Origin of the sequence: Halobacteriovorax sp. RT-1-1 (assembly GCF_047085455.1) — a bacterium.
Classification (GTDB): Bacteria; Bdellovibrionota; Bacteriovoracia; order Bacteriovoracales; family Bacteriovoracaceae; genus Halobacteriovorax_A.
The window spans coordinates 306,215-363,885 of record NZ_JBKIXZ010000002.1; the positions used below are offsets into that span (position 1 = coordinate 306,215).

Below are 57,671 nucleotides of genomic sequence, written 5' to 3' on the forward strand. Positions count from 1 at the left end.
GTCAAAAACGCAACGAAAGTTGTGGAGAAAACTGCCAAGGTTGCCGAAGCCGCTGCTAAGGCTTCAATCTCAACAGATGCTCTTGCAATTGCTCAAGCCGGAAAGAAGTTAGCCGTAGATGCTGTGACAACAGTTGCAAAGTCTGCTGTTAATGCACCTGAAGAAGCTAGTGAAGTAAAAGAAGTTAGTCCAATTAAGGAGTTACTTCCAATAAATAAGCCTGCAATTTTCTTTTTAGAGGGACTTCATCTTTCAACTCTGAGTTCTAAAGGTGGACTTGAGGATATCGCCAAGTCATTTAGTGATGGCGAGTTTGTCAGTTGGAGTGATGAAGATAAGGTTTTGGAAGAAGTTTTAAGAAGGCCAAAGGATCAGCCAATTATTCTCGTAGGTCATTCTTTAGGAGGGGACGCTGTTGTTAACCTCGCTAATCGCTTAAATAGTGCGGAAGCAGGATTTCGAAGTGTGGATTTGCTCGTGACACTCGATTCAGTTGGCTTTGATAATGATATCATTCCAAAGAACGTCAAAAAGAATCTTAATTTCATGCTAGATCGATCTTTTATTTTCAATGATGGCCCTAATGTCGCTCGTGATTTTAAGACGACTGATGTGATTAATATCCTACGTCCTGAGGGACATACGAAAATTGATGAAGCCCCAGATGTGCATCGCGAAATTTTTGAAGAAATCACCCAAGTTTTAGACCAAAACTATCTGGCCAAGAGAAAGCAACAACTTGCGGGCCTTTATCGCGCCTTCTATGAGATGAATCAGCAAAATAACTCATAATCCTTTCTAGTCTTTATCTTCTAATTATGCTATGAAGTGTCATGATTCAGACTCTTTTGTTATTATGTATCGCTTTGGCCAGCTCTTGCTTTGCAATTGTTGGGGGGGAAGCTGTTAATAAAGGAGAGTATCAGAGTGTCGTTGCTCTCGTTAGACTTGGCCGTCCATTTTGTACTGGAGTGGCATTAACGCCTACTCATATCCTTACTGCCGCTCATTGTCTTGAGAATAAAAATTACAAATCGATTCGTATCTATACTGGAGCAGGAAAAATTATGACTGCGGCTTCTTCAAAAGAGAACCTTGATGCTCAGTATAGTGTGACTGGAGTGGAGCTTCATCCGAGCTTGAAATTCAAATATCCAAATGGACCTCTAGCAGACTTGGCCAGCTTGAAAACAGTTGATCTTGCTATCTTAACAACTGATTCTCCTCTTCGAGTGAAGAAATTCTACTCTCTTTTAACTGATCCCAAAGAGATTCTAGATAAGATCGCTCCTGGAAAGCTTACGACAGCGGTTGGATTTGGTTATACTGGCGAAATCGGCTTTATGCCAATGGACACTGCCCATGCTCATATTATTTACGGTCAAAAGAGAATGGCCATAATTCCAATTTTTGAAGTCTTTTTTAACGAGATTGATATGAGAAACAAGCAAACAGATACTTGTTATATTGATAGTGGTGGACCTGTCTTTGTTGATGTTAACGGAGAACTAAAAATTGCTGCCATTGTATCTGCTTCATTTGGCTTTTGTGCGGAAGGCAAGTACGCAACACTTTACTCTCTTGCATACCACTCTGTTTGTTGGATTAAGAAGGTTACAGGTATCTCTGATGAGCATAGTGGCTTCCACTGTGGGCGAAATATAAAAATAGCTCAAGAATGTTACGGAATTAAGAATGAGGAAGATCTTCGTAGTTGCGCAGATAAGTACTCTGATGAAATCCTTCGAAGCTATCCTTAGCTGAATATTCAGTAACTTAGAAGATCGATTCATTTTGTTAACCATTTATAAAGATTTTTGTGAATTATATCTCGCGGGCCGCGTGTTATAATCACGCGATGGAAAAATCAAATCTCTCTAATATAAAGAAGCTCTACGAGCACAAGAAAAAAGTTTGTCATGATACTGAAATCAAACCTGAGGTTATTGAGGATTTCGTTGAAGAGGCCCTCAATATTATTTTGCCAGGTTCTGTGCGAATGCAATTTCTAAATTATGAAGACTTTGAATTGTATTTCAATCGCCACATCATTAATACGGATCAAATTTTTAATCATTTGAAACTTGATGCGCATGTCAGAGAAAAGTTAATAGCGTCGTATAGCGAAGAATTAGTGACGTTGGCAAAGAAAATAGAAATTGATGCTATTGCGCTCTTAGAAGGTGATCCTGCTGCACAAAATATCTGTGAGGTTGTTCTATGCTACCCAGGACTTTTTGCAATTGCCTCTCATCGTCTGGCCCATTTTTTCTATGAAAAATCTTTAACAATCTTTCCTCGAATGATTGCAGAATATGCACATAATAAAACAGGTATTGATATCCATCCAGGTGCACAAATTGGAGATTCATTCTTTATCGATCATGGAACTGGTGTCGTTATAGGGGAGACCGCAGTTATTGGTAATCGAGTAAAGATTTATCAAGGGGTAACATTAGGTGCTCTCTCAGTGAGTAAGGACTTACAAAATACGAAACGCCATCCCACTATTGAAGATGATTGTGTGATCTATGCTCACGCAACAATCTTGGGAGGAACGACTGTTATTGGTGAGGGGTCAACGATTGGTGGTAACGTTTGGCTAACACAAAGTGTGAAGAAGAAGTCTATTGTTTATCATAAAAGCGAAGTTCACTTAGATGTGAAGGATCGACAATTCAATATAGAGGAGCTTACATATGAAATTTAATAATATTTTGGAATCTGTTGGAAATACACCACTTGTAAAAATAAATCGTCTCTTTCCTGAGGCAAATAAGAAAAATATAACTATTTATGCAAAGCTTGAGCGCGCAAACCCTGGTGGTTCAATTAAAGATCGAATCGCAAAGAGAATGATTGAAGACGCGCAAAAGAAGGGCCTTGTCAAAGAAGGAACGGTAATTGTTGAGCCTACTTCTGGTAACACTGGAGTTGGTCTTGCAATGGCATGTGCTGTTCTTGGTTACCGCTTAATCATTACAATGCCAGAGAGTATGAGTTTAGAGAGAAGGCGTCTTATGGCACTTTTTGGTGCAGAGCTAGTTTTAACTCCGAAAGAAAAAGGTATGAAGGGAGCGATTGAAAAGGCCCAAGAAATTTGTGAGCAAGAAGAAAATTCATGGATGCCAATGCAATTTGATAATCCATCAAATGTTGATGTACACAGAGATACAACGGCCAAGGAGATTCTCGCTGATATTGATGGAAGTATCGACTACCTTATTACTGGAGTAGGTACTGGTGGACATATTACTGGTGTATCAGAGGTCTTAAAAGAGAAGTTTAATAACCTGAAGGTTGTGGCGGTTGAACCTGCGGATTCTCCTGTTCTCTCTGGAGGTGAGCCTGGGCCGCATCCAATACAGGGAATAGGTGCTGGTTTTGTACCTAGTGTTTTAAATCGAGAACTTCTTGATGAAGTTGTGACAATTAGTAAAGATGAAGCCTTTGAATTTGCAAGAAGTGCTGCCCGTCTTGAAGGCATCCTTCTAGGAATTTCAAGTGGTGCTTCACTAGCTGCAATTGAAAAGAAAATTAGTGAAATGCCAGAAGGCTCAACAGTATTAACATTCTGTTATGATACTGGTGAGCGCTACTTATCGACTGAAGGATTATTTTAATTTAAAGAATAGATTTTCGGCGTTGCTATTAGCAACGTCGATTAATTCTTGAGGATCAATTCCTTTATGAGTTGCAATAAAATCTGCAACACATGGAAGATAGAACGGAGCATTCTCTCTTCCTCTAAATGGAACAGGAGTAAGATACGGAGAGTCCGTTTCTAGTAGCATTTGCTCGACTGGAACAATATCTAAAACATCACGAACGTTAGTAGCATTCTTAAATGTAACAATTCCATTAAATCCAATATGAAAGCCTTCACTAAGGCAAAACGAAGCAAGCTCAATTCCTGAAGTAAAAGAGTGGATAACTCCTTTTCTTTTTAGTGTAGTTGAGAAGTTTTTTAAAATGGCCTTAGTATCTTCATCTGCTTCACGTGTGTGAATAACAACTGGCAGGTCACTATCACAAGCAATTTGCAGTTGCCTTTCAAAAGATTCTTTTTGAATGCTCGGATCTGAAAACTCATAGTAGTAATCTAGACCAATTTCTCCAACTGCTACAATCTTAGGGTTTGCTAAGTTGTCTTGAATTTCTTGATAAGTTTCTTCTGTAATGTGTTTGGCCTCGTGAGGATGAATTCCTTGAGTACCATAGACGATATCATTGGCCGTAAGCTCTCTAACTTTTTTAAGATTGTCTGGAGATACTGCAATTGTCACAACTTTATTAACACCATATTCCTGGCATTTGTTAAGTGTATCAATTAATTCTTGGCCTTTGAGATAGTCGAGATGACAGTGGGTCTCTATTGGACCCACTGTATATTTAGGAATAATTCTTTCTTTTTTTTTACTCATTAGTTCTTAGCTTTATTTTCTTTAAGAAGGTGATCCATAATCGCTGTGTAATCACTTAGTGGCCTAACACCTTCAATTTTTACACCATTAATTAGCTGAGTTGGTGTTGATTGTACATTAAAAGAATTTGCCTGAGCGATCATATCCACGACTGCCTGCTTTGTTTCAGGCTTTGCCATACACTCAGTAACTCCAAATTCCTTACCTTTATCGCTAATCCATTCAGCAGTAAGGTTTGCTTGGTTTTCAAAAATTGCATCATGTACTGATTTAAACTTTTGAGGTCCTACACAACTTGCAAGATAAGCAGCTTCACAAGCTAGTTGATGAAGTGGTCCACTCATTCCCGCATTACAATTGTGATCTAGTGGGTAAAAGAAATATTGGATATTAATTTTCCCTTCATACTTTTTTTCAATCGTTGGAAGAACTAAGTTAAGTGCGTTACAGGCCGGACATTGAAAGTCTGAAAAAACAGACATCTGGATTGGTGCATCTTTAAAGTCCTCTGAAGAAGAAGCTAGACGGTAAGGTGATGCTTTTTCTGGAGTACCTAAATTATTTAGGTTCTTGAACATTGCAACAATTTGTGCGCTTCTAGCAGTTGAATTTTCAACCTTTGAATTTGTAAACGCATAACCAATTGAACCACTAATAAGCATACAGACAGCAGCAGTTGCAAAGAATTTAATATCAAAGTCACGAGCTGCCTTATATTGAAACATCAAAGCTAATGCTAACCAAGAAGCAACGTAGTAAAGAGTACAGAATGGACAAAGTGTACCAAGCATTACAATTGAGTAAATAAATAGTACTAAACATCCAATACCGTTTAGAAGAAGGAGAAGAAATAAGCTTCCTTCTGCATGCTTACTATTTACCATATAAAAAAGCATAACCATGGCACCCATAACAATTCCGAAGATTGAAATAGGAACACCTGCAATATTTGAAAGAGGTGAAAGTGTTGCAGCATCACATGTTAAGAAAGAGTTGATGTTACAGGCCGAAGCCGAACCAAATCCTACCGGAAACTTAATTTGGTAGTAGTGGTTTGTTAGATAAATTGAAAGAATAAACATCGACAGACCTGCGATGAAGAATAAAACTTTCTTGTTAAAATTTAGGCGATTTAAAAAACTATCAGTCATATTTTAATTCCTTTTTAAAATATTATAATTTCTCTTGGTTGTTTGGTTTCTTCTAAAGCTATTATAGTTGAGATTTGCGAATGTGCATATATTGGTAGATATGACATAGGCCTGTGGAAAATGTTCAGCAATTTGCTTCTTCACCTCCATCTCTAAGCTGAATGTTAATCTGCCTTCTACCATGTCAAAAGCTTGGGAGTTAGGAAAATTTTGTTTAAATTCTTCGCTAACCTCATAATTTACAGCACTTATATGAGGTCCAATGAGAATAATTTGAGGCTCTATTGCCTTAACTTCTTTATTTAGAATGATTTCTTGTGCAACTCCACGCCATCCAGCATGAAGATTGGCCACGCCAAACTTTCCTATAATGGCAATTGGTAGACAGTCAGCAGTTTTAATGGCCAATGGTTGGCTCAGTTCAAGTTTAGAGACAATCCCATCGGCCTCAATACTATTTGTGGTAGGTGTTTTAACTACAATATCCGAATGGATTTGCTTTACTTCATCAAATTCAAAGTCTGGACGATCATCGTAGGTCTCAAAGAGAAAATCACCAATTTTTTTTTGATAAAGTAGCTGTGCCATTTCTACTCCGAGTCTGATTCAAGAAAGTTTAGAACCTCTTGAAATACTGGTGGGGGAGGCTCTTCAAAGTAGAGCTTCTGTTTCGTAATTGGATGAACAAATCCAAGAATTTTTGCATGTAAAAATGGATGTTCGTAATCTTTGATAATGGCCTTAAGTCGATTATCAATTCTTAGAAGGTCATTCTTTGGAACACCGTAAAGTGGATCCATTAGAATGGGAGCATTTAGTAGCTGGCTTAAGTGAACACGAATTTGATGTGTTCTTCCCGTTTCAAGCTTTAATTCAACATGGCTTAGATTTTGGTAATATTTTAGTACTTTAAAATTTGTAATAGAGTTCTTTCCACCTCGTACATCAACGGCCATCTTTAAGCGATTATTTGGATGACGTCCTATAGTTGATTCAAGTCTTCCTTCTGGTGGAATTTTAGTACTGACGCTTATGCATTGATAGTAGCGGTCAATATCGTGGGCCTGAAATAATTTTACAAGTTCTTCATGGCATTTCTGGTTTTTTGCAATCACCATAACACCACTTGTTCCTTTATCAAGTCGATGAACAATTCCTGGACGCTTTTCATCTCCAACACCTTGAATGTCTTTACAGTGATGAAGAATAGCGTTTACAAGAGTTCCGGTATAATTACCTGGGGCAGGGTGGGTAACCATGCCAACTGGTTTTACAACAATGGCAAGATGCTCATCTTCAAAGAGAATTTTTAAAGGAATATTTTCTGCTTTTGCTGTAGCCTCTCTTGGAGGAGGTATATCAATAGTAACTTCAGTACCTACTGGAGGCATTTTTTTTAATTCGATTTTATTATCAGAAGTAATGGAGCCTTTTTTAAAAAGCTCCTTTAGAAAACTACGAGACTGTTCAAGCTTACTCGCAAGAACTTGATCGAGCCTAGTAAACTCATCATGGTCTTCTTGGGTGATCGTAATAACAAACTTAGAATTTTGATCACTCATGACAGCTTAGTTGCCTTCTTTTAAAGCTTTAACTCTTTGTAGATAAGAGTTTGCAACTAAATCTGGATTAAGTTTTAGTACTTTCGCATATTGATAAACAAATCCTCTAACGTAAACGATAGCAGGCATCTTATCAACTTCTTCATTTTCAATATACTGTAGGAAAGTTTTCGATATTTTTGTCATATCAGACATACGACTTACATCTACTTTCTTGTATTCACGAACTTTCTTTAAGAATTCACCAGTATACTCACTACATTGCTCAATTTCTTTTTCAAATTCAGCATTTTGCTCGTATTCAAGTCCGTAGCGTTTTTTGGCAACGAGACGATTCATTTGATTCGTTACTTTGATTGTATTTTCATCAGCAGGCTTTGACGTTGGAATATAATTTGTATCATCTTCGATTACAATTCCACGAGCTTGATTGTATTTCTTTCTTTTCGTTGGATTGCTTAAAATATTGTAAGCTTCCTCGATAAGTTCAAGTACTTTATGTGCCTCTTCTTCTGATAGGAGAGAGTAAATGGCCAGACTATCTCCACTATAGGCTGCTCTTGCGGCCGCATATGCTTTTTGAATATCGTCTGCCGAAGCATTAGGAGCTACTTCTAATACTTCATAATAGTTCTTCTCTTTACTCATTTATTCCTCATTAATATATTAAACAATTTTCTTCGTTAGATTTAAGATTCTGTTGATTACGTGCTCAAAATTCTTTACTAGTGCAGAATTAGGAAACTCAAGAATAAGAGGTCTCTTCTTCTTCACACTTTGCCAAACTGTTGCATCGTACTCAAGAAAGCCAACGTAATCTAAGTTAATGCCAAAGTATTTCTTAGAAATAATTCTCATGGCAAAACCAATATCGATATCAGCTTGAGTTCGGGCCTGGTTAATAACTAGTTTCGGAGTAATTGCTTCAATTTCTCTTTTTAGTTTTAGACCTTGAGATTCATTTATTTGCATGGCCTTTTCAATAATTTCAGATGGAGTGCGGTTTTCACCGACTTTTCCATTAAGAACTTTATCAATAAGTGGTCCAAGCTCTAGGAAGTCATCAACTGATTGCAGCTTGCGATGATATATTGACTTGATAAAACGATAAGTGTTTTCAATTGATGTTGGCTCTGGAAGAGTTACTAAGATTCCTTGGTCAGCTCCTAGGAAGAAGTCCAAAGTATTATTAGTTGTTCCCGCACCAAGATCCAGAAGTATATAGTCGGCATCAAGTTCACGAAGATCATTTAAAACTTTTGATTTATGAGCGGCTTTTAAATTGGCCATTCCTAGATTATCTTGAGCACCACTAATTAAACTTAAATTCTTAAGTGGAGTAGGAGTAATAAGATCAGAAAGTTTTGTATTTGGTTTTGTGAAATAATCACTTAAAGTTTTTGATGGAACATTTACGCCAAGACATGTGTGAAGGTTAGCACCTCCAAGATCCATATCAATGGCAATTACCTTCATTCCCATAAGGGCAAGGCAAATTGACAAGTTTGACGTAACAAGACTTTTACCTACGCCACCTTTTCCGCCACCAATGGCCCAGATTTTCTTGCCATTATTTGATGCACCTAGATATTGACCAGCATCTGCTAAATGTGAATTTGTACTATTATTCAAAATACGTCCTTGTATTACTTGCTTAACTTTCCATCATTATAGCCAAAATTAAAAAGCCTCGAAAAGGTCTTTATTTTATTTTTCTAAAATTATATATTGTTGTAATGGAAAGTATTTATAGATTCCCAAGTAAGTTTGAGCCGCACTTATTACGAAAGTTAGTTCATATTTTTGCAGGATTGGGAATTGCCTCAATTTATCTAATTTCAAATCTAGATTCATATAGGTTTTCAATTATTGTTCTTAGTGCAAGTGCCGTGTTTACTTTAATTGAAATTCTTCGATTGAAATTTGATGGAATTAATCAGGTATTCGTTAACTCTTGCCGAGGAATCTTAAGAGATACTGAGGTTAATGGATTTACAGGAACTCCTCTTTTTCTTTTGGGGATCGGGCTTTCATTCTTTCTCTTTGATGAACAAATTGCACTTTTAGCAACTCTGATTCTTTCATTAGCTGATCCGGCATCTTCATTTGTTGGAATTCGTTATGGGAAGAGAAAGGTTATGCAGGATCGTACTTTTGAAGGGTCTTATGCGTGTTTCCTGACAACATTTTTGATTGTTGCATTCTATGGCCTATTGTATTTTCCGCTGAGTCTGAAAATTGTAATCTTTGCTTTTTTTACTGCAATTGCGACAGCTTTTGTTGAATTGTTATCAACTAAGATTGATGATAATTTTACACTTTCATTCTTTAGCGCATGCGCGATGGCCTTAATCAATATATTAGTGGCCCTTGTTTAATTGGCCTGCTTAAGCTGTAGCTTTTCACTAACAAACTCTTCAAAAGCTTGGGCCACGATTGGGTCCTCGTGATAGATGTGCTCATCAGTAATCAAAGAATTTAAAATCTTGATTTTATCATTGATATTATTTTGTTCTAAGAGAAGCTGTCTAATTTGACGACTCTTGATGATAAAGGTTGCCACGTAGTTAATAATTTGATCTGGCTTGTTAAGTGTTTCGATAAAATAGTCGCGATCCTGATCGTTGGGAATATTTGTTTCTAACCAGTTATAAAGGATGCTTTCAAGACGATAAAATTCATCAATATTACTCATCACACATTCATCATCCTTTAAAATAGTCACATTATACATTGGATATGGATTTGATTGAGTAGGGTAATTGACTTGGCATTTGCCAATACAGCGAACGAGTACTTTCAAAGTGTTCCCATCGACTCTCTCAATCATAAGAGGCTGTCCCATTCCAAAAACTTCACATGGATAAGCAAAGTATGTTTCGAAATCTTTTTCCATTGCCAATGAAATACCAACGGGATTTCCTGCACAAGTAGCTTCTTCAAAAATATCTTGAAAAATGTCATCAACGACATATAAAGGAAGAGATGTTCCCGGGAAAAATACTATATTGGGAAGAGTGATAACAGGAATTTCAATTCGTTCTGGAAAGTTTAAAGTCATGCTTTATCATAGCTTTTATAGGCTCTTGAAGCTTATTAAACCTTATTAATATTGGTAAATCTTCTTTGCTCATGCTGTAAAGTACGATAGCATATACTAATGATTCTAAAGCAAATTCCACATTTAGTTACCACTGTTTGGGGTGGTGAAAAGTTAAAAAAATATAAAGACCCTGAGGGGATATTTGAAGGTCCACTGGGCGAAACATGGGAAGTTTCAACTTTAGAAAATGGCCTATCTCTTTGTGAGAATGGCCAAAGCCTTGAAGAAGTTCTTGAAGGAAAAGTATTAACTTATTTAATTAAATTTATCGATACAAGCCAAAATTTATCGATACAAGTTCACCCTGATAATGAGTACGCTCATATTCATGAAGATGCGCTTGGAAAAGATGAATGTTGGTATATTTTAGACGCCGAAGAAGATGCAGGGATTTATCTTGGTCTTAAAGAAGGTGTCACAAAAGAAAGACTACAAGAGGCCATCGAAAGTGGAGAAAATGTAAATGATCTCCTCAATTTCATAAATGTTCAAAAAGGTGATTTCTTTAATATTCCTGCTGGATCAATCCATGCCATTGGTGAAGGAGTAACTCTTGTCGAAGTTCAACAGAACTCGGGCGTTACTTATCGTGTTTGGGATTGGAACCGTATGGGTCTTGATGGTAAGCCTCGAGAACTTCATGTGAAGAAGGCCATGGATGTTATTAATTTTAATCCAAACGCTAATGTCGCGGAATATTTTCAATATAAGAATCTTGATAAGAGTGGACTACTAACAAGCAATAACTATTTTAATGCTAGAGTGAAAGTTCTAGGAGCAGGAGATGAGAGTGTTCTGTCGTTAAATGGTATAAGTTCAATTGTCGTTTTAGAGGGTACTTGTGAAATTGATGATACTGAAATTAAAGAGTATGGGTCTGCGGTAGTTAAGGATATTGAGTCCGCTATCTTGAAGGCAACAACGGACTCTAAGGTTTTAGTTGTAAAACAAGTTTAGATATTATTACAGCTCAGTGGGTAAGTTACTTCGTGCCCATTCTTTGTACGAATAGAAATATAAGTATTCATCTCATTTGAGTTCGTTACATCATCAAAATGAATTTGATATTTCTGGCCAGCAAGTTGGTAGTGCTTTGTTACAGAATTTCCAACTTTGTGAGTGCGTCCGATTAGGGCCTGTGCAGGAGTACGACCTTCTACTTGAATCTGATTTCCCTTTAGATTGAATTCAATATTCTTGCGCATAGTAGAACACTTAAAGTTGACTGCCGCGTGAGCAGAGGCCGTAAAGACTAGTGAAAGTGTAATTAGGCTAAGTAGTTTCATATTCCCTCCAAGATTTAGACAATCTATTAAGAGCAGGAATGATGCCAAGTAATTATTTGTGATATCAGTATGTTAGGTGTCCTAAGAAGGTAAAATGATTTTGCAACTGTCTAAAACTTATTCAAAATCCTTAAGGTAATACTCTGCTAAGTCCTCGTCAGATACCTCTTCATTCAAATCTTGCTTTCTAAGTTCTAGAGGAATATTGCTCGAGTCATCATCAGCTTTTTCGTTAAAGCCAAAAGGGCAATGAAGACAGCCACTTTCACAGCAGTAGCCACGACGTAAGTGGAATTCTTTTGTAAAAACAGTATTACCGTCTTCATTAATATAGAAATCTTTTTTGGAATCGTCGTGAGAGTTTGTCATAGGCTCTAAAAAAGTAAGGCCCCTAATTCAGGGGGCCTAAAGTGTGTGTGGTGTTTTGCAAAACGGTCACTCTTATATCTAATAAAATTTATTACATCAAGGAAATTTTCAAATTTGATCACTATAATGCAACACGTATTTAGATTCCGTATTGTAAGTAGCTAAAAATTAAAATACAATAAAATCTAGACTAAATTTATTAATAGTAACAAATGGAGCTGTCCTGTGACTAAACCTTGGCTTAAGCACTACCAAAATGGTGTTGCTGAAGAAATTAATCCTGAATTATATCCTTCAATTCCAGCATTATTAGATGAGAGTTTTACTAAATTTGCTAATAAGCCATCTTTCCATTGCATGGGAAAGACTCTAACTTATAAAGAGATTGATCATCTTTCAAAGAAATTTGCTTCTTATCTTCAAAATGATCTTGGGCTTAAAAAAGGTGACCGTGTCGCTATTATGATGCCTAATATTCTTCAATACCCTGTTGCTCTTTTTGGTATTCTTCGTGCAGGTATGGTTTGTGTAAACGTAAACCCTCTTTATACTGCTAGAGAACTTGAGCACCAATTAACGGATTCACAATCAAAAGTAATTATCATTTTTGAAAACTCAGCTTCTGTTCTTGCTGAAGTTGTAAAGAATACGCCAATTGAGCACGTACTTGTGACTCAAATTGGTGATATGCTTAAATTTCCAAAGTCACTACTTGTAAACTTTGTTATTAAGCATGTTAAGAAGATGGTTCCTTCATGGGATCTTCCTGGCGCTAAGTCATTTCTTGAGGCACTTGATAAAGGTGATGAGTCAAAATTTAAAAAGCCAGAAATTAATAGTTCTGATCTTGCTTTCCTACAGTATACAGGTGGGACAACAGGTGTTTCTAAAGGTGCAGAACTTATCCACCGTAACATCGTTGCAAACCTACTGCAGGCAGGCGAGTGGATTTCACCAGTTGTAAAAGAAGGTGAAGAAATTATCATTACTCCTCTTCCGCTTTATCATATCTTCTCACTTACAGCGAACTGTTTTACGTTCTCTAAAATTGGAGCACTAAACGTTCTAATTACTAACCCTAGAGATATTCCAGGATTTGTAAAAGAACTGAAGAAGTGGAAATTTACAGCATTTACTGGTGTAAACACGCTATTTAACGGTCTTTTAAATAATGAAGACTTTAAATCAGTTGATTTTTCAAAGCTAAAATTAACTCTTGGTGGTGGAATGGCCGTACAACGTGCTGTTGCTGAAAGATGGAAAGAGGTAACAAAAACTCCATTAATTGAAGCCTATGGATTAACTGAAACATCTCCAGCTGCTTGTATCAACCCAATGGATCTTAAAGACTACAATGGAATGATTGGTATCCCTGTTTCATCAACTGATGTATGTATCAAAGATGATGATGGAAATACTCTGAACGCTGGTGAGGTAGGTGAGATCTGTATTAAAGGTCCACAAGTTATGAAGGGTTACTGGGGACGTCCTGAAGAGACGGCAAAAGTAATGACTCCTGATGGTTATTTTAAATCTGGTGATATTGGTGTGATGGATGAAGAAGGTTTCTTCAAAATTGTTGACCGTAAGAAAGATATGATTCTTGTTTCAGGATTTAATGTTTATCCAAATGAAATTGAAGAAATCGTAGTTACTCATCCTAAAGTTTTTGAATGTGCTGCAGTTGGTGTACCACATGAAAAATCAGGTGAGATCGTAAAACTATTTGTCGTAAAAAATGATCAGTCTCTAACTGAAGATGAGCTTCTAGCATTCTGTAAAGAAAACCTAACTGCTTATAAGAGACCAAAGATTATTGAATTTAGAACTGAGCTTCCTAAGTCAAATGTTGGGAAGATTCTAAGAAAAGATCTAAGAGGACAATAACCTCATTAAAATAAAAAGGGAGCTAATCAGCTCCCTTTTTTATAACTTTAAACTTTTTAATTGTCTGATTGTATCTTGATTATAAGTATTAATTCTCAACGTCGAATAAGCAGCTTCCTTCACAACAGCATCAACAAATTCTGGCTTTGTCGCTCCTGTTAATGCATCCGTCATATCAGTTGGATGTTTTACTTTTTTAAATACTTCAGGATTGATTCCAATAAGTAGGTGTAGGCGATTGATATCATCGACAGTCATTGGTTTGTGAAACTTTTTAGTTAATCCTGCCTTAGATTTCAGCTTTAGAAATTCATACTTCGTGTTGTAATAGAGTGTAAAGATCACAGGTAGACATGCACTATTACATCCTGTCGTCGTATTTACTTCTCTAATAAATCCAAGCTTTTTACCATTTTTATCATAAGCTATTTGAATCGTAGTATTTATGGGATTCTCACTAATCGTATCAGTAATACTGGTCTTCTTCAGGTCTTCTACACTTGGGAAGATCTCTTCGTGGAAACTAATATTATTTGCAAAAGAAAAGGAGAATGATAAAAAGAAAAGAAAAAATATCTTAAACATAGGCTCCTCAATGAGATTTTTGTTATTAGCGTTAATTCTTTTTCATTCTATGACTTTTGCCCAAAAAGTGCAACGTGACGTTAAGGCCTCAACAGGCCTCGATGAGGGACAATTCGTCATTGTTCCAGGTCCTTCTTATATGCCAAGCACTAAACTAGGACTCGATCTTATTGGGATGTATCTCTTTGATGCAAATAGCGGAAAGTATAAGAATAGTACAAAGACTGTGCCACCTTCTATTATAGGTGCTTATGGAAAGATTACGACAAATGGAACCGCAATGGGGGCCATTGGAACGAAGCTTCATCTCGGTGAAGATAAGTGGCGTATCACAGGTGGTTATCTTGAAGGAAATATATTAAGTCAGATGTTTCAAGCTGAACTTGAGCGATTCCTTGATACATCTAATAAGATTCGTGCTGTTATTGTTAATGTTAACTATCGAGTGTGGGGTGATCTCTTTATTGGTGGTGGGATCATCTGGAATGAGGTTATTTTTAAGGCCGATATAAATCCTGAGAATTATGCAACAAATACAGGTCTTAAATTTAATTTATTCTATGATACGAGAGATAATACATTTTCTCCAACTAAAGGCTTTTACTTAAATACACGAACGAATTTCTATCGAGAAAATCTTGGAGGAGATGATAATATCACTACGCTAGAGGCAACTTTCTCGCATTATATTTCTCTGGCAGAAAATACGAATCATTTGTTTTCATGGCTATTTGATTCAAGCTTTAATCTAGGTGACACAAATCCTAATTATAATTATAACTATGGTTCACGAGGACCGCGAGGTTACACTGGAAAAGTGTATGAAGGTGCTAATATGATACGCTTTGAAGGTGAGTATAAGCACTACTTCCAATCGATTATGGATGGAAAGTTTGGTCTAGCTGGATTTGCCGGAGTTGGTTTTACATTTGGAGGAGAGTCAAGAGTTGGAAACCAGATTCCATCAGACTTATTTGAAGCCGATCCACTAACACATATTGGGACAGGAATTCGTTACAAAATTCTACCTAAGCAAAATCTCAACTCGAGAGTCGACATCGCCTATGGCCGAGAAAAAGAATTTACAATGTATTTTGCCTTAAATGAGGCGATCTGATCGAATCACATGAAGTAGACACTATGTTCATTTTTTAGACACCATGTAATACTGTAAGTAGCCAAAATTATTGATCTTTTGTCCCAGTTAGTTGGCACTGTGATTGCACTATATAGGGCATGAAACTAAAAAAGCTAATCTCATTCATTATTATTTCTCTTTGTTCATTCCAAATGGCGTTTGCTCAGACGATCGAAAATGCTCGATCTGTTGCAAGTGTTTATGACCTAGAGGAAGTTCTTTCAGAGCTTAGTGAAATTAAAAAGAATCTTCGTGGAAATGTTTCAAGTGATCTTTCTGAAGAAGAGCTTGGTCAAATTGCACAAGGCTTTCAAGCACAAAGTGCTCAAGAATCAGAAGGTGAAGCTGAGTTTCAAACTGAATTTATTACTTTTCTTGATTCAATCAAGAAGAATTCTTGTGGTGTAAAAGATTATCAAGATGAGCAAAGAGCACAAGAAGCAAAGAAAACTTCTCGTGGAGAAAACCTTTTTTCAAGCATTGCTTCTGTTCTTGCTGAAGTTGAAGTTGATGCAAAACTAAATCGTACTCAAAATAGAAAAATCGATACTTACTCTAAGCAAGCATTAAATTACTTCACAAGAGCGAAGTCACTTAAGACAAAGATCGAAGACATTATTAATAACACAAATGAAGCTTATGCTGATAAAGAGCAGCTTCTACTTGCTTATAATGATTCAGTTGTTAAGGGCCTATATGATATTAAGGTTATCCTTTCTCCTTTTAGAAATGTGTCTGAAATCAAAATGGATCAAATTCTTCCAAAGTTAACGACTGACTTTATTGAAGAAGAAACTGAGCTTTATAATTTTCTTGTTCACGGTGAAATGAAAGATAAGATTTTCTTCACTGTAAATATTGATGGAAGTGATGTTGAACTAAAGCTTAATTCATTTTTAAATTCTAAAAGAGATGTTGTAACAGTCAATGAATCTCCAAGTGCAAAGAGTTATCTACGTGCTTTAAGAATTCTAACGATTCAAATGATGGCAACTCAAATTAAAAACTACGACCTAATGATCGAATCTAAAGAAGATAAGATCGTGATTCCTAAGAGCTGTCGTAGTGAAGTTAATGGTTCATGGCCACAACTTTTAGAACTAAAAGTTGATGAATCAGTTGCAAAAACTTACCTAGATAACCTTATTAATAACTCTGGCCTTTCATATGATGAATCTAACCTTGAGCTTATGAGCGTTAGAGAGGCTGAGCAACTTAATCCTTTAGCTGAAACAATGGTTGCTTCAACTACTGTTGAAAATTTTCTAAGAGCGGCAAAGGGAAAAGAAGCTACAAACTTCTATCAAAAATATTTGAAAGCAGGTTTTGATGAAGTTAATGCATACAATAAGTTTGTTGATATGAAGATGGGTGAGATCGCTCAAGCCTATAAGAAAAATATCTACTCTTATAAAAGAGGTACAAGAACGCAAACTTCTAAGCAAGTAACAACAAAAGATATTGGCCTTATCAATGATATTATTGGTGTTGTTCCAGAATCGAAGACTATTGAAGTTGATATTTACGAAGGTGACCAGAAGTATGTTGAAAATATTTATCCTTCAGCAATTAATGCTTCACCATACCTGGCTTCTAAAATGGCACAAGCTAGAACTGAGAATTTAGAAGATATTATTAGTGATTCAATTAAAAATGAATTAAAGAACAATAAAGTTGTAATTGAGTTTCCTTCTCTCTATTCTCAAGAGTCATACCGTAACTGGGGACTAAATACTCTTTATCATAAAGCTCTTGAGCTTCAAGATTCACAAGAGTTTAAGGTTGGTTCTCGTCACAATACAATGCTTTTTGGTTTTTGTTACAGAAATCCAGCTCAAATTTGTAAGGGACTTTCAAGAAAAGATAATGTTCTAAAGAGAGTTGTAAGCTATATTGACTCTTTAAAGATTGATGGAAAATTCATTCCTGTTGCACGCCTTGATCAATCAAAAGTTAAAGAGAGTTATGTTACTCTTGCTAAAGTATTTGATTACCTAAGAACTGGTCCAAAAGTATTTTCTGAGCTTGTAACAAATGAATATGATTACTTACTTGACCAAATGCAGGCCCTTAATCCTCTTGCAAAGGTACGATTAGGATACTTAGTTGCTCGTGAAGAGCTGCAAAATATCAGAGATGGGCAGGTTAAGACATATAAGAAAACTTCTCGTGGAATGAGAGTAGATTATAGCTATAAATGTTTTAATAATAATATGAAGGCTTATCTTGAAAACCTTGAAGAGGCAGCTGAAATTCTTAAAGTAAACCGTAGCATCAAACCTAACTTTCTAACGAATGAGTTAAAGAAAGATGAATATGCGAGACTTTGGAACACAATCTTTGATGAGTTCAATAAAGACACGACTCAGATCATGACTGCTGAACTTAACTCTGGAAAAAAAGCATTTGAGTTAATTGACTCTTTATCAAATAAAGTAACTCTCGATCGTAATCAAATTGAAGATGCTTCCAATGAGACAATTGATGGCCGTCTTCTATATCAAACAACTGAAGATATCAACGAGCGCTTACAAGAAGAAGATGTAGAGAAAGTAGCATTCTTTAAAGAAATCTTAGCTGCTAAGTCACACAAAGAAAGATCAGCAATTTTTGATTCTCGTCCAGATAGTATTGATATCTTCGATGACTATGAATTAGTACATAACTTTCTAAAGTTAAATATGGATCTTAAGACTCCTGTATACAAAGAAATCTTAAAAAGATCTGCACTTAAGCGTCAGCAAGATACTTATAAGAAGCTTAATAAATTCTGTCAGATCGATGAAGATGATATCGATAGTTTAAAAGAAAACTTTTATGCAACAGTTAAGATCCAAGATCAACTAAATCAACTACTAGGTATCCCAGCTGTACCTAAAGAGTTAATGGATAGAATGGATGACTGGAATAGCGACGAGAAGTGGGCAATGTTTAATGGTGTATTTGGCTTCCTTTTAGGTATGGGTGCCGTACTTGCTGCAGGTTCATGTACACTTGTAACTGGTGGCCTATGCGGTCTTGCTATTGCAAGTGCTGGTGCAGTTGGATTTGGTATGCAAGCAAATGCCATTCGCTTAGAAACAAAAGTAAAATTTCGTGCCGATAGAAGTGAGGAATACGTAGGTGAGATGGCCGAGCTTGGTTACACAGATTCAAACTCAACTGAAAACGTAGCAAAAGGATGGATGGCCGTAGCATTTGAAGTCATTGGAACGATTTCAATGATCTCAATTCTTACTAGAAGTGTTTCAGTTGGTTCTAAGATCTTTAAAGAATCTCTAAAAGCAATTGTTAAGAATCGCTCTCAACTTGGTATTAAAGAAGCCTTAAAGCAGTCTGGTAAAGATGCTTCGGTTATCGTAAATGAGTCTGAGGTTGAATTTGCAAAGCTAGTTCTTGGTCTTAAGAAATATAGTGATGTATTTAAGAAAATGCTTTCATCAAAGTCGATGGATGATATTGCTCAAAATCTAAGAAATCTTGATCTTGATGAAGAATTTGTCGAGAAAACTCTTAAAAAAATGGACCGTATTGAAGCTAATTACACTGCTGGGAAGCTTTCTCAAGCAAGCTATAACAAAGCAATTAAGAATATTGTTGCAAGTGTTGAAGAAGCAATTACTCGTTCACATGGTGGAATCTACCGTTATACTAGTGATGTTGCTGTTAATTTAAATTACTCTCAAGTAGATGAAGCACTTGGAAGTACAGTTTCAAAGCTATTTAATGGAAGTCCATTAGAGCTTAGACACTATATGGGAAGTTATGTGAAGAGACTTAACTCTACAACTTTCAGTAACTCTTCTAAGGCAGCTCGCTCTAAGCTAAGAGTGAGAAAAGCAGACCAAGGTCACTACATGAGAGGGACAAATTGGATCGTTCGCGCTTGGAATGAAAACACTGCAAACCTTGCTAAGAATCGTCGCCAATTCTTAAAGATTTATGATGAATTACAAAGACTTCCTGAAGCAGAGCTTGCTGATTATATTGCAAAGAATGCTGATACTCTAACTGAGATTTTTGTAAAGATTCCTCTTAGAAAGAGAGACTTTCCATACATGCTAATTCAAGGTGCTCCTCACACTGGTGGATTCTTTGGAAAAAGACTACCTGTGATTTCAGCAGTAGGAGAGGGTGTTCTTATGAGAAAGATCTTTACTGCTCGTGCAAGACTTATTTCAGAAGTTGCTCGTCGCTCAGCACGTGAAACTTTAGGAATGAAGAAAGTTCTTATGGCCGAAACAGTAGGAGATATTTACCGTGGACTTGAAGTTTCAGTTCTTGAAGCTCTTCCTAAGATGAGTAAGAAGGAAGTTACTGAAGTTGAAACGATGATTGCTACTGTTAAAGAAAAGGCTATCTCTGGAATCGTTAGAAACCTAGAGAATGACCGCGCAGCTGTTAAATTCATGAATAAGTATAATGTAAGCTTTGATGGATTAACTCCAGAACAAACATTTAGTGAACTTAATAGAATTCTTTATTCTCCAAATGGAACAGTTGAGAACACTCTTTCACGCTATCTATGGGCAAGTGCAGATGTTGAAGGACTATTTAAGTCTCCAGAGTTTTCAGGATTAGCCTATAAAGTTATGAGAGATACAATGAAAGAAGAAAATATTGGAAGCTTACAACGCTACCTAAATGCTCTCAAAGTTCTAAAGATAAAGGACAATGGATCACTTGGTAGCGTCGAAATTTTTTAATTATTTAGAAAAACACTTAGTATCAGGATCTCTTAAATATTCAATTAATGCCAGCTTCTTTTGACGAGTTGCTGGTGTTCTCGCTTCATCAGCTTCTCTTTGAAGTACATCAAAGAATGCATCCATCGTACCTTTTTTAGTCTCTTTCATTTCATCAGAAGTTGCTTTAAGAAGACGAGTTAACTCCGTCATTTCTGCATCGCTGAATCCACTTGATAGAAACGAATAGAACTTATGTCCATTTGTATTGCTAAATAGGTCAACCTTTCCACCACTAACTGAAACATCTCTAATTGCAGAGATTAGATCTTTCTGCACTGGTGAGCCTACTTTTTCGGCAGTTAAGAAATATAGTAATGATTCTTCATCCGTTGCATTTAACATTGGTGTACGGCTTGACCATTTTTGTGTCTTTACGGCAGAGTTTATCTGACGAGACATTTTTACTGGTGAGCTATAACGAGACATCACTTTAAAAATTCTTTGAGAATAATCATCTTTCATTTCAGATAAAACAAAGTTGAAACCAGCATCAGATAAATTTTTGTTCACACAAGGTGCACATGAAAGGATACCACTTTTGTTATACCCATAACGTTGTGATAGGTAGACAAAGTTATTGATAGCATTTTTGATTTCCTCTGGAGACGCGGAATCTTTTGTAAATACTTCTTCCATTCTCTGAAAACGGGCCTTGTCCTGCGATCCGGAAACCATCATCTTAAGGGTATTCATACTAAAGTCTTCTTTCTTTCCAGTGTGAGAAAGATCCTTCATTGCCAATTCAATATTATTCGCAACAACAGACCTCACTTCTTGGTCTGCGATTCCACTCTTAATCAAAAGCTCATCTAGGCCGTGACCTGCTGACTTAAATACACTGAATACCGAACCAAATGACAACTGGCTCGTAAGCATTAGGAATACTATTTTTGATGATAATTTCATTCAAACCCTCTTCTGATAATTTCTTAACTAAAATATCGGCTAATTTTGATCAAATATTTAGTAAGATGCTATGTGTCGGTGGGGAGAATCCTCAAAATACGAAGGAAATCAGGATGTTATGAAGATGAACAATCCTTGAATTAAGAGAATCGCTTGGGTACAATGACGCCTCACTTTGGGGAACGTATTATGGTAAACTTATTTAAGGTATTAGTTTTATCTACTTTTTTACTGCCAAATTTGGCCGTAGCAAGTATCGATGGAGCAACAGAATCTGAAATTGAAACCTGTCGTCGTCTAAGAACTTTCCTCGCTGGTGGCGTTGGTGAAGTTGAGTGCCAAACTGAATATCAAATCTATTCTAAATTCGTTGGAAATTATAATCGTCAAAGAGTTAAGAAAGAGTCCAAGCAAGTTCGCATTGGCGCTTTTAATTTATTTAAGCCAGGTGCAACTCAAACTGAATACAAAGATCACGAGTTAGTGGCAGAGATAATTAATCATTGGGATGTTGTTGCTGCTGTTGAGTTAACTTCAAATAATGGCCTTAGTAAAAGACACAATGATGCAATTGTTGAGTATTATACAAATCGTCTTGCTGAGCTTGAAACAACTAACGCAGATGTAAATGCACTAACAACAAGAAATGAACTTGCTCTAATTCGCGAGCAATACGATTTTCCTGGATATATTCTTCTTTTAAAAGAGCTTCAGAAACTTGATTCTTCTTGGTCACTTGTTCTATCTGGTAAACAAGAGGGAAGTGAGAATGCTACAGTAAAGGAGCTAACAGGTTACTACTATAGAAGTAGTGTTGTTGAGCTAAAGAAGACGGATTACTGCAGCGATCGTTACGGCCGTAATGGTAAATTTGGTTGTCTTCCAGTTTTAGATGAAAAGACATTTGGACGTGATGTTGATGGTCTTTTTTCACGTAGGCCTTTTATCTCGACATTTGAATCAGGGGAGTTTGATTTCACTCTTCTTTCAACTCACGTCATTCACAATGCTCCATCAGATGAAGCACTTCAAAAGAAGATTTTGAATAATGTTTTTGGTGTTGATGACTATAAAGATATTGGTCCAGGTGTAACACAACTTAAATACGCTCGTTTTGCGGAAGTAAGACTAATGGCAGAATTTGTTGATTACCTAAGAAAGTCTTACTATGAGCAAGACTATATTATTTTAGGTGACTTTAATTTAGAAAGTTCAAATAATTACTGGGAAACCTTCTTCAAGGATTTCAATAATCTTGAAATTAGAATTGAGGGAGCAACTTCAATGGCCGTTGGTAAGAGTCTTTCTGATGGGACGATCACTCATGGGACAAAGAGTAACTATGACCACTTTCTATTTGATCCTAAAGAAACGACAAATTGCCAAGGTGATGGAGCTGCTAAAATCTTTAACTTCATTGAAGGTGATTTTTCTCGTCTAATTAATAGAAGATACCTAATTCGCTCAAATGCGATGTACTATTCAACAACAAGAGAAAAAGATATGTACCGCCTAAAAGCAGGTGGGCGTGAAAAAGTTGAATCACTTGTTAGTAATTATGTACGTTCAATTGAAAATAAAATGACAGTTAAAAGCGGTCAGCTGGTTAAAAGATTTGATATCGAAGAAAGCAAGCAAGAGTTCTACGATCGCGTGATCGATTCTCAGTTATTTGATAAGACTTATTACAGCTATCTAAAAGAGGTAATAAGTGATCACTTACCAATCTACATGAATTGCTCAAATCAATACGACAACGACTAAATTTATCAGTGCTTAGGCATTGGTCGAATTTGGGGAACAACGAAATAGAAAGCCTCCGTATGGAGGCTTTTTTATTACCTAAATGCTTAAAAATACATTGTTTTGGGCCGTATTTATCCTGAACGGCCTATGAAATATGTTCACAATAGAAGATATTTAGCCTTATTCGTTCTAAGATCAATTTATTAATCAACTTAATGAAAGGTTTTACTATGAGCAAAGCTAAAGAACTTATTTGTATGACAGCGCTACTAATGGGGCTGACTTCTTGTCAAAATGACAGTGCAACTATTGAGAAAGTAGTCGAGGCAAGTAGTAGTAATATCATCATCGGAAATGATGATCGAAGATCAACGATCGATAATTTAAATAAAACTTTCTATCGAAAAGTTGGCCAGTTAAGATCTGATCTGAAGCTTGGAAACTCTGGAATTAAAAAAACTGCAACATGTAGCGCGACACTTATAAAGAATAAATTTGTTATTACAGCAGCTCACTGTGTATACCTCTCTGATACAAGTAACTTACTTAAGAATACATACTTTTATCCAGGGATCGATGGTGTCGATAATTTTGATAGCGGACGTTATCCAGTTGTTCGTGTCTATCATCCTGAACTTTATGATAATGAGAGTTTTTCTTCTTCTGAAGATATTGCAATACTTGAGCTTGGTGCTGGCAGTGATGGACAACACGCAGGGCAAAGAGTTGGAACGCATGGCTACTGGGGAACAGAGTCATTCCCAAATGGTGAAACACTAACAATCGGCTATCCTGGAGATAAGCCGAGTGCAAAACAATTTTATGAAACAGGTTGTGATATCACTAATAGTAATTATAACCATCTTTCTTTAAATGTAGAATGTGATGTTTTTAAAGGACAAAGTGGTTCTCCAATTTTTGTCTACAACTCAGAATACGATAATTTCTTTATTCATGGGGTAATCACTAGTGAGAGTCCTAGAATGAACTTTGGAAGTTTCCTATCTAAAGAAAGACAAAAAATCATTAATACAATTTTTGATGGAAGCTTTTCGACGAATAATGAATTTGAAGAAAAGTGGATAACAAAGAAAATTGAACAGGATCTGCTAGTTCGCATCCTTGTTAAAAATACTTGTAAGAGTAGTGAGGCGAGAGTCGCTTTAAAATATAAGAATATTGAGAATGAGTGGAATACAGTTGGTTTCTATACTGTTGGTGCAGGTGAAACAAAAGAACTTGCAGTAAGTCCAAACGGAGTTTTCTACTTAGCTGCTAAGAACAGAAGCTGGAAGTCAATTATCAGCGGTTCTTACTCATTTGATTTACCAAATAGTGGAGTCCAGAAATTTAATAAGTATTCAACTCAAAAGTATGGGGACTACGTTGTAACAGTACCGTGTTACTAATATCGAGTGACTTAAAGAACAAAGAAGTATGCCTTAGCACTAATAGCTATTGGCCTCAATAAAAAATACTTTTAATAGCATTTCATGTACCCTACAATAAATTAAGTTTTAATTTACTTAAGGGTTTATTTTGAGAAATCTTCTTACTTTATGCTTACTTGTCTTAATTTTATCGTCATGCACAGAGAGTGACATCGTTGTAGGTGTAGATGTTAATCCTCTGGAGAGCCTCTCTGTTGAAGAAGCATTCTATGCTCAGGCCATAGGTACTTGTACAAATAATACTCGCCAGCATAGGGCCTTGATGTTTACTGGAATTCTTTCAAGAGAAATCGCGGGAGAGCGCTACGTGGCCGAGGTAAAGATTATTCTTGATCGGAATGCAAAGACCTATGACATGATCTATTCGGAATATCCATTTCCGGCCAATATAGACCAAACAAACTTTACAACTAGTTTATCAAGTACATATGAAGTTGTGGAAAATACTATTGCTTTAAATAACTTTGCTATTATTAAAGCAACTGTAGAAAATGATAAAATTTCTCCTCTTATGGAAATCACAAATGACATTCGAAGTATTATTGATACTAGAGCTATTGTAGGACGTGCGAAGTTCTATTCAGATGATGATATTGTTAATGAGTGCTTGTAGTCAGGACGATTACATTACTAGTATAAAAAAAGCCTCCGTAATGCGCATCGTGCGATTCAAAGGTTGCCCAAAGGCAAGCTTTGGCGCACAGATGAATGTGACTCAAGAAAGCTAGCCGTAGGCGCGGCTTTCGGTGAATAAGAGATGACTCCAGAAGATTCTTATATCATTTTTTCTTTGAAATTATCTATATAACTTTGGAAATGAGTTTGAGGCGAGATATGCATCTACTTGCTGATGTCATTATTTTAGTAGTGTAAAGCAAAAAAAGTTGCTTAGTCTTACTAATTTCACTGATCTTAGTGATAGATGAACTAATAACTGGAGGTAAACCATTATAAACCTATTTGAAAAGGAACTTAAAAAATCGGCTCGAGGATATTTAAAACTTTGCTTATTAGATATTAACTGTGAATTATTTCATAGGGATAGAAGCGTTGATGATATTCTGAATACATTAAAAGAGTCGCTTGTAAGCCAATTATATTTTGAGATAATAATAAAAAAAATGAGAGATTTCATTACCCATATTTATTGATAAAGAAGAATTGTGAAAGTGAATATGATTTAGTCTATAGAATAAGACTAAGTGATAGAGGGGATATGCTATATTTGGAAGGTTTTGAGATTAACGACTTAAGTGAATATAAAACTATTCTTAAAATGAAGAAGTTTACTCGAGAAGACTTGTTTTTTAATATGGAAGAATTTGAAAATACGTTATGTGATGATTTAGAAAGCTTGCTAAGATGGAAGTCAAAAAAATAACTTATTACTGATTTAAAAGATGATATGGAGAGATATGATTTCAGTTAAAGCTTATAAAGAGAGTTATGTATTTAAGTTATGTAAATCCGCTACTAGTTATTTCGAATTAGGAATGGAAAGATTTCTTGAAGCCGAAAAAGGTGATAAGGACTATTCAGAGTCAATTTTAGGTAACATCTGTATTGCTATTGAACTATCAATGAAGGCATATCTTGCAAATAAGTCTCTTGCATTAGTATATGAGAGACTTCCTGATAAATTATATATTACCTTGTTATGTGAAGATGAATTTCAACTTTCTGACTCTTGGTCTGATATTCTGAATGATCGCTTAAAGTCTATAACATTTGATAGATCTATAAAACTAATAGAAACCATTTTAGAGAATAGTTCAAAAAATAATGAAATTTTTAAAAAGCATATTTCAGAGTTAAAACATATTCGAAATAATGCAGTCCATTCTGTTCTAAATGTTGTTAATCCTGTGGTTTATATTTCGACCATGTATTCTGCTATAAAAGTAATTGAAGTACTTTTGACGGGGATACCAAGTGATTCGGACCTACATGATGTGTGGAAGGGGTATTCTCAATCAGCCTTTTATATCAACCAAAATGAAATAATACTAGCAAAGGTTAAAGGGAAAATTAACAATGCGAGAAGCTTAAAAAAGTATAATCCAGTTAGTAATAAAGTAGATAATATCTTTGAGGAAGTGTTAATTGATTGTCCTGCATGTTCTAATAAAGCTATCTTAAAAGGTAATGCATATAAGCCTTCTTTTGCAAACGAGTTTGACAGAATTCAGTTGTATTCAGAAAGTGTTGAATGTAAAAGTTGCTCTTTAGTCCTAGATGGCTATGAAGAATTAGAAATTGCTAAAATACCTGAGTATGTTGAATTAGAACAAACATATATCGGTGCTGAATATTATTGGAGTGATTTTTATTTTAAGAAAGAGATTCAAGAACTATTTGGTACTAAAGACGAAAATATAGTTAATAGAATAAAAAGTTGGTGTAAAAGAAAATCTAGTGAAACATCTGAGTCTGAATATTCTTGTATGATGAAAATGTATGATGATGTTTTGGATAAAAGCTACGAATTAAATAGTATTCGAGAATTAAGATTCCTAAAAGAAAATAAGAGTGATTTGGATGCGGAGGGGCAGAGAGAATTTTATTTTGATCAGACCCTACGTCAGTTCTTGGGTATAAGTGAGGGCTGAGTAAAATACTTATGTTAAGTTCAAAGATATACAAAAAAACCGACATTAAGTCGGTTTTTTCATTATTTAATTTCAGGTTTAAGTTATTTTAATTCTACCTTAGGGAAAAGTGCTTCCGGCGGTTGAGGCGTATAAGTCGCCTTACCAAATTCCATTAACTCAGATCCATTTACGCTTGAACCAATATATTCAAGAGCAGTCTTTGTACAGTTTGGTAGGAAGGCCTGTAGCATATAAGATGCTGCGGCCATTCCGTAGAAACAGTTATAAGCGATTGGAGCAAATGCTGCTTCATCAGCCTTGTGCTTCCAAGGCTCTTTGTCGTTAACGTAAACGTTGAGGCTAACGATTAGATCCCAAATAGCATCAATTGCTTTATTGTGCTCACGCTTTTCCATGAACTCTTTAGCGCGCTCAAAATATGGAAGAGCATCGATCTCTTGAGTTACACCTTCAGCGTTATAAACTTTATCTGGGAAGCTCTTAAGACCTAGCTTGATAACTCTCATTAGAAGGTTACCGTAGTCATTTGCAAGTTCACTATTGTGTTTATCTACTAACTCTTGCTCAGAGAATTTTCCATCTCCTGAAGAAGAAATATTCTTTAGCATATAGTAACGGAAAGTATCCGTTGGATATTTTTCAAGCATCTCAAATGGATCAACAACATTTCCAAGAGACTTACTCATTTTCTTTCCGTCTTCAGCAAGTACCATTCCGTGAACGTAAACTTGTTTTGGAAGAGGAAGATCAGAAGCCTTTAGCATACATGGCCAGATTACAGAGTGGAACCAAAGAATATCTTTTCCAATTACGTGCATATCTGCTGGCCAAAACTTTTCTCTCTGGTCTGTAGTAAGAGCAGAGTAGTAGTTAATTAAGGCATCAAACCAAGTATACATAACAAATTTGTCATGACCTGGAACTGGAACACCCCAGCCTTGGCTTGGACGAGAGATGGCAAGGTCTCTTAGATCGTCATTTTCAAGGCGAGAGAGGATTTCTTTGTAGCGTGCAGTTGGCACGATAAAGTCTGGATTTGCTTTTAGGTGATCGATAATCCAGTTTTGGTATTCACTTAGCTTAAAGAAGAAACCTTCTTCTTCTTTTAGTTCAAGTGGCTTGTGGTGTTCTGGACAATTGCCATCTGGCGCTTGTGCTTCTGTATAAAAAGACTCACATGAAAGACAGTAATTACCAGAGTAGTGACCGTGGTAAATCAGTCCTTTGCTTTCTAGGTTTTTCCATAGTTCAACACATGTATCAGCATGGCGCTTTTCAGTTGTTCTAATGAAATCATCGTATTGGATATTTGCTTTAGCACATAGTTCTTTGAAGATCTCAACATTGGCATTTACGAACTCAAGTGTATCAAGTCCAGCGGCTTTTGCTGATTCAATTAGTTTTTGTCCGTTCTCATCAGTTCCTGTTAGGTAGTGAACTTCTTTTCCAAGAAGTTTATACCAACGAGCGTATGAGTCAGTTACGATCTTCTCATAGGCATGGCCAATATGTGGACGCCCATTAGGGTAGTCAATTGCAGTCGTCGTATAAAATGTATTTTTCATAATTATCCTTTTACAACAATATTACAAATTCTACCTGGTACGTAGATTTCTTTTACAATAGTTCCTGTTAGGAATTTCGCAACTTTCTCATCAGCTTTCGCTTGAGCTAGAAAGTCTTCTTTTGAAATATCTGCTGGAACATCAATTGTTGATCTCGTCTTACCATTTACTTGGATGGCCATTGTGATGAGGTCATCTTTTGCAAGGTCAGCATCAAATACTGGCCAAGCTGCAAGTGAACAAGAAGTCGTCTCACCTAGGTTTGCCCACATCTCTTCAGCAGCGTGTGGTGCAAATGGAGAAAGAAGTCTTGTGAAGGCCTTAGCTGTCTCAACAGAAACCTTGCCAAGCTTGATAACTTCATTATTCATTACCATCATTGCTGAGATAGCTGTGTTAAAACGTAGGTTCTCAACATCTTCAGTAACTTTCTTAATTGTCTTATGTAGGTGCTTTAGAACGTCTTGGTTTGTTTCTTGACCTTCGTAAGTATTTTCTGGGTTACCGTAGAAAGTGAAAGACTTTCTTAGGAAGTTAAATACTCCTTTTACACCTTTCGTTTGCCATGGCTTAACTTTTTCAAGTGGCCCCATAAACATTTCATAAAGTCTTAAAGCATCGGCACCGTATTCAGCGATAATATCATCTGGGTTTACAGTGTTTCCTTTAGACTTACTCATCTTCTCACCGTGCTCATCTAGGATAAGACCTTGGTTGAAAAGTTTTTGGAATGGCTCTTTTGTTGAAACTAGTCCTAGATCAAAAAGAACCTTGTGCCAGAAACGAGCATAAAGTAAGTGTAGAACTGCGTGCTCAACACCACCAACATATAAATCTACTGGCATCCAGTATTCTTCTAATTGTTTATCCCATGCAACTTCAGAGTTTTGTGGATCGATGAAGCGTAGGTAGTACCAACAAGAACCTGCCCACTGAGGCATCGTGTTTGTTTCACGTCTTGCTTTCTTTCCAGTCTTTGGATCAGTTAGGTATAACCAGTCATCAATACGTGCAAGTGGAGATTCACCAGTTCCAGATGGCTCATATTTTTCAACTTCTGGAAGACCAACTGGAAGCTCATCTTCATCAAGGCATCTTACTGTTCCATCTTCAAATTTAAGAATTGGGAATGGTTCCCCCCAGTATCTTTGGCGAGAGAATAACCAGTCACGAAGTTTGTAGTTAATTTCTTTTTTTCCAATTCCTTCAGCTTCAAGGTGAGCAATTGCTTTTGCGATACCGTCTGCCTTATTAAGCCCATCAAGGAAACCTGAATTAATATGAGTTCCGTCACCTGTGAATGCAGCTTCATTTACATCGCCACCTTCAAGTACTGGAGTAATTTCTAGGTCGTACTTCTTAGCAAATTCCCAGTCTCTTTCATCGTGAGCAGGAACGGCCATGATCGCACCAGTTCCGTACGAGATTAGTACATAGTCTGCAATCCAAACTGGAATCTCTTTTCCATTAAGTGGGTTGATTGCATAGGCTCCAGTGAATACACCAGATTTATTTTTGTTTAAGTCTGTTCGATCAAGATCTGACTTAAGAGATGCTTCTTTAATATAAGCTTCTACTTCAGCTTTCTTCTCATCTGTCGTAATTTGAGCAACTAGGTCGTGTTCAGGAGCTAGAACCATATATGTTGCACCAAATAGAGTATCTGGACGAGTTGTGAAAACATCAATTTTCGAATCAACACCTTTTACAGAAAAAGAAACTTGGGCACCTTCAGAGCGTCCAATCCAATTTCTTTGCAGCTCTTTAAGAGACTCTGGCCAATCAAGATCATCAAGGTCTTCTAAAAGACGATCAGCGTATTCAGTGATTTTTAACATCCACTGCTTCATTGGCTTTCTGATTACAGGGTGTCCACCAACTTCAGATTTACCATCGATTACTTCTTCGTTAGCTAAAACTGTTTTTAGCTCTGGACACCAGTTAACAGAGATCTCGTCTTCAAATGCTAAACCTTTATTGTAAAGTTGAGTGAAGATCCATTGAGTCCACTTATAGTAGTCAATACTTGATGTTGCGATCTCACGATCCCAATCATAAGAAAATCCACAGGCCTTTAGTTGTCTTGTGAAATTTCCAATATTTTCTTTTGTGATCACACTTGGGTGTGTTCCAGTTTTGATTGCATAGTTTTCTGCAGGAAGCCCAAAAGAATCCCATCCCATTGGATGAAGAACATTATGTCCGTTCATTCTCTTGAAACGTGCAAGAATATCTGTTGCTGTATAACCTTCAACGTGACCTACGTGAAGTCCTGCTCCAGAAGGGTATGGAAACATGTCCAATACATAGTATTTAGGTTTTGATTTGTCTGTTGAGTCTGTTCTAAAAGTTTTGTTGTCGTCCCAAAACTTCTGCCATTTTGGTTCAATTTCACCAAAGTTGTACTGCATTAAAAGCTCCTGAATTTACTAGTAAAATATCAGGCCGAATTATAAACCCTATAATGTAGATCGTCTATTATGTGTGTCGCGTTAACTTGGGGATGCCCCGCTAAAGGAATTGCCAAAATAAGTCAGTGGATTTATACTTAAGCCATTAAAAGTAGATTAATTTTTTGAATGGAGAAACGATGTATCGTTTAGTGCTTTTTTCCCTAACGCTAGTAGGGCTAGTTCTTGTTATGAACCTATCGGGTTACCAGAGTGTTGAAGTCAACAATGAGAAATATAACTTTGAAAATGCAAAGAAAGCGCACGCTGCTCACTTAGTTGAAGTTGCGGAACTTGCTAAGAAGCACGCAGAAGTAACAGCACCTCCAAAAGTTAGTGATGAAGTTATCGAAGAGAAGACTCTTATTCCTCTAGATACTCCACAACTTGTTAGAGCAGATAAACTTTATAAGCAATGTATTGCATGTCACGCTAAAGATGGTTCAGGGAAAGCTGCAAATAAGGCACCAAGAATCGGTGGTCAAATGGAATGGTATATTGAGAAGCAACTTCTTGATATGAAATCAGGGGCCCGTGTTAACCAACAGATGTTAACGATTGTTAAAAAACTATCGACTGAAGATATTGCAGACCTAGCGGCTTACTTATCTAAGGTGCCATGGGGCGGAGTTAAAAACTAAAATTGAATATCGATAAGAAGCCGCTTTTAAGCGGCTTTTTTTTTGGGAGCAACCATGAGAATATTTTCACTTTTACTACTTTTGACGATTACTGCTTGTGCATCTAAACCAAAGCTTTATCCGAACTCAGCCTATCAAAGATACGGAAAGGTCCAAGCCGATCGCGATATTGAAGTTTGCATGGCCAAGGCCGACGAGTTTCTTGAGAGTGATCGTGGAAGACAAATGGTTCGTGAAGGTGGAAAAGGTGCTGCGTGGGGTGCTATTGTAGGCGCTGTGGCAAGTGCAGTCTTTGGTGGTAATGCTGGTAAAGGTGCTGCTCAGGGGGCCGCAATTGGTGGTGCTAGTGGAGCCGCTTCAGCGGGGCTTAGTGAAGATCAGATCAAGCAACGTTTCGTAAACCGTTGTCTTGCGGAGAAAGGCTACGAAGTAATTGGGTGGAGATAAATGACTTTATATCGTTATAAAAATATTGAACCGACAATTGGTGAGGGATGCTTTATTGCAGACTCTGCTGATGTTATTGGTAAAGTTTTCTTGGGAAAGAATGTTTCTCTTTGGTTTAAAGTTGTGGCCCGTGGGGATGTGAACGAGATTCATATTGGCGACAATTGTAATATTCAAGATTTAACAATGCTTCATGTAGAGGATAATATTCCCCTAATCATTAAAGAAAACGTTAGTGTTGGTCATAGTGTGACTCTTCATGCTTGTACAGTCGAAGAAGGCTGCTTAATTGGTATGGGGGCGACCGTCTTAGATGGAGCAGTTATTGGGAAAAACTCAATTGTAGCTGCCGGAAGTGTTGTTCCTCCTGGTAAGGTATATCCTCCTGAGAGCTTTATTATCGGAACGCCTGCTGTGGTTAAAAGGAAGCTTACTCCACAAGAAGTAGAGCAGTATAGTAACCACTATAAATCGTACTTAATAACAAAAGATGAGTATTTAAACCAAGTCGAAGTTATTTGCTAAGCTTTAATAGATTGAAGACTTTATCAACAAGGTCATCTCTTGAGAAAGGCTTAACAAGAACATTTGTTACTCCTGAATTGATTACACTCACCATTGATCGGTTATCTAAGAATCCTGAAATAAGAAGGTATTTCATCTTCTGATACTTCATCGACTTACTTGCTATATCAATGAAGTAAGTTCCATCTTTATCAGGTAATTTGTAATCAATAATAACTAGATCGAAATCTTCATTTCTTAGTTTTAATAAAGCAACACTTACAGAGTCGGCCGTGACAATATTTCTAAAAGCACCAGTTTGCTCCAGAAACGTTTTTATTAAAAAGCAAATCTTATCTTCATCATCTACGATGAGAATAGAAGGTTTTTTAGGTGTAAGTGAATTCTTAGAAGGGGACATGGCCATTAGTCCTGCTCCTCATTTTTAATACCAAGCATATTTAATATATCTTCTCTATTAAAAGGCTTCTCAATAAAGCCTTTAATCTCTTTATGATTATCAAATTTTGATTTATCCGCTACTCCTGACATTACGAAAGTAGGGGTATTGAGGCCATTTTTTATGATATCTTTGGCAAACTCAACACCATTCATATTTGGCATATCATAATCAGTGATTATGGCATCAACATCAGTACCTTCTAAGATTCTTTTTGCTTCAATAGCACTTGATGCAAAGATCAAAGTAATAGGTCCTTTTGCAAAAAAGTTCGTAAAAAGATTTAAGATCTTCGGTTCATTATCAATGATTAAAACTTTTTGGAAGCTATGGTTTACACTAAGTTCACTATCCGTAAAAGTTGTCGTTTCCATTTTCGGAAGAGTGATTTGAAACTCACATCCAGTTTTTGTATCAATTAATTCAAGTGATCCCGAATATGAATCAATGATTTTAGAAGAAATTGAAAGTCCAAGACCTGTTCCTTCTCCTACCTCTTTCGTGGTAAAGAATGAATCAAATATCTTTCCTCGATTTTCTTCAGGAATACCTCTTCCATTATCTTTAACTGTAATGATGTAGCAGACATCATTGCTGGAGATTGAAAGTGAAATTTTTGGATCTTTAGTATTTGCCTCACCCAGAGCGTGAATTGCGTTGGTAACTAAATTGATAATAACCTGTTCTATCTCGATAGGATTAACTTTAACGATCGAAGATGTGTTTACATTAAAATCAAGAGATATCTGATTCTGCTCTAATGGTAGTTTCAGTAGGGTAAGAGACTTATTGATAATATCTTCAAGGGTAATAAACTTCTTATCACTCTCTCTATTATGAAGAAAGCTCTTTAAGCCTTTGACTATTTTAGTGATACGATCAATTGACTCACGAGTATCACTAATACTTTCGTGGATAATATCATTTTCTTTTAATTCTTCTCCGGCCAAAAGAACACTAATTAATTCAATATTTCCTGAAGCAATAGTAAGTGGATTTGAAATCTCATGGGAAATCGTTGCTGTAATTTCCCCAATTGTACTTAACTTATCAGCTTGAATAATTTGATTGTGAATTTGCTTCAGCTCTTCAATTTGATAACGATACTTCGTGTAGAGATTTTTCTCGATACTGATGTCGTTAAAACAAATTACTTTCTCGTTGTTGTCACTTTCAATTGCTTTGATAATAACGTGATAGAAGGTTTGATCTTCTAAGAAAATCTCTACTTCTGGCCCTACCTTTACATCATTCATATCTTCAAGAAAATCTTCAATATCAAAGCCGGTAAATAGGGTGCTAAGCTTTGGCGATTTTTTTAAAACTCTTGGCGACTTTTTGAAAAATGAAGCAAAGAAGTGATTATAATAAACTATCTCATTGTCATTATTTATGACACAGATTGGTTCAAAAATGGAGTCGTATAATTCGTATTTTGCCATCAGTTACATCTTTGTTTACTTCATCTGTTTAATGAATTGAAAGTACTGTGCTTCAATTGCATCAAACTCGAGTTCTTCACCTTCATCACTTTTCATAACAGGTGCCTTGTTATCAACGACATCACTTGTTTTAATAAGCATCATTTTTACATCGTCTGAAGATTCTTCGTAATATGGAGCATAGAAGCTTTCAACTTTTATTCCCGGTTTTATAAAGCCATGAACCATATTAATTTGTTCAATAACTGCCTGTGGACAATGAGAGTAGGTGATTGAACCAGTCAGCTCTGAAAGCATATTGATCCATTCACGAATTCCACATGAGTTAATCATCTCAACAGCATCGAAGTTGATATGAAGATTTTTATCTTTAACTCCAAGGATTGGTGTTAGATCAGCATCTTCATCAATTCTTCCAATTAAATTTAAAATCGTTTCATCATTTTCGGCCTTAATTTCGACCTTTAAGTTACTCATATTTTAATCCTTTAAATTATAAAAACTTATTGATGGTATTCTTTTACTAATATCTTTATACCGTTTATTTTTTTCAATATAGATGTAGAAACTAGTGCTATCTTGATTTCCAACAATGTGAAGTTGATCACAATTTTGAAGCATCAGATAAAGTCCAAGCCCTGCTCCACGTCCTTCCTGCCTCGGTGTCTTCTCTACAGCTGCTCGGTAGAGAGAATTTATAATTGAGGATTTTCCCACATTAGTATAACTCCTGTAGTGGAGGATCGTTTTATGTTCATCTTGAGAAATTTCAATTTCTCCATGTTTTTGGCTGTTTACTCGATGAAAAATATCATTCGTGTAAAATTCATTTGTAATCAATTTTAATTTATTTTCAAAGCTATCGTGATAATCTTTTAAGTCAATACCATCGAGTAATTGATGGCACTTCTGATCAAATTCATTTTCAAGAGTTATTTCTATTTTGTTTGTTTTTTTTGAATTGATTCTACTATCAAGATTGTTTTGTTTCTGCTTTGTTAGATAGGCAATAACGCTCTCAACCTCATCTTGTATGCAAGGGGAGGCTCCTATGAGGTGATTTGTTCTGTTGTCTTTAAGGTACTTTAAGTTCACAAGTATATCGTAGCGACTCAAAAAAATATCACTTGAATCGGCTAACTGATCACTGATTTTAAGATCAAGACTCGAGGATTGAATTTTCATTTTTTCAATCTCTTTAAATTGTTCGTTTGCAATCTTAAATTCTATACCCATAAGTACATCACTTTATTTCCTGGCAGATGAGTGTAAGATCATCATCAAATGAATCACTTCCTCTGTGGTCGTATACAACAGAAACTATTGTATCACGAATTTCAGTGGCCGTGTGCTCTCCATATGTCATTAAGATCTTTAGTAATTTTCTTAGGCCCCATTGTTTGCCTTCACTATTTTCTGCCTCTGTTATTCCATCTGTCATATAAACAAGCAGATCACCTTGTTCTAGAATGATCGTTTCATAGTCGTAGCTAGAGTCGGCACTTTCTCCAAGTCTTGGTCCTTTAGCATCAAGTAGGGGAATGATATCTGCTTTAGTAATCTCAGGCTTTTTAGGAACCTTAAGCACTTCTAAGTGACTTGCATTAGTATATGAGTATTCCTTAGTCATTGTGTTATAGACCGATACAAAGGCAGTAAGAAGTATTTTATTATTTGAAAGATTAATAACCTTATTTAGATGTGAAGTAATTAAAGCTGGCGAGATTTGACTCGAATCTTCTGTCAGTCTTATTTTAATACTATTAAATGCAGAATTGATTGCTGAAGTTAGAAGGGCCGCTGGCAGGCCGTGACCTGTTGCATCTGCTATGATGGTAATAATATATTCATTAAATTCGAAGTGTCCCCACCAATCTCCACCACACTCAGAAGCTGGAGCAGCATAAGAGCTTAGGCGAACATTTGGTGTATCAATATCTTTTGGCGGAAAGAACTCTTCTTGCACCATTTTAGCAACTTTCACTTCTTCATCTAAGCGTGCTTTCTCTTTCATTTTTTCAATATATTCTAGAATCTCACGACTCATTTGATTAAATGAGTCTCCAAGTGTCCCGAGCTCATCACTAGTGTTGATCTCTACTGTTGATTCAAAATCTCCCTGACCAATACTGATGGCCCTTTGGTAAAGCTTTTCTATCGGCTTTGAGATTGTTTTTGATAGAAGGATAATAATTATAGTCGACAGAGCAATAATAAAGACTGCAAAGAATATAGCTCGCTGAATAAGAAACTTTGTTACCGATAGTGCATCCGACTCTGAAATTGTTGAAACAACAGAAAGTGCAAATGCCTTTGTTTGTGCTATGGAAACAAGGTAGTCGTCATTATTGAAAGTTAACTTTTTTACAATGTTATTTCCCTTAAGCTCATTCTTATCATAATTATGAAGTCCAATAAGGTCATTTCCAAGAACAAGTGCTCCATCTTTAAAGACAAGCGTATTATATGTTCGATTTTGTGAGAGTAGGTTATTTAAAATATTGGCCTTGATAACAATTGAAGTAAGACCTTTATTTATCTTTTTAGTTAGAATAACAAAAACATCTTCTTTGTATTTGAAAGAAGTAAGTGAGTTATCTCTTGTGCTCTTAGGAATCACTAACTTGAAATCATTTTCATTTTGTTCAAAATCTTTATTGATTATGAATTGGTTCTTTTCAATGAAGGCGAGAATATACTTACTTTCTGCTACGGCCTTTGCTCTAAGTTTATTGTTCTTTATAAGAGATAAATTTTGGAGATCATTCTCAATTTTATTAAGAGTATAGTTCATCTCCTTAGCAACACTTGTAACATTGAATAGTGAGTTCTCATATAAGTAGGCTTTCTTATCCTTTTCAAAAAGGTGAGTGGCATACTTAGTTAGAAAAGCGATAACAATTATTAGCAGCGCTGTATTAAGCGATATTAATTTAAGCTTGATCGGAAATGTCGGTCTTTTGCCCATTATTTACCTATGTAGAAGTCTATTGAATATTTAGATACAATGATATTAACGATTTGCGTCATGCGCAAGAATGAGAAAAGAGTACCAGGAACAATTTTGGGGCGACTAAATTCATTAGTTGATACATTTCTAATCTTGATGTGCCTTTGTGTTGCGGCCTTTGCCGGCAACCAAGTTTTTAACACATCATATATTCCACCAATCATGGGTGGGGAGCGCATTACTTTAGGCCAAGTCTTCGAATTACAAAATGATGTGAGAAGAAGAAGTTTTGATAATTTCTCTTGGCATGATCTTGGTTCAAACGAAGCACTTTTCCATAATGATCGTATTTTCACAGATAGAGATTCTACTGCTCAGTTGGAATTTAGCTCTGGTAACCGCATTAAAGTCTCCGAAGAGAGTCTATTTAAAATCACACAAGAAACAGATGGAATTAATCTTAATATCGAACAAGGTGTTATCTTTGCTACTCTTAATAATGCAAGTGAAGCCTTTGTTGTTAAAGTAGGTGATCAGATCTATGAGATCACTTCAAATGATTCGAAGATTAAGATTTCAAATACAAATGGTAATAAAGAGTTATCTGTTCTTGATGGTAAGGCAAGCGTAAGACTAGGCGATCGTGAAGAAACCATTGAAAAGGGTGTAAGAGTACTGCTTACTGATGAGAGCTATACTATTAAGCAGAGCTGGCCAAGCGAATTTTCTCCCGTTGATGGTGATGTGTTCTATGTTAATGAAAAAAATAAAATTACATTTAAGTTTAATGAAAAAGTAGAACAGTTATACATTTCAAACTCTCGTGAAGCTTTTGAAAACGGAGAAGCACATACTGTTAATGGACTCGAACTTAAGTTAGAGAATTTAGCTCAAGGCAGTTACTATTGGCAGGTAAGTGATGAAAGTAATGTTTCAACGGAAAAGTCATTTGAAGTTATCTATGAAGTTGTCCCTGAGTTTGAAAACCTCGATGAGATTCAAAACACCGTTTTAGTGAATAAAGAGAAGCTCATTTATACTCAAGCATTTGAAAATATCGAATTAATGATTAATGGAAAAGTTTGGGAAGATTTTGATTATGATGAAGGTGAGTTGAAAATTTCTTTTGAGGAAGTTGGTGAGTATGAACTTTCTTATCGAAATAAAAGTGAGACGCATCCTTATGCGCTCTTTTCTAATCCTGTTCTAATAAAGGCCGTTGCAAAGCCTGGAGATATTGTTTTAAAGAGACCATTTAATGGCGAAGAATATTATTTCTATAATGATGGTACTGTTAAATTTTCTTGGGAAACTCAAGATCTCTTTAGTGGGGTTAGTACTTATCTAGTTTTAAATGGCAAAAGACAACTGGTTGCTGGGAGTTCTTTTTCTACTAGTGTTAATGAAAGTGGAGAATATTTTTGGTCATTGGAGTATGTCCTAAATAATGAAGTGATTGCTCGTTCAAAAGAAAATAAATATGTTGTTACTTTTGATAATGACAATAGTGCTCTTGAACAAGGACGTAAGATAGTTGTTAAAAAGCCAGGTGATGTTATTGATTTAACATGGCAGCAACAGGGGAGTGATGAGTTCATTGTTGAGATCTCTCGCGATCGTAATTTTAGTGCTATTAAAGAATCTATAAAGACCACTGAAAGTAATACTAAGCTACTTATTAAGGAACTTGGTGTTCACTATTGGCGTGTTAAGAATGAGGAAAATAAATTTGTTCCTCCCGTTAAAATAATTATTGTACCTCCGCCGCCACCAAAAGCGCCTCGTATTGATAAGGTCGAAAAGAGAGTTCAAGTTATTAGGCAGTCACTACCAATTGCCATCGTAAATTTACTAATTGATCAGGCATTTGCTCAAGAGAAGATTGAACTTAAGTGGGAGCCTGTAAGTGATGTTAAAGAGTATCGTATACAGATTCTTGATGGTGAAAAAATTATCGTTGATGAGAAAGTTAAGAATAATCGTTATGAGTGGGATGACTATCTAACAGGTAACTTCCAGTGGAGAGTTTCTGCAATTGATTATTGGAACCAGGAAAGTCCATTTTCTGCGCTTGAGGATTTAATCATTACAAAAAAGTTTGGTGGAGCAAAGGGGATTGATCTCGTTTCTCCAAGACACGGCCTTGTTATTAATGAAGGTGATATTGTTGAGATGAAGTTTGACCAAGTTCGTGGAGATAAATTCTTTATCGAAATTTCAAAAGATAAGTATTTCACAAATATTAAGGAAATACCTCTTGGAAATAAAACAACTTATACTTTTAGAAATAAATTAGCAGAAAGCTTTTATTGGCGCGTTAAGGCCATTGAAAAGAAGGACGTAATCTATTCTAAAAAAAGAAGAGTTGATGTTTTAAGTAAAAAAATTGCCAAAGTAGAAAACAGTAGAAAAAAGATTTTTACTACAGGTAATAAGAAAGAAAAAAATTGGTATGTAGGCTACGCTCCTGAAAAAACAAATTATGAAGCCATTAGTAATGGAAAGAAAATTGTCGTTGATGATATGAACTTGATCTCATTTTATGCTGGCCTTAAGAAAGATTTTAAGGTCGCTGTAACTGATTTTGAATTACGTCATTCAAGTGGTGTTGTTTTTGATGATCTAGCATTTAATCAAACGCGCTTAAAAGTTAGCAGTCACATGCCCTTAAAGAAGCTCCCTCGCTTCAAATATGGTGCGGCAGTTGCTTTTGATTATCGAAGTACCCTTGCTTATGAGGGAAGTGAAGTTGTTTCAAATGCTGAGTTTACTTTCAATATTGGTATAAGCGGTATTTATGAATTTGAAAAAATTAAGATAAAAGCAGAGTATTTCATCCTTGGTTTTTCTGGCCTTAATGCAGAGGCACTCTATCAGATTAATAATAAATATCAGGTTGGTTTCCAATATCAGACCCTTGAAAAAGATGACCCAAGTATCACGCTTGATAAGATGGCCTTCAAACTTCAGTATAGTTTTTGAAAATATATTTTATGGACTGACCAGTATATGGGCCAGATTTTTGGCCCAATAATCTTAATATTCCCTTCTAAGTTATTGATAATGAATAAAAGTAAGGCCATTTTCGGGGCATGCCGATGGGCGTTTTATAATTAGAGCAGGTTTAAACTTGAACTTGTGAGGGCATTTTGAAAAGAGAAAGTAAAAGGCCACATTCACATTTATATTCGGTAAAGCTATTTGCTTTTCTCGTTGGGGTTATGTTGGTTGCTTCATCTTGTGTTCCACAAGATGAAGTTGAGGATTTAGTAAATGTACCGGGAGCAGATCTACCAACGCTTCCAAATCTTGATGTAGCTTGTTACCAAGATGTGTATGCACCTAAAGAAGAAGATATTACGAGAAATATAGATATTCTGGTTATCCCAGATACTTCTGCTTCAATTATTTCTGAAAGAGCGCAAATTGCAGAAGGATTTAATGCCTTCTTAGATGTTCTTCCATCGGCCGCTGATGTAAATATCGCAGTTATGTTGGGGCATGGGTCTGGATCGACACACTTTGGTAAGCTTTATACAAAGTCGACGGAGCCGACAATTCTTTCAAATCGTTCATTAACAATTGAAGAGATTAAAACACACTTAAGAACAAAAATGGAGAACCCAGCTGGAGACTATCGAACTGATGGTGGGGAGGCCGGACTTGCATCTCTTAATCGTGCACTAGAAGACGATTACTATAGCTCTATTCAAGGACAAGGCTTCTTTAGAGAAGATGCAGCTCTTGTGGTTGTATTTGTCGCTGATGAGCAAGATATTTGTGCGATTTATCCGGAAGGTGTAACACCTGTTCCTGACCCTCAAGGTGGTGAGGATCGTTCACGTCTTACTGAATGTTTTGATGGTGAAACACAAATCGTAACTCCTAAGAGTGTTCTAGATAAATTAAAGGCCCGTTATACAGATCGTCCACTTGTTACAGGTGGTGTTATTTATAACAATCTAAGTACTATTCCATTTGGTGGAGAAAACGAAATTGGATATGGTTATAAAGAGTTTGTTGAATTTGGTGGTGGATTCACTGTCGACATGGCAACTGGTGAATACGGAGATGGGTTATCTAAACTAGGTACACTCGCAATGTCACGTATTGATCCAGTTAATTCATTTAACCTAGAAGTAACGAATATTGATACGAATACGATTCGAACTTTTGTTGATGGAAAAGAAGTACAGTATTCATACGATACTGAACTGAATATTGTTTCACTCAATGAGGAGCGAGGTCCATTTTCAATTGCAGCTGTTCAATACTGTGAAAAGCCTTCAGTTACAAAACAGGTTATTCAAATTGTAGCAGGTGGTTCACACTCTTGTGCTCTTATTGCAAATGGTGAAGTAAAGTGTTGGGGAGATAATTCTAAAGGTCAGTTAGGACAAGGTGATACTGTTAATCGTGGTGATGATGAGGGAATTGATTCGATTCCGGCCATTGATTTAAACGGAGAGCTTGCACTACAAGTCATTGCAGGAAATCTTCACACGTGTATTCTAACTGAATCTAATAAAGTTAAGTGTTTTGGTGACAATACTTATGGACAATTAGGGATGGCATCAACTGATACTTTAGGTGATGACGAACAATTATCAGAATACGGTTATACTGAAATTGGTGGAATTGTAAGAAAGCTTTATGGTGGTACTTATCATAACTGTGCTCTTCTAACGACAGGTGATGTTCGTTGTTGGGGGCAAAACTATTATGGTCAGCTTGGGACTGGTGATACTGAAATAATTGGAGATGATGAAACTCCAGCTCAGGGTAATCTTGTTGCTTTAGGGGCAAAGGCCATTCAAATGGATATTTCTTCGATGAGTTTCCATGCCTGTGCAATTTTATCTGGTGGTACTCTTAAGTGTTGGGGACGTGGGACTCACGGACAGCTTGGCCTAGGAAATACTGACAATGTGAATTCTCCAAGCTTGGCCACTCCAACGCCGAAAGGAGTAATTGCAGTTACAACTGGTGGTATCCATACTTGTGCACTTCTTTCTGATTCGACAGTATATTGTTTTGGGAATAATTCTCAAGGTCAGCTAGGGGATGGAACAAGTGAAGCAATGGGTGATAATGAAACTTTAGATAATCATACTGCTCTAGACTTAGGTTTTGAAGTTGCCTCAGTTGTTGCTTCAAACACTGCAACATGTGCTCTCTCTAAAGCTGGAGATGCAAAGTGTTGGGGTAACGGAACTTCTGGTAAGTTAGGTCAAGTTGGAACGGTCAAGATTACAGGTGATCTTGCAAACCTTCCAGCAATTGAACTTGGAAAGAGCGTTTCACAAGTTTCAGGTGGACTTAATCATCATTGTTTCTTAACAACTGATGAAGGTCTCGTGAAATGTATTGGTAATGGTAGTAAGGGACAACTTGGTAATGGAAATACAGATTCTATCGGTGATGATGAGTCACCTGTATTAGCAAACTTCCTTGCTCTTTTTAATATTTAAGAAATTAATTCCAAATAATAAAATCATAAGAACGATGGCACCGAGTATACTTTCATTATTCGGTGTCATATCTTCTCTCACTGCGCAGCCAGGATCAATTCCAGATTGAAGAGTTTCAAAACCGTTTGCTCCAAGGGTTACTATCGTTGGGTTAGGTGAGTAAGAACCACCAACTCCTGTAATGACTCCATCAACTTCATCAAGACGAATGATCCCGTCTCCGCCATTTCCACCGGCCCTTCCTAAAACTCCACCTGCGGCTCCACCTGTACCTCCTGAGGCATCGAGAGCAGCATTGAGTTCGATATTACCAACTGCTTGTAAGAAGATAACTCCACCGGCGCCGCCACCTGAGCCACCAGAGTCTCCGTTGGCAGAAGTTGTGCCCGGCTGTCCAGCTCCACCATTGGCCAGAATAGGAGCGTTGATATACATATCTCCACCTGCGGCGATATGAATGACTCCACCTCCGCTTCCTCCTGGAGTTGCACCAGTTTCAGTCGCACCACCTTGCTCGCAGCCACCTCCGCCATTTCCGCCACCGGCACCACCAAGCATTTGTGCTTCAAGATTTAAAGCTGAGTCATATGTTACAGATGTGGAACCAGGGGCACTTAGAGTGTCCGATCCATCAACTGGTCCTGAAGAAACACCTGAGCCACCATTTCCACCAAGGGTTGCATGGGAGCCACCGGCACCACCACTACCGCCAATATCTGAAAAGCTTGATCCACCACAGGCTGCATCCGTTGCACTCGATCCTTCTGATCCTGGAAATACTACTGGACTTAATCCTGCACCATAGCCTCCAGCAAGACCTTCTGCTACTGAGATTGTGTGAGCAATTGTAACGTCACCTTGAACTTTAATGATTAGTGGATTATTTCCAGTGATTGTAAGAGCACCAGTTGTCGTTAAGTCAGTACAATTATAAGTCCCACTTGGGATTAATCCTGTCCAGTTGCACGAAAGATCACTACCATCGCCAGTGTCAACAGCGGCAAAAGTAGTTGATGATAATAGTAGGAATATGGGTAGGATAAATATCTTCACTGAAGAAATTTTAACATATCTTAACTATGTCTTTAACTAGGTATAAATGGCTAGAAATTGCCTTGAAAGAAGTTAAAGCGAACCGCCTCAATATCCTTTCTTCCTTGATTATATGAGAAGAAACTTTGTTTCAAAACTTGAGAGCGTACTTCAATCTGTTTTGCAGCTTCGTTGAAGATGAACTCAAGTTGAACTTCTTCATTTGTGGCCTTTAAATAGACCTCATTTCTTTCGATTTGATAGCCACCAATCTTTCTGATGACACTTGCAATCTTTTCAATATTCTCTTCAGGAGTTGCCCCTAGCATTTTAAAAGGCATGATATAACTTGAAGATGCTTTCTTCTCTTTAGAAGAAAGACAGTTGTCGATGGATGGACAAGTAAAATTATCTAGACTCGAAGACTCTTGAATTAGAAATTCCTTTGAGCATGATGCTGTTGTTAAAAGAACAGCAATAATCACTGATAGTCTAGCGAGTCTTTTCATTAAATTAGTCCTTCTCTTTTAATTTTCACTAAAACATACGGCTGAACTATTAGGTATTGGAATTCAGTGTTCTCTTCTTCCCACATTGTGATTTGTTCATCTGTTGGACGAAACATCTGTTCATCAGCAAGCCATTTCTTAATATATTCAACTTCGTCACGCGCCATTGTAAATCCTACGGCCGCAAGCTCAAGTTCATCAGTTATCATGAATAATGCTTCTCTTTCATGGTGAGGCTTTAGTAAGTCCCACTTTGCATCATCAATATCATTAGCTAATCTGTCTAATAGGTTCTCATTGTTATTTTCATCGTTCATATTAATTTCCTATTAAATTGCTTTCATCATTTTCTTATCATTATTAATTTGAGCAATTAACTTTTCATCAGTGTCGATGTAGTTAGAAGTGTGAACTTTTTTTGCTGCTTCAATTAATTCTTTAGAAGGATCTTCTTTGTCGATTTCGTTCTTAAGAAGAGAGTAATATTCTCTTTCTAGTTTATTCTTTTTTTCTTCTTTCTTACGGTAGTATGGAGTTAGGATAAAGAGGAAAGCAAGAACGGCAATCATCGACCAAACAATATGATAAATTTTCAAAAATACACCTCATGATTTAGTTTCGTTATAAATATACTATGTTAAAATTGCTCTGTGAATGATTTAAAGAAACTTGTTATTCTTGCCCAAAGCGGTGATGCACAGGCTTATCACGTCTTTTTGGAAACCGTATCGCAAACAATAAAACGCATTGTTTCTTTTAAGGTTTTTAACGAGTCACATCGCGACGATATATGTCAGGAAATCTTAATAAGTATTCATCATTCACTACCGACATACTCGCCAGATCGACCGATAATGCCTTGGATTAATTGTATTATTGAACGTCGAATAATCGATTACATTCGTAAATACACGAAATTAGAAGAAAGAGAAGAAATATTTGATGAGGCCGTCACAAAAGAGGCTAATGCATCGAATAATACAATAGAAAGAGTTGCAATTGAGCAGCAACTTGAATTGTTAATTGAAAAGTATTTAACAGATGAGTTAAGTAAGCCGCTTCTCATGGCAAAGCTTGAGGGCCTTAAAACGAAAGAGATTTCTCAAGAGCTTGGAATTAGTGAGTCCGCTACTCGAACAAGAATCTCTCGCGCAATGGCAAAGCTAAAAAAAGCGGTTAGGATTAATAATGGAAAATGAAAAGTTAATAAATTCATTAGTAAGTGACTTAAGGCCAGTAAAACGATTGGCAGCGCCAAGTCTTAGGACATTCTTTTGGCTTATTCCACAAGTCGCGATTAGTTTAATTGCAATTTCGATTAGTTCACCAATTGACTTTAAGTATATGCAAAATGCACAATTTATAATCCAAGTAATTGTTGCCCTAATTGCACTTGCCATTGGTTCTTACTTTGGTTTTGCTAACACTGTGCCTGGCCTCTTAAGTGAGAAGAAATCAAGGCTTGCTTTCGTGCCATTTCTTATTCTACTTGGCCTTATCATATTTAATCTATTCTTTCCTGTTGGGCTTGATACCGCCCATGAGCATCGTGCAAATTGTTATCAAGAGTTAAGTGTACTTATGATTATTGGATTTGCTCATAATTACTATATGCTTAAGAAAGGGTTTATCGCTTTTAATAATGCAACTGTAGCGACAAGTTTATTAACAAGTGGGATGATCCCATTAGTAATTCTTTACTTTGGATGCTCATTCTCGACAAAGCACTTAGTTATTTCTCACTATCTACCAATCTTGATCATTACAGTATTAGGTATGATAATTTTTAAAATGACGAAAAAATAAAATCGAATGTAACAATTTTAATTTTATGTTCGAATAATGGAGTAAGAAGGATTTAAGCTTCTTAAAATTAATACTAAAGGAGAATGTTATGAATTCTAAAAAATCACTTTTAATGGGTGCAGCTGTTGCTGGTCTAATGATCTCATGTACGGGAACAGAAACTAAGATGCCAGAAACTTCTGCAAATGAAGTAATGTGTTACGGAGTAAACTCTTGTAAAGGACAAGGGGCTTGTCACGGTAAGGTTGATGCTTGTAACGGTAAGAACGGATGCCAAGCAGAGCTTAAGTGTGGTGGACAAAACTCTTGTAAAGGTAAAGGCCTAATTAAACTTACAAAAGATGAGTGTGAAGCTAAGGGCGGAAAAGTAGCTGCTAGGTAAGAAATGCAAAAATACGGTGTTGGATTAAGACATACTCATTTTCCATATTTGGAAAGTGATCACTCAAAGTCGCAAAAGGGAGTTGAGTGGTTTGAGGCGCTTCTCGAAAATTACATGGGGACCTATGGACGACCATATAAAATGCTTGAGAAAATTAGGGCCGATTATCCAATAGCGTTTCACGGAGTTTCTTTATCGATAGCTTCTAGCGAAGATTTAAATTTCGATTATATGAAAAAGGCAAAGGAGTTATATGATAACTTCGATCCATTTGTGACAAGTGATCATATGTGTTGGACTGGGCATGCCCATTCAAATTTACACAATCTTTTGCCTTTTGCGTATACTAAGGAAAATCTTGAATTCATTGCTGATAAGGTAATGAGAGTTCAAGACTTTTACGCAAGAGAGATGGCCTTTGAAAATCTATCGGCCTATTTTACTTTAAATAAATCGACAATGAGTGAAGCCCAGTTCTTAAATGAATTGGCCAATAAAAGCGGCTGTAAAATTCTTTTAGACTTTAATAATGTCTACGTAAATGCAGTAAACCAAAAATTTGATGCAGCTGAATTTTTTGAAACAATTGAGACCAAGAATGTTTCTCAAATACATCTTGCTGGTTACTCTGACTTAGGTACACATCTTTTTGATACTCATTCTCATCCCGTTCACGCCGAGGTGTGGCAATTGTTTAAAAAGTATTGCCATAAATTTGATGTTCCAATTCTTCTAGAATGGGATGAAGACATTCCTGAATTCCCAGTTTTAGAAAGAGAAGTCTTAAAAGCAAAAGAGATTTTTGAAGGGGCCTTATTATGAATCATCATGATTTTCAAAATAAGTTCCTGAAGGGTGTTCTTTCGAAAGATATATCTCACGATATTATGAATGAAATGATTCCTATTGGTGAATTATCAAATGAACAAGTGATGGAAGTTTACCAAAATGACTATCGTGCACGCTTACAAGAAGTTATTGGTGATAATTTTGAAACATGTTGGTTTGTTATAGGCGATGATGACTTCCTTGATATTTCACTGGCCTATGTTGAGTCTAGGCCATCTGAATTTACAAATCTACTTCATTATGGAGATGACTTTCCCGAATTTATTTCTTCACGTGTAAAAGAAGTTTCTTTTATTAGAGAACTCGCAGAGTTTGAAAAAAGATTTTGGAATTTATTTCATCAAAGAGACAATTCAAAATCGTTTATTCCTCAAGAATTTGGAGAAGGAATTTTTGAAATTCCTTTAAATTTAAAAGATACTTTCTCTCTTTTTTCTAGTGAAGTTCAGTTATCTGAGCTTTGGCAAATGAGAAAAGGTGATAGTGACAAGAGTTATCATGATATTCAAAATAATGAATTAACAATTCTCTATAAGAGAGATGAGAAAATGCAGATTCAAGTGATCTCAGAGGGGATCTTTGAACTCATTACAAACTTAAAGAATCATCAAACAATCCTTGAAGCTGTCGAAGAAATTGAGGAGGATAAATTAAGTGATCCAACTTTGTGGTCAGTTTTCTTCAATCTTCTTGGTTATATTGCCGAGATCAAAGGCAAATAAATCGTTGGCTATTTTAAGACAGTCTTCTGTTACTGGGGACTCGATGACGATATCTTCTTGAGTGATTGGATGCTTAAAACATAATTTATAAGAATGAAGAAAGATTCGGTAGAACTTATAATCTTTCCTAAATTGATTGTTAATCGACGAATGGCCATATTTCGCATCACCAACTAAATTGTGCATACGACGAGAAAAGTGTTTTCTGATTTGATGTTGGCGACCTGTGAAGATTTCAATGTCAACAAGACTGTACTCTTCATTTGTAGCGAGTCTTTTAAATGCTGTCTTCGCATCTTGAATACCCTTGTCTGTTTTAATTGGAAAGTCGTACACGCCTTCTTCTTCCGCTACGCCCTTAACCATTGCAACATAGTGCTTTGATACATTGTCACTATTCCATTGTTCCTTCATGAGCTTTGTTGCTTCCTTTGACTTTGCAAAAAGAACAACTCCTGAAACTGGTTTATCAAGCCTGTGAATAGGAAAGAGATAAATATCTGTTTGTTTCTTTAGCGATCTTAGAAGACTTCTTCGATCAGAGCTTCTGGCCTTAAAAGGGTGGACTAAAAGATCACTTGGCTTTGTGGCCGCTATATAGTGATCATCTTCAAATAGGACTTGGATTTTATTCTTCACGAGTAAATATATATCAGATTTGATCGAGGTAAGTATATGAAATTTTAGGAAGTCTTACTCTTTTACTAAGGTACTGCTTATAAGTTACCGATATGTGAGATGTGAGAATATTAAGAGAGAAACTATTTTTTATTTTATTTATATGTGTGGGCCTTTCGCTGCCTTCCATGGCATCTGAATCGGGTGTTCTCTATCGCAATGGAGCGACAACGATTTCGTATGACCGCAGTAAAGATCAATTTATCTTTAGAGATGAAAAATCAGTTTCAGAATATTCAAGATTTCGCTACAACGATTTAATTCTCGAAAAATTTCATCGTATTCCTATTGAGGATCACGGGGAAGTCGAAAGAAGATTAAAAATGGTAAAGAAAACGTACCATCTTTCAGCTCCCGCTCCTGAAGAAATTTTACAGGAGAGTCTGGCCGTTGCTTCAAAAATTAATGAGGCAGATGATTATGGCTGTGGGGATTCGAGAATTAATATCGGAGATGACCAAGTTGCTTATACGGCAGAGATTGAAATAGAAAAGCTTGACGTTAAGAAAGAAGGCTTCTTTGGCCTTGGAGAACTTGAGGGTGCCGAGTTTGAATTAAATACTTCAAATGATAATCCATTACATGGAGGATTAATGGCCCTTGGGATAACTAACTTCAATGAGCGTGATGGTATTGAAGGGGATGATCGAGGTCTGACTTTTGGTGCAAAAATTTCTGCTAAGTTAAAATTTGAAAATGGTGAGGTCCTATTTAGCTATAACTCGAGGGCCTATACTAAACTTGTTGAAAAATCTTGTGGAGTCGTTGAAATCCATGGACGTTTATACGAGAGGTTCTGCTATCAAAATGACGACGGTACATGGAATCAAGAAGGATTAAATAGAGACGATATTGACCTTAGTGTTTATCGATTAATAGGTGATGATAAAAAGAGCTTTGTCCAACTTGGAGCAGGTTTAACAATCCTTGACGACAATGGGCTTGCGATGAATACGCAAAGAGCGTGGCATAAAATGTCTAAGTCCGCGGGAACGGTTCAGTATAAGAACTACGGTCATATGGATCAAGTGGTATCGCCAAAAGCACATTTTAAGGTTGGAAAGATCTATGATTATAAAAATGAAGAGGGGACGATTTCAACAACCTCTCAAATCTATACTGGTGGACAACTTTCTCATATTAGTGGAAACGAAAATTATGTCGGCTTAGGTGGCGAGTTTAAAGTTAACTTCAAGCCACAAGATAGTAACGGTAAATTTCCAGCGGTAGAAACTCGTTTCTACTATGACGGCCAATATACACAAGAAGGTGAATTAAATCATTACTATGGTGTTGAAGCTAAAACAAATGTCTATACAACGAAAAAGTCTGTTATCTATATTAAAGCGGGTATGGGAATTGAAGATGATCAGTATACTCGCCAATACGAGAATTATGGAAAGTCTTTTCTTAATCGTAATTTAGATATTCAGCACTACTTAGGAATTGGTATAGAAAAAAGGTTCTAAGCAAAGCAAAGAACCTTTTGTATTTATTATGGTGATTATTTTTCTTGATAGATATGAACATCTCTTTGAGGAAATGGAATCGTAATCCCTTCTTTATCAAACTCTAGTTTTACATTCTCATGCATATCAAACATAACTTGCCAGTAGTCCGCAGACTTTACCCATGGCCTAACAGCAAAGTTAACTGAACTATCTGCAAGAGCAGCAACTGCAACGACAGCTTCAGGTTCATCAAGTACCATTGGATGCTCTTTTGTAAGTCTCATTAGAACTTCCTTGGCCTTCTTGATATCGTCTCCGTACCCAATTCCAAAAGTCATATCAACGCGTCTAATTCCTTCAGCTGAGTAGTTTACAATACTTCCAGATGAAAGTGATCCGTTTGGTAGAATGACAGTTTTATTATCTGCAGTATTTAAGATTGTGCAAAATAGTCCAATCTCTTTTACCTTACCAATAAACCCTTGAGCTTCGATTACATTTCCAACTCTAAATGGCTTAAAGAATAGAATAAGTACACCACCAGCAAGGTTACCAAGAGCTCCTTGTAGAGACATACCAAAAGCAAGACCTGCAGCACCAAGCATTGTAATGAAACTCGTTGTCTTAACTCCCACCATTCCAATGATAGTGATGAATAGTCCAATTTTTAGAGCAATACTTACGATTGAAGTGATAAAACCTCTTAGAGATAATTCAACTTCTTTCTTTTGTAGCGCTTTATCAACTAATCTATCGATGAAATTGATAACTTTAAGTCCGATAATTAGGACGACAATTACTTTGATAAATTGAATTCCATATTCAGCAGCATGATTCATTAATTTTTCAATATTGGCTTCATTTAATAATTCTTTCATTTATTCTCCTAAAAATTCGCCAAAAGACTAATTGTTGTTTTGTAATCGTGTTGATCTCTTCCTTCAACTGGCTCGTTTTCGTATTCCCAAATAACACCAGCTTTTAAAGAAAAAGTACTATTAATTAACATACGAATAGATGGCTCCATATTAATAATGTAATTTTCACTATTCTTTAGACTCGGAATATATTCTAGCCAGTAACGAGCATTCACACCTTTTCGAAGTTCCTTACTAATTTCATAATAAGCACGCAGTTTTTGTTCGTGGCTATCTGGCTCATTTTGAACAAAATTTTCTCTTGTATAACGATAACCAAGTTCAGCAAACATTTTATAATCATCTTGATCGTAGAACTTATACTTAAAACCTATTTCCATGTTATTTCTGGCCCAAAAACCTTTAAAGCGATCCGACTCAAATAAGTCGCCAAGATAGATATCTACTTTTTTTGAAAGTACGTGATCAAGTCTTAGTAGGGCACTCCATTTTTCATCATCAACAATTTCGTCGGACTCACCATAAGAGTATGTCCCATTAAAAGTCAGGGTATTGGTATCCCATTTATAAGAGTTACGTGATGCAAAGTCATATGTCTTTTTGTTAGTATTTCCACCAGAAGCAATAAATGTTACTTCATCTTCTGATTTAAATTGTGCATGAGTAAATTGACCTACGATAAGGGCCAAAAATAGTAATTTCTTCATAACAAAATCCTTTTTAAAAAAACTATTCTATGTTCATTGTTAATAATAATTATCCTAAATTCTGTCTATTTATCTTAACTACGATTAACTTTTTTGTACAATTCAACCTTTAGCAAAATAATGCCAATAATCATTGGTTTGAGATAATGCTTATTTGAAACTAGTAATTATTTGGCCAACAATTACAGAAGCTTAAAGACTGATAAAAAAACTAGATTAATAATAGTGGGATTATCGGCAAAATGGAGTAAATGTTTGTAGGAAGTGTTTTTCTCAATTAAAATTAATTAATTGCGAAATTGGAGCTGTAATGGAGTTAATCGAACCTTTTTTAAACGCTTTACTTGAAGTGTTTAAAAAGCAACTAAATATCCCTCTTCTGGCAGGAGAGGTCCATCCAAATTATGAATTCAAGGATGTTGTTGATATTGTAGGACTTATTGGAATTAGTAGTGAAAAGATTAACGGAGAGTTAGCACTATGTTTTAATAAGGATAGTTTTTTAACTATTTATAACACAATGTTTTCTGAAAACCAGACAGAGCTAAATGAGGATATTTCAGATTCAGCTGCTGAATTTGTTAATATGGTTTTAGGTCAGGCCAAAGCTGACATTAATAAAATAACAGGACTTACTGTTGAAAGAACAACACCGGAAGTAATCATAGGGGAGAGTATTAAGAATGATCGAATAACAGGACCAAGAACTGTTACGATTCCATTTGAGCTTCCTGTTGGTATGAATAAACAAGTATTTTATATGAGCCTAACAATCGAAGAGTAATTAATGCAAAAAAAAATATTTCTAATTTCCTTTCTATCTATTTTTCTATTTATTTCATGTAACAAAAATGTAGCGCCTAAAGCTGATTTAAAATATTGGAATGATACTGCGGTAACAAATAAGATTAAAACTTATTTGAAAGATATTTCTGATGAAAAATCTAAAAACTTTATTCCTGTTAGTGAAAGAATTGCTGTTTTTGATAATGATGGAACACTTTGGGGCGAGTACCCGATGTATGTTCAATTTATTGCGTTGTTAGACTTCTATAAAGACATCATTGTTGGAAAGTATGATCGACCAAATGCCTTAGTTGATGAAGTCCTTAAGCAGTTTCCTAATGTTGAAGATAAGGGCAAGCTTTATCAGGCCCTACTTGATATGCAAGCTGGTGTTACTAATGACGAGTATATGGAATACATGGCAAAGTGGTTAGAGACTAAGAAGCACCCAAAGTTAAATAAGAAATACACAGAGCTGATCTACGCTCCAAGTGTTGAGCTAATGAGAACGCTTGAAGATTTTGGTTTTAAAGTTTTTATCGTAACAGGTGGGGGAACACACTTTGTTAGGGTTCTAAATAATATTGTATACGACCTTCCTTCATATCAAATTGTTGGAACAAAGTTTGGTAAGAAGTTTTCTGAAAATGGAAAAGTCGAATTTCAAAATGAGGCAAAGCTTGCTTTTTTAAATGACAAAGAAAATAAGCCTGTCGGTATTCTAGAACATATTGGAAAAGTTCCTGTATTTGTTTTAGGGAATTCAGATGGGGACTTTGCAATGGGGAAGTATGCTACTTTAAATTCAAAATATAAATCATTTGTTGGTATTATTCATCACGATGATAGTGCACGTGAGTTTGCCTATGATAGAAAATCACACGTTGGTAAACTTGATAAGGTTCTAACTGAAGGTGATAAATACTTTGTAAATCTAATTAGTATGAAAAAAGATTTTAAGCAGATTTATTTTTCTGAATCAGATAAAGGCCATCGCGAATAGGGAGCATGGTCTTATAAAGATCATCTCTCGATTCAATATAGTTATTAAATTCAATGAGCGCATTGGTTGTCTTATCCTCAGGGTCAACAATATCAGAAGCGACCTTGCCATTCCAAAGAACGTTGTCCACAACAATCATACCATTTTCACTGAGTAGTTCTAAAGAGAGTTCTAAGTAGTTCTTATAACTTCCTTTGTCGGCATCAATGAAAATTAAATCAAAGCTTTGTCCTGCTAACTCTTTTAGAACTAAGTTAGCATCACCGAAGCGAGCTTCGATTTTCTTACCTACTTCGCTACGATCCCAGTAAGACTTTGCAAAAGTATTGATTTTTTTATTCTTATCAATGGTAATCACTTTTCCATCAACAGGAATATTCTCTGCCATGGCCAAGGCCGAATAGCCTGTGAAAGTACCGATCTCTAAAATATTCTTGTAATTATTTGAGCGAATAAAGAAGCCCAGAAGGGAAGCGACCAGTTCTCCCGAAATCATGCGTCCAAGTGGATGATTATCTTTTGTATAATCACCCAGCTCAACGCAAAGATCACTTGGGATATTTGATTTATTTAAACAATATTTTTCAATCTCTTTTAAATTTTCCACTGAAACTCGATAAGTTTATTTCCGCTTATTTCATCACAAACGCTAGTTAATTCTTTCGATAAGAATAGCATAGAAATATATGCATTGTATTTAATGATATATTTAAATCCAGGCGAAATATAACGATCGAGTTGTTCTTTTAGCACCATGCACTCTGGTGTATTTGTCATATATGATGTTTCAAAATCTAATCTCTTAAATCCTTTTTGTCTTGAAAAGTCTGCACTATAAAAGCATTGACCATCATTTGACTCAACATCAAGAATAATTCTTCTCGTCGAATCGGAAATACCTAGTTTCGTAAATGAAATATCAAGTCCCGCTATCTCATTTGGCGCAGGGACTTTATCGCGAAAGCTCTTGCACGCAAAAGTTGTAAATTCAGTGACAAATTTCATATCCGTGGCACTTGGAATGATCTCGTCTGAGGCGTAAGTGTTTGAAATAAATAGAATTGTAAGCAGGAGTGTCTTCATTTATGAGGTCCTTTATTATTTTTGTTTGACAGGTGAAACATTAATTTCCCTTTTCATACTCCTGTCTTGGCAAAGAGTAAAGTTAGTATGAAAATTTGACGGGCCAATCTTAAAAAAAGTAAATAACCCGATGTTTTTACTAAAGTTTTAAGATATCTCTCCGATAAGCCCAGTCCTATGGAGCAGTTTTTAAATAATTTTCTATTGGCATCTTCAATCTTACTTCTTTTAAGTATTGTGCTTAGTAAGTCTTCAAGCCGTTTTGGTTTGCCTGTTCTAGTACTATTTCTCTTCATAGGAATGATGGCCGGTTCTGACGGAATTGGTGGAATCAATTTTAGCAATTATGAGTTAACTCACTCTCTAAGTTTAGTGGCCTTATGCTTGATTATTTTTAATGGAGGTTTTGAAACTCCATTTAGTAAAGTTAAGAGGGACTTTGGGAGAGGTGTTGTTCTTTCTTCAATTGGTGTCATGCTCACAACATTTCTTGTGGGTGGTTTCACACATCTTGTAACGGACTTAGGTTTACTTGAATCACTACTCATTGGTGCCATTTTATCGGCAACAGATGCGGCAGCGGTCTTTTCTGCTTTTAAAGATCCAACTGCTCAAGTTGGTGATGTTAAAAATATTCTTCGTTTTGAATCGGGAAGTAACGACCCAATGGCCTACTTTCTTGTTTCAGTCATCATTGGATTTATTGAACAAGGAATGGGGGACGTTAAAACAACAGCAATCATGTTTATTTCAAATCCAATTATTGGTCTAATTGGTGGTTGGGTAACTGCTCGCTCATTCATCTTAATCAATAATGTGGTTAAACTAGATTTTAACGGACTGTATCCACCTCTAACAATGGCCATGTTATTTCTTGGCTACTCTTTGACAACGAAGTTAGGTGGAAATGGATTCTTAGCTGTTTATGTATTTGGAATGATGATTGGTAATAGAAAGATTCTACACAAGAACCTACTATCACTATTCTTTGATGGAGTTACTTGGCTTTCTCAGATTGGACTCTTTATTATGCTAGGGCTACTTGTATTTCCAAGTCGTCTTCTTTCAATCGCTCCAGCTGGACTTTTCATTGCTTGCTTCCTGACATTTGCAGCAAGGCCAATAACTGTTTTCCTATGTTTAGTTAAGAGTCGTTTTAACTTAAATGAAAAGCTCTTTGTCTCTTGGGCAGGGCTCAAAGGTGCAACACCAATTGTTTTTGCAAGTTTTGCAGCTACACATATCGGAGAAAAAGCACACGTCTTATTTGATATTGTATTCTTCGTTGTAATTGTTTCAGCTCTAATGCAAGGTTCATCTTTAAAGTTTGTAGCAAAGAAATTAGGTCTTATTGTTGAGCAAGAAGATGAAACAAACTTTCCTGTGGATCTGGAACTACTGGAGCAAACAAAGCATGGTATTGTTCAACTAGAAATTAGACAAACAGATTATGCGGTTGAGCACAGGGTTGTCGATCTACGACTTCCGACAGGGGCAATCGTTCTCTTTATTAAAAGACATGGTGCATTTATTATTCCAGATGGTGCAACAGTTTTTGAAAAAGGGGATAAAATTCTTTTAGTGACTAAACTAAAAGAGGATCTAGAAGCGGCTCAAGAGTGTTTCGTAAAAAAAAAGATTGAAGATTTAGATGAAGAGGATGATGATACACAAGAGTTACATGCGGCCTAAAATTAGTTAGGTCACTAACTAAAGGATATTTGTGGAAGCTCGTGATCTTACACAAGGATCTGTCATCAAGTCTTTGTTTAAATTATCGATACCAATTGTAATGGCCAATTTTCTACAAACGGCCTATCAACTTACGGATACATTTTGGGTTGGGCGTTTAGGAACAAACGCTATCGCAGCACTCTCTCTTTCTTTTCCTGTTATCTTTCTTTTAATTTCAATGGGCGCAGGCTTTGCCGTTTCTGGAACAATTCTTGTTTCTCAGTATACTGGTCAAAAAAATACTAAGATGGTTTCAAAAGTATGTCTTCATACTTTATTTATTATTCTTATTACTTCGGCTTTATTAGCAGGTGTTGCCTACGCAGTTATTCCTTATGTCATTCGCGCGATGACACCGACCGTGGATATTCAAGATTTAACAATATCGTATTTAAGAATCTCATTTATTGGTTTGATTTTTAGTTATCTCTACATGATGTTTCAATCTCTATATCGAGGAGTTGGAGATGTTAAGACACCATTTTATATTGTTCTATTTTCTGTCATATTAAACTTCATCATTGATCCAATCCTAATCATGGGATATGGGCCTATTAAAGCTTATGGTGTAGATGGAGCAGCGTATGCGACTATTTGTACCCAAGGTTTATCAGCAGTTATTGGACTTTATTTACTAGCAAAAGGTAAGGGGGGAATAAAAATTGATTTCACAAAAATCTCTTTTGATCTTTCTTTGGCCAAAAGAATTATATACCTTGGCTTTCCTGCTTCGACAGAACAGTCCTCAAGGGCCATGGCCATGATGGTTATGACTTTTCTAATTGCAACTTTCGGTGATATTGCTCTTGCTGCTTATGGAATCGGAATTCGAGTTTTAACTTTAATGATTATTCCTAGTCTTGGTTTTGCGATGGCGACCTCAACTCTCGTAGGTCAAAATATAGGTGCGGGAAAAATTGAAAGAACGAAAGTTGTTACGAGTCAAGCGCTATGGGTAATATTCATTGCTCTATCAATTGCTGGAATAGGCTTTTTCATATTTGCTGAACAAACACTTCAGATTTTTGTACCGAATGAAATTGAAGTTATAAATGAAGGGGCGAAGTTTATTCGTATCATCGCTCTCACATTCGGTCTAATAGGTGTTCAGCAGGTTGCTTCTGGTGCCATGAGAGGGGGAGGAAGTCCGATG

General features: G+C 36.2%; 56 protein-coding genes (2 of these 56 running past the window's edge). 29 read left to right on the forward strand and 27 right to left on the reverse strand.

From position 1 onward, the window contains the following. The 4 genes from ACMAWV_RS11815 to cysK form a co-directional block, all read left to right on the forward strand. Positions 1–792: the 3' portion of a hypothetical protein gene (locus ACMAWV_RS11815; RefSeq protein WP_146037841.1), read on the forward strand. 102 nt of this gene lie to the left of the window's left edge; 792 of the gene's 894 nt are visible here — the last part of the coding sequence; the start codon falls outside the window, past its left edge; it ends in the stop codon at positions 790–792. Between the two features lie 41 nt (positions 793–833). Continuing rightward, complete coding sequence (locus tag ACMAWV_RS11820; protein ID WP_412470329.1) at positions 834–1,760, forward strand: S1 family peptidase; 927 nt, start codon at positions 834–836, stop codon at positions 1,758–1,760. Positions 1,761–1,858: 98 nt separating this feature from the next. Further along, entirely contained in the window at positions 1,859–2,710 is an 852-nt protein-coding gene (gene epsC, locus ACMAWV_RS11825; RefSeq protein WP_103217878.1) for a serine O-acetyltransferase EpsC, read from the forward strand. Beyond that, on the forward strand, positions 2,700–3,623 hold the full coding sequence (gene cysK, locus ACMAWV_RS11830; protein WP_412463400.1) for a cysteine synthase A: 924 nt from the start codon (positions 2,700–2,702) through the stop codon (positions 3,621–3,623). Before epsC ends, cysK begins: the two co-directional genes overlap by 11 nt. On the opposite strand, the gene ACMAWV_RS11835 is transcribed toward cysK, so the two are convergent. Genes ACMAWV_RS11835 through ACMAWV_RS11860 form a run of 6 tightly spaced genes read right to left on the reverse strand, consistent with a single transcriptional unit; the run spans position 3,615 to position 8,769 of the window. Next, on the reverse strand, positions 3,615–4,424 hold the full coding sequence (locus tag ACMAWV_RS11835; protein WP_103217880.1) for a TatD family hydrolase: 810 nt from the start codon (positions 4,422–4,424) through the stop codon (positions 3,615–3,617). The genes cysK and ACMAWV_RS11835 overlap by 9 nt on opposite strands. After that, complete coding sequence (locus ACMAWV_RS11840) at positions 4,424–5,575, reverse strand: thioredoxin domain-containing protein (RefSeq protein WP_412463399.1); 1,152 nt, start codon at positions 5,573–5,575, stop codon at positions 4,424–4,426. Before ACMAWV_RS11840 ends, ACMAWV_RS11835 begins: the two co-directional genes overlap by 1 nt. 3 nt (positions 5,576–5,578) lie before the next feature. Continuing rightward, entirely contained in the window at positions 5,579–6,163 is a 585-nt protein-coding gene (locus tag ACMAWV_RS11845) for a polyphenol oxidase family protein (protein ID WP_392993297.1), read from the reverse strand. 2 nt (positions 6,164–6,165) lie between these two features. Then, complete coding sequence (locus ACMAWV_RS11850) at positions 6,166–7,137, reverse strand: RluA family pseudouridine synthase (RefSeq protein WP_103217883.1); 972 nt, start codon at positions 7,135–7,137, stop codon at positions 6,166–6,168. Positions 7,138–7,143: 6 nt separating this feature from the next. Next, complete coding sequence (locus ACMAWV_RS11855) at positions 7,144–7,785, reverse strand: helix-turn-helix domain-containing protein (RefSeq protein WP_103217884.1); 642 nt, start codon at positions 7,783–7,785, stop codon at positions 7,144–7,146. A gap of 18 nt (positions 7,786–7,803) precedes the next feature. After that, complete coding sequence (locus ACMAWV_RS11860; protein ID WP_412470328.1) at positions 7,804–8,769, reverse strand: P-loop NTPase; 966 nt, start codon at positions 8,767–8,769, stop codon at positions 7,804–7,806. Positions 8,770–8,873: 104 nt separating this feature from the next. Here ACMAWV_RS11860 and ACMAWV_RS11865 point away from each other — a divergent pair, with 104 nt between their 5' ends. Next, positions 8,874–9,515 carry a diacylglycerol/polyprenol kinase family protein gene (locus ACMAWV_RS11865; protein ID WP_103217886.1) on the forward strand — a complete coding sequence of 214 codons (642 nt, stop codon included), beginning with the start codon at positions 8,874–8,876 and terminating at the stop codon, positions 9,513–9,515. On the opposite strand, the gene ACMAWV_RS11870 is transcribed toward ACMAWV_RS11865, so the two are convergent. Then, positions 9,512–10,198: an LON peptidase substrate-binding domain-containing protein gene (locus tag ACMAWV_RS11870; RefSeq protein ID WP_103217887.1), complete on the reverse strand. Its 687-nt coding sequence runs from the start codon at positions 10,196–10,198 to the stop codon at positions 9,512–9,514. The genes ACMAWV_RS11865 and ACMAWV_RS11870 overlap by 4 nt on opposite strands. A gap of 99 nt (positions 10,199–10,297) precedes the next feature. Here ACMAWV_RS11870 and ACMAWV_RS11875 point away from each other — a divergent pair, with 99 nt between their 5' ends. After that, a complete protein-coding gene (locus ACMAWV_RS11875; RefSeq protein WP_103217888.1) occupies positions 10,298–11,197 on the forward strand; it encodes a type I phosphomannose isomerase catalytic subunit in 900 nt (299 codons plus the stop codon). On the opposite strand, the gene ACMAWV_RS11880 is transcribed toward ACMAWV_RS11875, so the two are convergent. Beyond that, positions 11,194–11,526 (reverse strand): hypothetical protein, encoded by a 333-nt coding sequence (locus tag ACMAWV_RS11880; RefSeq protein WP_103217889.1) that lies wholly within the window; start codon positions 11,524–11,526, stop codon positions 11,194–11,196. The genes ACMAWV_RS11875 and ACMAWV_RS11880 overlap by 4 nt on opposite strands. 117 nt (positions 11,527–11,643) lie before the next feature. Beyond that, a complete protein-coding gene (locus ACMAWV_RS11885; RefSeq protein WP_103217890.1) occupies positions 11,644–11,895 on the reverse strand; it encodes a DUF5522 domain-containing protein in 252 nt (83 codons plus the stop codon). 225 nt (positions 11,896–12,120) lie between these two features. On the opposite strand from ACMAWV_RS11885, the gene ACMAWV_RS11890 reads away from it, so the two are divergent. Then, positions 12,121–13,782, forward strand: a complete 1,662-nt coding sequence (locus ACMAWV_RS11890) for a long-chain-fatty-acid--CoA ligase (RefSeq protein ID WP_103217891.1) — start codon at positions 12,121–12,123, stop codon at positions 13,780–13,782. Between the two features lie 39 nt (positions 13,783–13,821). Here ACMAWV_RS11890 and ACMAWV_RS11895 read toward each other — a convergent pair whose 3' ends face one another. Next, a complete protein-coding gene (locus ACMAWV_RS11895; protein ID WP_412470327.1) occupies positions 13,822–14,367 on the reverse strand; it encodes a hypothetical protein in 546 nt (181 codons plus the stop codon). 10 nt (positions 14,368–14,377) lie between these two features. Here ACMAWV_RS11895 and ACMAWV_RS11900 point away from each other — a divergent pair, with 10 nt between their 5' ends. Together ACMAWV_RS11900 and ACMAWV_RS11905 are read left to right on the forward strand one after the other, a co-directional pair. After that, entirely contained in the window at positions 14,378–15,484 is a 1,107-nt protein-coding gene (locus ACMAWV_RS11900; RefSeq protein ID WP_393022253.1) for a BamA/TamA family outer membrane protein, read from the forward strand. A gap of 119 nt (positions 15,485–15,603) precedes the next feature. Then, positions 15,604–20,211: a hypothetical protein gene (locus tag ACMAWV_RS11905; RefSeq protein WP_412470326.1), complete on the forward strand. Its 4,608-nt coding sequence runs from the start codon at positions 15,604–15,606 to the stop codon at positions 20,209–20,211. Here the strand turns inward: ACMAWV_RS11905 and ACMAWV_RS11910 are convergent, their stop codons facing one another. Continuing rightward, positions 20,212–21,159 carry a hypothetical protein gene (locus tag ACMAWV_RS11910; protein ID WP_103217895.1) on the reverse strand — a complete coding sequence of 316 codons (948 nt, stop codon included), beginning with the start codon at positions 21,157–21,159 and terminating at the stop codon, positions 20,212–20,214. It abuts the gene before it with no gap. A gap of 189 nt (positions 21,160–21,348) precedes the next feature. Here ACMAWV_RS11910 and ACMAWV_RS11915 point away from each other — a divergent pair, with 189 nt between their 5' ends. From ACMAWV_RS11915 to ACMAWV_RS11935, 5 genes are all read left to right on the forward strand, one after another. Continuing rightward, positions 21,349–22,923 carry a hypothetical protein gene (locus tag ACMAWV_RS11915; RefSeq protein ID WP_412463396.1) on the forward strand — a complete coding sequence of 525 codons (1,575 nt, stop codon included), beginning with the start codon at positions 21,349–21,351 and terminating at the stop codon, positions 22,921–22,923. A gap of 212 nt (positions 22,924–23,135) precedes the next feature. Next, positions 23,136–24,314: a trypsin-like serine peptidase gene (locus ACMAWV_RS11920; protein WP_412470325.1), complete on the forward strand. Its 1,179-nt coding sequence runs from the start codon at positions 23,136–23,138 to the stop codon at positions 24,312–24,314. A 130-nt stretch (positions 24,315–24,444) separates the two neighbouring features. Further along, on the forward strand, positions 24,445–24,969 hold the full coding sequence (locus ACMAWV_RS11925) for a hypothetical protein (RefSeq protein WP_412463394.1): 525 nt from the start codon (positions 24,445–24,447) through the stop codon (positions 24,967–24,969). Between the two features lie 603 nt (positions 24,970–25,572). Next, entirely contained in the window at positions 25,573–25,737 is a 165-nt protein-coding gene (locus tag ACMAWV_RS11930; protein ID WP_412470324.1) for a hypothetical protein, read from the forward strand. Between the two features lie 34 nt (positions 25,738–25,771). After that, a complete protein-coding gene (locus tag ACMAWV_RS11935) occupies positions 25,772–26,965 on the forward strand; it encodes a hypothetical protein (RefSeq protein ID WP_412470323.1) in 1,194 nt (397 codons plus the stop codon). Positions 26,966–27,048: 83 nt separating this feature from the next. On the opposite strand, the gene metG is transcribed toward ACMAWV_RS11935, so the two are convergent. Together metG and leuS are read right to left on the reverse strand one after the other, a co-directional pair. After that, positions 27,049–28,533: a methionine--tRNA ligase gene (metG, locus tag ACMAWV_RS11940; protein ID WP_103217899.1), complete on the reverse strand. Its 1,485-nt coding sequence runs from the start codon at positions 28,531–28,533 to the stop codon at positions 27,049–27,051. Positions 28,534–28,535: 2 nt separating this feature from the next. Next, entirely contained in the window at positions 28,536–30,944 is a 2,409-nt protein-coding gene (gene leuS / locus ACMAWV_RS11945; protein WP_103217900.1) for a leucine--tRNA ligase, read from the reverse strand. Between the two features lie 179 nt (positions 30,945–31,123). Between leuS and ACMAWV_RS11950 the strand changes: the two genes are divergently transcribed. Genes ACMAWV_RS11950 through ACMAWV_RS11960 form a run of 3 tightly spaced genes read left to right on the forward strand, consistent with a single transcriptional unit; the run spans position 31,124 to position 32,596 of the window. Then, on the forward strand, positions 31,124–31,624 hold the full coding sequence (locus ACMAWV_RS11950) for a c-type cytochrome (RefSeq protein ID WP_103217901.1): 501 nt from the start codon (positions 31,124–31,126) through the stop codon (positions 31,622–31,624). Positions 31,625–31,678: 54 nt separating this feature from the next. Continuing rightward, the gene (locus ACMAWV_RS11955) at positions 31,679–32,071 is read left to right on the forward strand and encodes a hypothetical protein (RefSeq protein WP_412470322.1); all 393 of its coding nucleotides are present in this window, start codon (positions 31,679–31,681) and stop codon (positions 32,069–32,071) included. Continuing rightward, a complete protein-coding gene (locus ACMAWV_RS11960) occupies positions 32,072–32,596 on the forward strand; it encodes a gamma carbonic anhydrase family protein (RefSeq protein ID WP_412470321.1) in 525 nt (174 codons plus the stop codon). On the opposite strand, the gene ACMAWV_RS11965 is transcribed toward ACMAWV_RS11960, so the two are convergent. Genes ACMAWV_RS11965 through ACMAWV_RS11985 form a run of 5 tightly spaced genes read right to left on the reverse strand, consistent with a single transcriptional unit; the run spans position 32,586 to position 37,445 of the window. After that, complete coding sequence (locus ACMAWV_RS11965; RefSeq protein ID WP_103217904.1) at positions 32,586–33,002, reverse strand: response regulator; 417 nt, start codon at positions 33,000–33,002, stop codon at positions 32,586–32,588. The genes ACMAWV_RS11960 and ACMAWV_RS11965 overlap by 11 nt on opposite strands. Further along, entirely contained in the window at positions 33,002–34,477 is a 1,476-nt protein-coding gene (locus tag ACMAWV_RS11970) for an ATP-binding protein (RefSeq protein WP_103217905.1), read from the reverse strand. The genes ACMAWV_RS11965 and ACMAWV_RS11970 overlap by 1 nt, the downstream gene beginning before the upstream one ends. Positions 34,478–34,492: 15 nt before the next feature. Further along, positions 34,493–34,954 (reverse strand): hypothetical protein, encoded by a 462-nt coding sequence (locus ACMAWV_RS11975; RefSeq protein WP_103217906.1) that lies wholly within the window; start codon positions 34,952–34,954, stop codon positions 34,493–34,495. A 3-nt stretch (positions 34,955–34,957) separates the two neighbouring features. Beyond that, positions 34,958–35,713, reverse strand: a complete 756-nt coding sequence (locus ACMAWV_RS11980) for a hypothetical protein (RefSeq protein WP_103217907.1) — start codon at positions 35,711–35,713, stop codon at positions 34,958–34,960. A 7-nt stretch (positions 35,714–35,720) separates the two neighbouring features. After that, positions 35,721–37,445 carry a SpoIIE family protein phosphatase gene (locus ACMAWV_RS11985; RefSeq protein ID WP_103217908.1) on the reverse strand — a complete coding sequence of 575 codons (1,725 nt, stop codon included), beginning with the start codon at positions 37,443–37,445 and terminating at the stop codon, positions 35,721–35,723. A 60-nt stretch (positions 37,446–37,505) separates the two neighbouring features. Between ACMAWV_RS11985 and ACMAWV_RS11990 the strand changes: the two genes are divergently transcribed. Together ACMAWV_RS11990 and ACMAWV_RS11995 are read left to right on the forward strand one after the other, a co-directional pair. After that, entirely contained in the window at positions 37,506–40,409 is a 2,904-nt protein-coding gene (locus ACMAWV_RS11990; protein WP_412470320.1) for a hypothetical protein, read from the forward strand. 167 nt (positions 40,410–40,576) lie between these two features. Then, entirely contained in the window at positions 40,577–42,898 is a 2,322-nt protein-coding gene (locus ACMAWV_RS11995; RefSeq protein ID WP_412470319.1) for an RCC1 domain-containing protein, read from the forward strand. Here ACMAWV_RS11995 and ACMAWV_RS12000 read toward each other — a convergent pair. Genes ACMAWV_RS12000 through ACMAWV_RS12015 form a run of 4 tightly spaced genes read right to left on the reverse strand, consistent with a single transcriptional unit; the run spans position 42,866 to position 45,035 of the window. Next, positions 42,866–43,951, reverse strand: coding sequence for a hypothetical protein (locus ACMAWV_RS12000; RefSeq protein ID WP_412470318.1), 1,086 nt, complete (start codon positions 43,949–43,951; stop codon positions 42,866–42,868). The two genes, ACMAWV_RS11995 and ACMAWV_RS12000, sit on opposite strands and share 33 nt — an antisense overlap. Positions 43,952–44,001: 50 nt before the next feature. After that, positions 44,002–44,439, reverse strand: a complete 438-nt coding sequence (locus ACMAWV_RS12005) for a DUF1499 domain-containing protein (protein ID WP_392993254.1) — start codon at positions 44,437–44,439, stop codon at positions 44,002–44,004. Further along, the gene (locus ACMAWV_RS12010) at positions 44,439–44,756 is read right to left on the reverse strand and encodes a DUF2288 family protein (protein ID WP_103217913.1); all 318 of its coding nucleotides are present in this window, start codon (positions 44,754–44,756) and stop codon (positions 44,439–44,441) included. The genes ACMAWV_RS12005 and ACMAWV_RS12010 overlap by 1 nt, the downstream gene beginning before the upstream one ends. Positions 44,757–44,768: 12 nt before the next feature. Next, on the reverse strand, positions 44,769–45,035 hold the full coding sequence (locus ACMAWV_RS12015) for a hypothetical protein (RefSeq protein ID WP_103217914.1): 267 nt from the start codon (positions 45,033–45,035) through the stop codon (positions 44,769–44,771). Positions 45,036–45,089: 54 nt separating this feature from the next. Here ACMAWV_RS12015 and ACMAWV_RS12020 point away from each other — a divergent pair, with 54 nt between their 5' ends. The 5 genes from ACMAWV_RS12020 to ACMAWV_RS12040 all read left to right on the forward strand — a co-directional run bounded on the left by ACMAWV_RS12020 (position 45,090) and on the right by ACMAWV_RS12040 (position 48,198). Beyond that, positions 45,090–45,638: an RNA polymerase sigma factor gene (locus ACMAWV_RS12020; protein ID WP_412470317.1), complete on the forward strand. Its 549-nt coding sequence runs from the start codon at positions 45,090–45,092 to the stop codon at positions 45,636–45,638. Next, positions 45,628–46,245, forward strand: coding sequence for an NrsF family protein (locus ACMAWV_RS12025; protein WP_412470316.1), 618 nt, complete (start codon positions 45,628–45,630; stop codon positions 46,243–46,245). Before ACMAWV_RS12020 ends, ACMAWV_RS12025 begins: the two co-directional genes overlap by 11 nt. 88 nt (positions 46,246–46,333) lie before the next feature. After that, positions 46,334–46,627, forward strand: coding sequence for a hypothetical protein (locus tag ACMAWV_RS12030; RefSeq protein ID WP_412470315.1), 294 nt, complete (start codon positions 46,334–46,336; stop codon positions 46,625–46,627). A gap of 3 nt (positions 46,628–46,630) precedes the next feature. Then, positions 46,631–47,449, forward strand: a complete 819-nt coding sequence (locus ACMAWV_RS12035; RefSeq protein WP_412470314.1) for a DUF692 domain-containing protein — start codon at positions 46,631–46,633, stop codon at positions 47,447–47,449. Beyond that, positions 47,446–48,198 carry a DNA-binding domain-containing protein gene (locus tag ACMAWV_RS12040; protein ID WP_412463390.1) on the forward strand — a complete coding sequence of 251 codons (753 nt, stop codon included), beginning with the start codon at positions 47,446–47,448 and terminating at the stop codon, positions 48,196–48,198. Before ACMAWV_RS12035 ends, ACMAWV_RS12040 begins: the two co-directional genes overlap by 4 nt. On the opposite strand, the gene ACMAWV_RS12045 is transcribed toward ACMAWV_RS12040, so the two are convergent. Next, the gene (locus ACMAWV_RS12045) at positions 48,148–48,837 is read right to left on the reverse strand and encodes an RluA family pseudouridine synthase (protein ID WP_392993238.1); all 690 of its coding nucleotides are present in this window, start codon (positions 48,835–48,837) and stop codon (positions 48,148–48,150) included. The two genes, ACMAWV_RS12040 and ACMAWV_RS12045, sit on opposite strands and share 51 nt — an antisense overlap. 167 nt (positions 48,838–49,004) lie before the next feature. On the opposite strand from ACMAWV_RS12045, the gene ACMAWV_RS12050 reads away from it, so the two are divergent. After that, positions 49,005–50,345, forward strand: a complete 1,341-nt coding sequence (locus ACMAWV_RS12050) for a hypothetical protein (RefSeq protein WP_103217921.1) — start codon at positions 49,005–49,007, stop codon at positions 50,343–50,345. 35 nt (positions 50,346–50,380) lie between these two features. Here the strand turns inward: ACMAWV_RS12050 and ACMAWV_RS12055 are convergent, their stop codons facing one another. Next, the gene (locus tag ACMAWV_RS12055; RefSeq protein WP_103217922.1) at positions 50,381–51,205 is read right to left on the reverse strand and encodes a mechanosensitive ion channel family protein; all 825 of its coding nucleotides are present in this window, start codon (positions 51,203–51,205) and stop codon (positions 50,381–50,383) included. 8 nt (positions 51,206–51,213) lie between these two features. Then, positions 51,214–51,912 (reverse strand): YdiY family protein, encoded by a 699-nt coding sequence (locus ACMAWV_RS12060; RefSeq protein ID WP_412470313.1) that lies wholly within the window; start codon positions 51,910–51,912, stop codon positions 51,214–51,216. 310 nt (positions 51,913–52,222) lie between these two features. On the opposite strand from ACMAWV_RS12060, the gene ACMAWV_RS12065 reads away from it, so the two are divergent. Then, on the forward strand, positions 52,223–52,696 hold the full coding sequence (locus ACMAWV_RS12065; protein WP_103217924.1) for a chemotaxis protein CheX: 474 nt from the start codon (positions 52,223–52,225) through the stop codon (positions 52,694–52,696). A 3-nt stretch (positions 52,697–52,699) separates the two neighbouring features. After that, positions 52,700–53,701: an HAD family hydrolase gene (locus tag ACMAWV_RS12070; protein WP_103217925.1), complete on the forward strand. Its 1,002-nt coding sequence runs from the start codon at positions 52,700–52,702 to the stop codon at positions 53,699–53,701. On the opposite strand, the gene ACMAWV_RS12075 is transcribed toward ACMAWV_RS12070, so the two are convergent. Next, entirely contained in the window at positions 53,655–54,308 is a 654-nt protein-coding gene (locus tag ACMAWV_RS12075) for an O-methyltransferase (protein ID WP_103217926.1), read from the reverse strand. The genes ACMAWV_RS12070 and ACMAWV_RS12075 overlap by 47 nt on opposite strands. Then, positions 54,296–54,784: a hypothetical protein gene (locus ACMAWV_RS12080; RefSeq protein ID WP_412470312.1), complete on the reverse strand. Its 489-nt coding sequence runs from the start codon at positions 54,782–54,784 to the stop codon at positions 54,296–54,298. The genes ACMAWV_RS12075 and ACMAWV_RS12080 overlap by 13 nt, the downstream gene beginning before the upstream one ends. 177 nt (positions 54,785–54,961) lie before the next feature. On the opposite strand from ACMAWV_RS12080, the gene ACMAWV_RS12085 reads away from it, so the two are divergent. Next, positions 54,962–56,476, forward strand: a complete 1,515-nt coding sequence (locus tag ACMAWV_RS12085) for a potassium/proton antiporter (RefSeq protein ID WP_412463385.1) — start codon at positions 54,962–54,964, stop codon at positions 56,474–56,476. Between the two features lie 31 nt (positions 56,477–56,507). Beyond that, positions 56,508–57,671, forward strand: partial view of an MATE family efflux transporter gene (locus ACMAWV_RS12090; RefSeq protein WP_412470311.1) — the 5' portion only. Its footprint extends 252 nt past the window's final position; the window shows 1,164 of its 1,416 coding nt (coding positions 1–1,164); its start codon is at positions 56,508–56,510; the stop codon falls past the right edge of the window.

Coding starts and splice junctions, on each gene's coding strand:
- ACMAWV_RS11820 (WP_412470329.1), top strand. CDS start 834: ATGATTCAGACTCTTTTGTTATTATGTATCGCTTTGGCCAGCTCTTGC.
- epsC (WP_103217878.1), top strand. CDS start 1,859: ATGGAAAAATCAAATCTCTCTAATATAAAGAAGCTCTACGAGCACAAG.
- cysK (WP_412463400.1), top strand. CDS start 2,700: ATGAAATTTAATAATATTTTGGAATCTGTTGGAAATACACCACTTGTA.
- ACMAWV_RS11835 (WP_103217880.1), bottom strand. CDS start 4,424: ATGAGTAAAAAAAAAGAAAGAATTATTCCTAAATATACAGTGGGTCCA.
- ACMAWV_RS11840 (WP_412463399.1), bottom strand. CDS start 5,575: ATGACTGATAGTTTTTTAAATCGCCTAAATTTTAACAAGAAAGTTTTA.
- ACMAWV_RS11845 (WP_392993297.1), bottom strand. CDS start 6,163: ATGGCACAGCTACTTTATCAAAAAAAAATTGGTGATTTTCTCTTTGAG.
- ACMAWV_RS11850 (WP_103217883.1), bottom strand. CDS start 7,137: ATGAGTGATCAAAATTCTAAGTTTGTTATTACGATCACCCAAGAAGAC.
- ACMAWV_RS11855 (WP_103217884.1), bottom strand. CDS start 7,785: ATGAGTAAAGAGAAGAACTATTATGAAGTATTAGAAGTAGCTCCTAAT.
- ACMAWV_RS11865 (WP_103217886.1), top strand. CDS start 8,874: ATGGAAAGTATTTATAGATTCCCAAGTAAGTTTGAGCCGCACTTATTA.
- ACMAWV_RS11870 (WP_103217887.1), bottom strand. CDS start 10,198: ATGACTTTAAACTTTCCAGAACGAATTGAAATTCCTGTTATCACTCTT.
- ACMAWV_RS11875 (WP_103217888.1), top strand. CDS start 10,298: ATGATTCTAAAGCAAATTCCACATTTAGTTACCACTGTTTGGGGTGGT.
- ACMAWV_RS11880 (WP_103217889.1), bottom strand. CDS start 11,526: ATGAAACTACTTAGCCTAATTACACTTTCACTAGTCTTTACGGCCTCT.
- ACMAWV_RS11885 (WP_103217890.1), bottom strand. CDS start 11,895: ATGACAAACTCTCACGACGATTCCAAAAAAGATTTCTATATTAATGAA.
- ACMAWV_RS11895 (WP_412470327.1), bottom strand. CDS start 14,367: ATGTTTAAGATATTTTTTCTTTTCTTTTTATCATTCTCCTTTTCTTTT.
- ACMAWV_RS11900 (WP_393022253.1), top strand. CDS start 14,378: ATGAGATTTTTGTTATTAGCGTTAATTCTTTTTCATTCTATGACTTTT.
- ACMAWV_RS11905 (WP_412470326.1), top strand. CDS start 15,604: ATGAAACTAAAAAAGCTAATCTCATTCATTATTATTTCTCTTTGTTCA.
- ACMAWV_RS11910 (WP_103217895.1), bottom strand. CDS start 21,159: ATGAAATTATCATCAAAAATAGTATTCCTAATGCTTACGAGCCAGTTG.
- ACMAWV_RS11915 (WP_412463396.1), top strand. CDS start 21,349: ATGGTAAACTTATTTAAGGTATTAGTTTTATCTACTTTTTTACTGCCA.
- ACMAWV_RS11920 (WP_412470325.1), top strand. CDS start 23,136: ATGAGCAAAGCTAAAGAACTTATTTGTATGACAGCGCTACTAATGGGG.
- ACMAWV_RS11930 (WP_412470324.1), top strand. CDS start 25,573: ATGCTATATTTGGAAGGTTTTGAGATTAACGACTTAAGTGAATATAAA.
- ACMAWV_RS11935 (WP_412470323.1), top strand. CDS start 25,772: ATGATTTCAGTTAAAGCTTATAAAGAGAGTTATGTATTTAAGTTATGT.
- metG (WP_103217899.1), bottom strand. CDS start 28,533: ATGAAAAATACATTTTATACGACGACTGCAATTGACTACCCTAATGGG.
- leuS (WP_103217900.1), bottom strand. CDS start 30,944: ATGCAGTACAACTTTGGTGAAATTGAACCAAAATGGCAGAAGTTTTGG.
- ACMAWV_RS11950 (WP_103217901.1), top strand. CDS start 31,124: ATGTATCGTTTAGTGCTTTTTTCCCTAACGCTAGTAGGGCTAGTTCTT.
- ACMAWV_RS11955 (WP_412470322.1), top strand. CDS start 31,679: ATGAGAATATTTTCACTTTTACTACTTTTGACGATTACTGCTTGTGCA.
- ACMAWV_RS11960 (WP_412470321.1), top strand. CDS start 32,072: ATGACTTTATATCGTTATAAAAATATTGAACCGACAATTGGTGAGGGA.
- ACMAWV_RS11965 (WP_103217904.1), bottom strand. CDS start 33,002: ATGGCCATGTCCCCTTCTAAGAATTCACTTACACCTAAAAAACCTTCT.
- ACMAWV_RS11970 (WP_103217905.1), bottom strand. CDS start 34,477: ATGGCAAAATACGAATTATACGACTCCATTTTTGAACCAATCTGTGTC.
- ACMAWV_RS11975 (WP_103217906.1), bottom strand. CDS start 34,954: ATGAGTAACTTAAAGGTCGAAATTAAGGCCGAAAATGATGAAACGATT.
- ACMAWV_RS11980 (WP_103217907.1), bottom strand. CDS start 35,713: ATGGGTATAGAATTTAAGATTGCAAACGAACAATTTAAAGAGATTGAA.
- ACMAWV_RS11985 (WP_103217908.1), bottom strand. CDS start 37,445: ATGGGCAAAAGACCGACATTTCCGATCAAGCTTAAATTAATATCGCTT.
- ACMAWV_RS11990 (WP_412470320.1), top strand. CDS start 37,506: ATGCGCAAGAATGAGAAAAGAGTACCAGGAACAATTTTGGGGCGACTA.
- ACMAWV_RS12005 (WP_392993254.1), bottom strand. CDS start 44,439: ATGAAAAGACTCGCTAGACTATCAGTGATTATTGCTGTTCTTTTAACA.
- ACMAWV_RS12010 (WP_103217913.1), bottom strand. CDS start 44,756: ATGAACGATGAAAATAACAATGAGAACCTATTAGACAGATTAGCTAAT.
- ACMAWV_RS12025 (WP_412470316.1), top strand. CDS start 45,628: ATGGAAAATGAAAAGTTAATAAATTCATTAGTAAGTGACTTAAGGCCA.
- ACMAWV_RS12030 (WP_412470315.1), top strand. CDS start 46,334: ATGAATTCTAAAAAATCACTTTTAATGGGTGCAGCTGTTGCTGGTCTA.
- ACMAWV_RS12035 (WP_412470314.1), top strand. CDS start 46,631: ATGCAAAAATACGGTGTTGGATTAAGACATACTCATTTTCCATATTTG.
- ACMAWV_RS12040 (WP_412463390.1), top strand. CDS start 47,446: ATGAATCATCATGATTTTCAAAATAAGTTCCTGAAGGGTGTTCTTTCG.
- ACMAWV_RS12050 (WP_103217921.1), top strand. CDS start 49,005: ATGGCATCTGAATCGGGTGTTCTCTATCGCAATGGAGCGACAACGATT.
- ACMAWV_RS12055 (WP_103217922.1), bottom strand. CDS start 51,205: ATGAAAGAATTATTAAATGAAGCCAATATTGAAAAATTAATGAATCAT.
- ACMAWV_RS12060 (WP_412470313.1), bottom strand. CDS start 51,912: ATGAAGAAATTACTATTTTTGGCCCTTATCGTAGGTCAATTTACTCAT.
- ACMAWV_RS12065 (WP_103217924.1), top strand. CDS start 52,223: ATGGAGTTAATCGAACCTTTTTTAAACGCTTTACTTGAAGTGTTTAAA.
- ACMAWV_RS12070 (WP_103217925.1), top strand. CDS start 52,700: ATGCAAAAAAAAATATTTCTAATTTCCTTTCTATCTATTTTTCTATTT.
- ACMAWV_RS12080 (WP_412470312.1), bottom strand. CDS start 54,784: ATGAAGACACTCCTGCTTACAATTCTATTTATTTCAAACACTTACGCC.
- ACMAWV_RS12085 (WP_412463385.1), top strand. CDS start 54,962: ATGGAGCAGTTTTTAAATAATTTTCTATTGGCATCTTCAATCTTACTT.